The organism is Streptomyces sp. RLA131 (assembly GCF_056270125.1).
In genome coordinates, this window is sequence record NZ_JBWDOQ010000002.1 from 2,895,429 (window position 1) to 2,953,099 (window position 57,671).

A 57,671-nucleotide genomic window follows, 5' to 3' on the forward strand; every position below is an offset into this window, starting at 1 on the left:
ACCGACGAAGGAGACGGATACGTGCCTGGCACGAACCTCACCCGCGAGGAGGCGCAGGAGCGCGCCCGCCTGCTCACGGTGAACTCTTACGAGATCGATCTCGACCTGAGCGGAGCGCAGGACGGGGGCACCTTCCGGTCGGTGACGACAGTGCGCTTCGACTCCGCCGAAGCGGGCGCCTCGACCTTCATCGACCTCGTGGCACCGGCCGTGCACGAGGTCGTTCTCAACGGGACCGCGCTGGACCCGGCCCGGGCCTACGACGCGACGGACGGCGGCAACGGCTCCCGGATCACACTGCCCTCACTGCTCGCCGGGCCGAACGAGCTGAAGGTCGTCGCCGACGCGGCGTACACCAACACCGGCGAGGGCCTGCACCGCTTCGTCGACCCGGTGGACAAGCAGGCGTATCTGTACACCCAGTTCGAGGTGCCGGACGCGCGCCGGGTCTTCGCCAGCTTCGAGCAGCCCGACCTGAAGGCGACGTTCCGCTTCACCGTGACGGCGCCCGCCGGGTGGACGGTGATCTCCAACTCCCCGACGCCCGAGCCGGTCGGCACCGTGTGGAGCTTCGAGGCGACCCCGCGTATCTCCACGTACATCACCGCCCTGATCGCCGGTCCCTACCACGCGGTGCACAGCAGCTGGCAGGGCGCGGGCCGTACGGTGCCGCTGGCCGTCTACTGCCGCCCCTCGCTGGCCGAGCACCTCGACGCGGACGCGATCTTCGAGGTCACCCGGCAGGGCTTCGACTGGTTCCAGGAGAAGTTCGACTTCGCCTACCCCTTCGAGAAGTACGACCAGCTCTTCGTCCCGGAGTTCAACGCCGGCGCGATGGAGAACGCGGGCGCGGTCACCATCCGCGACCAGTACGTCTTCCGCTCGAAGGTGACCGACGCGGCCTACCAGGTGCGGGCCGAGACGATCCTGCACGAGCTGGCCCACATGTGGTTCGGCGACCTGGTCACCATGGAGTGGTGGAACGACCTGTGGCTGAACGAGTCGTTCGCCACCTACACCTCGGTCGCCTGCCAGGCCTCCGCGCCGGGCAGCAAGTGGCCGGCCGCCTGGACCACCTTCGCCAACTCCGAGAAGACCTGGGCCTACCGGCAGGACCAGCTGCCGTCCACCCACCCGATCATGGCGGAGATCAACGACCTGGACGACGTCCTGGTCAACTTCGACGGCATCACCTACGCCAAGGGCGCCTCGGTGCTCAAGCAGCTGGTGGCCTATGTCGGCGAGGACGAGTTCTTCACCGGCGTGCAGGCCTACTTCAAGCAGCACGCCTGGGGGAACACCCGGCTCGCCGACCTGCTCGGCGCCCTGGAGGCGACCAGCGGCCGGGATCTGAAGACCTGGTCCAAGGCCTGGCTGGAGACGGCCGGCATCAACATCCTGCGCCCCGAGATCGAGGTCGACGCCGAGGGTGTCGTCACCGGGTTCGCCGTGCGGCAGGAGGCCCCGGCGCTCCCGGCCGGCGCGAAGGGCGAGGCCGTGCTGCGGCCGCACCGGATCGCGATCGGCGCCTACGAGCTCCAGGACGGCGCCCTGGTGCGTGTCCGCCGGGCCGAGCTGGACATCGACGGCGAACTCACCGAGGTCCCGGAGCTGACCGGCATCGCGCGGCCCGCCGTCGTACTCCTCAACGACGACGACCTGTCGTACGCGAAGGTGCGGCTCGACGAGGTCTCCCTGGCGACCGTCCGCGAGCACCTGGGCGACTTCACCGAGTCGCTGCCGCGCGCCCTGGTCTGGTCCGCGGCCTGGGACATGACACGGGACGGCGAACTGGCCGCCCGGGACTACCTGAAGCTGGTGCTGTCCGGCATCGCCAAGGAGTCCGACATCGGTGTCGTACAGTCCCTGCACCGCCAGGTGCGGCTGGCCATCGACCTGTACGCCGATCCGGCCTGGTCCGGCACCGGTCTGGCCCGCTGGACGGAGGCCACGCTGGAGCACCTGCGGGCCGCCGCCCCCGGCAGCGACCACCAGCTCGCCTGGGCCCGGGCGTTCGCCGCCACGGCCCGTACCGGCGAGCAGCTGGACCTGCTGGCCGGGCTGCTCGACGGCAGCGAGAGCATCGACGGCCTGGCCGTCGACACCGAGCTGCGCTGGGCGCTGCTCCAGCGGCTGGCCGCCACCGGCCGGGCCGACGAGCCGGAGATCGCCGCCGAGCTGGAGCGGGACGCCACGGCCGCGGGTGAGCGGCATGCCGCGACCGCGCGGGCCGCGCGTCCCACGGAGGCGGCCAAGGCCGAGGTCTGGGCGTCGGTCGTGGAGAGCGAGAAGTACCCGAACGCGGTGCAGGAGGCCGTCATCGCGGGCTTCGTCCAGATCGACCAGCGCGAGCTGCTCGCTCCGTACGCCGCGAAGTACTTCGAGTCGCTGCTGGAGGTCTGGGAGTCCCGCAGCCACGAGATGGCCCAGCAGATCGTGGTCGGGCTCTACCCGGCGCAGCAGGTCTCGCAGGCCACGCTGGACGCCACCGACGCATGGCTGGGCTCCGCCGACCCGGTCCCGGCCCTGCGCCGCCTGGTCACGGAGTCCCGCGCCGGGGTGGAGCGGGCGCTGAAGGCCCGCGCCGTGGACGCCGCGGCGGGCTGAGGCCCGCGGGCTGGTTCACCGGTTCACCGGGGTCACGCGTTCACGGCAGGTCCGTGGGCGCGTGACCCTTTTCCGGCCAACTCTCCTTGTATCGCAGCGGTGTTCGAGTTCGTCCCTCAGCATGGGTGCTTTCGCCGGGATCCGTGACGAGAGGAGCACCGCATGCGCTTCCTGCCCGGATCACCGCCGCAGGGATGGCTTCCGCAGGCGCTGACGGCCGACGACCCCCGGCCGGTCGCCTGGGCCACGGCGCCCAACGGCACCGGTCTGTGGGTCGTTCGCGACCACGCTCTCGCCCGTCGCGTCCTGTCCGACCGCCGGTTCGGCCGGGCGGCCGCCGTACGGCCGGACGTACCGAAGATCGGCATCTCCGAGCCGGCACCGGAGTCCATCGTCAGCGTGGACGGCGCCGAACACGCCCGGCTGCGCCGGCTGGTTGCCGGTGCCTTCACCGAACGCCGGGTGGCGGCCCTGCGGCCCTTCGTCGCCTCGCGGACCGCGGACCTGCTGGACAAGATGGCGGCCCAGGGCCCGCCCACCGATCTGATCACCGGCCTGGCCTCACCGCTGCCACTGGCGGTGCTGTGTCATCTGCTGGGCATCCCGCCGGAGGACCAGGACATCTTCCAGCCCCTGGTCGGGGTGTTCTTCGCGCTCAGCGGGGAGATCGCGGACAGCCGGGACAGCATCCGCGGCCTCACCCGCTACATGGCCGGACTCGTCGCCCGCAAGCGGCAGAAGCCCGGGGACGATCTGCTCAGCGCCCTGATCAGGGGGCGCGAGGAGGACGACGACCGGCTGGACGACCGCGAGCTGGTCACCCTCAGCCTCGCCCTGCTGATGGCCGGTTACGAGACCACCACCGACCAGATCGGCCTGTCGGTGCTCAGCCTGATGTACGAGCCCGCACTGGCCGGCGCGCTGCGCGACGGCGCCCCGGAACGGGCCGGGGAGGCCGTGGAGGAGCTGCTGCGGCTCAGCTCCACGGCGTATCTCAGCTTCCCCCGGATGACCACCGAGCCGGTCGTGATCGAGGAGGCCGGGGTCACCGTCGAGCCCGGCCAGCCGGTCGTGGTGTTCTTCAGTGGCGCCAACCGCCGCGTCCCGCCCGCCTCATCGCATCTGGCGTTCGGTCACGGCATCCACCGCTGTGTGGGCGCGCCGCTGGCCAGGCTCCAGCTCGCCGTCGTACTGCCGGCCCTGCTCACCCGTTTCCCGCGGCTGGACCTGGCCACCGCTCCCGGGGCCCTGGTCTGGAAGAGCGGCCAGGCGGTGCGGGGGCTGCGGGAGCTGCCCGTGGCGTGGTGAGGTCTGGCCGAGCAGTGTGCTGCCGAACGCCACCGCCATGCCCAGCAGTTGGAGCGCGACCAGGGACTGGCCGAGGACGGCCCAGCCGATGACGGCGGCGGACAGCGGGCTGAGCAGTCCGAGGAAGGCGACGGATGTGGCGGGCAGGCGCGCTATGCCCCGGAACCAGAGCCAGTACGCGACGGCCGTGTTGGCCACCGCGAGGTAGGCGTACCCGGCCAGCGCCCGGCCGTCGGGGGCGGGCGGCGCGCCCTCGGCCAGCAGCGCCACCGGGGCCAGCAGCAGTCCTCCGGCCGTGAGCTGCCAGCCGGTGAGAGTCAGCGCCCCGACGCCCTCCGGGCGTCCCCAGCGCTTGGTGAGTACGGTCCCGGCCGACATGGACGCGGCCCCCGTCAGGCCCGCGGCGATCCCTGCGGTGTCGAGCGTCGCACCCGCCCGCAGCACCACCAGGCTCACCCCGAGCACCCCGGCGCCCCCGGCCGACAGCGTCCGCAGGGTGGGCCGCTGGCTGAGCAGTGCCGCCGCGAACCCCGCCGCGAGCAGCGGCCCGACCGCGCCCAGTACGGCCGCGACGCCGCCCGGCAGGCGGTACGCGGCCAGGAACAGCAGCGGGAAGAACGCCCCGATGTTGAGCACCCCGAGCACCGCCGCCCGCCACCACCAGGCGCCGCGCGGCAGGGTGCGGGTGACCGCGAGCAGCGCCAGCCCGGCGGGCAGCGCCCGCACCAGACCGGCGAACAGCGGGCGGTCCGGCGGCAGGAGCTGGGTGGTCACGGCATAGGTCGACCCCCAGGCGAGCGGGGCGAGCCCGGTGAGGGCCACGGTGGCGGCGACGGCTGAGCGGGGTCCGGCGGCAGCAGGCATGCAAATAGCTTATCCCTAAGCTACTTACTTGCAAGCAAGCGAGGTACACTGACCCGGTGACACAGAACGCAGAGGGCGAAGCGCAGGACAGGACCCCGCTCGACCCGGCCGACCCGGCCGACCCCGCCGGAGCAGTGGACGCGGTCGACGCGATCGTGGGTCAGTGGAGGGACGTCCGGCCGGACCTCGACACCGCACCGATGGAGGTCTACGGCCGCGTCTACCGCATCGCACGCGCGATGGGCGACCGGGTGGAGAAGGTCTACGCCCGCTTCGGCGTCGGCCGGGGGGAGTTCGACGTGCTGGCGACACTGCGCAGGGCGGGCGAGCCGTACGAACTCTCGCCGCGCGAGCTGTCCGCGACGCTGATGGTGACGACCGGCGGCATGACCGGGCGCCTGGACAAGCTGGAACGGGCCGGACTGCTGCGGCGCGCACCCGACCCGAACGACCGGCGCGGCCTGCGGGTCACCCTCACCGAACCGGGCCTGGCGCTGGCCGACGAGGCGGTCACGGCCGGGCTGGACCTCCAGCACGGGGTCCTGGCGGACATGGACCCGGCGGAGCTGCGCCGGCTCGCGGACCTCCTGCGCACGCTGCTGGCGGCGACGGAGGCCGACGGTGCGCAGGACGGCGCCCAGGACACGCAGGACACGTAAGGCGTCACGCAGAACGACGTGACGGCACGCCGGTACGGCCGGGGGTCAGTCCTGCGGCTGCTTGCGGGACTTGTCGGTGACGATGACAAGACCGGCGATGATCGCGAAGAGGGCGAGCGGGGCGATCACGAAGAGACCGACCGTCTCGGCGACGCTCAGACCCTGGCCGGGGTCGTCACCGTCGTCGCGCATCGCCGCGAAGGCGGGCGACGTGATGAGCAGCATGAGCGCGGTGCCGGCAGCGATGGTGCCGGCGCGCAGGGCGTTCTTGTTGACCTTCTTGTCCACGTGCCTACCGTAGCCCCCGGCCCGGCGGCCCGCGCGTCCGGGGTGCCTATGGGATGACGGCCGCGCGCACCTCCTCCGCCAGCGCGTGCAGCCGGGGGGACACGGCGAGCTGCTCCAGGGTCACCGGACGGCCTTCGGCGTCGGCGATGGGCAGACGCCAGTTGGGGTACTGGTCCCAGGTGCCGGGGAGGTTCTGCGGACGGCGGTCACCGACGGCGTCCGGGAGCCAGATGCCGAGCATGCGGGCAGGGGTGGCGGCCAGGTACCGGTGGAGTGCCTTGACGACGGCCTCCTCGTCGCCGGTGCCCTCCGGAAGCAGCCCGAGCCGGCCGAGCAGGGCCAGCCACTCGGCCACCTCGACCGCGTCCTCGGCCTGCTCCTGGTCCAGGGGGCGGCCCAGCAGCCCGAGCCGGTGGCGCAGTTCGACGTGCTCGCCGGTGAGGCGGGCGGCGGTGCTGGGCAGATCGTGGGTGGTGACGGTGGCCAGGGAGGAGGTCCGCCACTCCCCCGGCCGCAGCGGACGGCCGCCGTGCGCGTAGTCGCGCTCGAACCACAGCACCGAGGTGCCGAGGATGCCCCGGTCCGCGAGCTCCTCCCGCACGCCGTCCTCGACGGTGCCCAGGTCCTCCCCTATCACCACGGCCCCGGCACGGTGCGCCTCCAGCGCCAGCACGCCGAGCATCGCCTCCGCGTCGTACCGCACATACGCGCCGTCGGTCGGCGGCCGCCCCTCCGGCACCCACCACAGCCGGAACAGGCCCATCACATGGTCGATGCGCAGGCCGCCCGCGTGCCGCAGCACCCCGCGCAGCAGATCGCGGTAGGGGGCGTAGCCCGTCGCGTCCAGGGCGTCGGGGCGCCACGGGGGCAGGCCCCAGTCCTGGCCGTGCGCGTTGAAGGCGTCCGGGGGCGCCCCGACGGACATCCCGCCGGCCAGCGCGTCCTGCAGGGCCCAGGCGTCCGAGCCGGACGGATGCACACCGACCGCGAGGTCGTGGACGATACCGACCGCCATACCCGCGTCCCGCGCCTGCCGCTGGGCCCCGGCGAGCTGGCTGTCGGTCAGCCAGGCCAGCCAGCAGTGGAAGTCGACCTGCTCCAGGTGCTCACCGCGGGTCCGGGCGACCTGCGCGGAACGCGGATCGCGCAGCCCGGCGGGCCAGGTCCGCCACTCGGGGCCGTGGATCCCGGCCAGCGTCGACCAGGTGGCGTGGTCGTCCAGCGCCTGGCCCTGCTCGGCCAGGAAGTCGACGTACGCCGCCCGGCGTCCCGGGCCGAGCGGCACCCCGCGCAGCAGCGTCAGCGCCTCGCGCTTGAGGTCCCACACCGCGTCCCGGTCGATCAGAGCCTCCTTGTGCAGCACGGAGTCGCGCAGCACGGCGGCCTTACGCAGCAGGTCGGCGGCCCGGTCGCGGTCCTCGGCGCCGAGGTGGGCGTACTCGGGGATGTCCTCGACCCGCAGATACACCGGGTCGGGGAAGCGCCGCGACGACGGCCGGTACGGGGACGGGTCGGTGGGCCGCCCCGGCACGGCCACATGCAGCGGGTTGACCTGGACGAAGCCCGCTCCCAGCGCCCGCCCCGCCCAGGCCGCGAGGTCCGCCAGGTCGCCGAGGTCGCCCATGCCCCAGGAGCGGCCGGACAGCACCGAGTAGAGCTGCGCCAGGAAGCCGTACGTGCGGCTCGGCGGGCCCGGCAGCCGCGCGGGGGCCACCACCAGCTGGGCGCTCGCGCTGCGGCCGTCCGGCGCGTGCGCGCGCAGCGCGTGCCGTCCGATCCCGACCCCGGCCGGCGGGGGGAACCTCTCCGGCCACGGCCAGTCGTACTCGGCGCCGTCCTCGGTCTCCACCCGCACGCTGGTGCCCGGGGGAAGATCGAGCCTCGGACTCCTGCCGTGCCTGACGACCACGGTGCGCGGCATCAGCCGTCCCACGGTGCGCCGTTCGTGTCCGGCCAGCGCGTCGTGCACCGCCGCCGGCGTCGAGGCGTCCACACCCAGCGAGGCGAGGACGGCGACCACCGTCTCCTCCGGAACCCGGATCTCGGTGTCCGGCGCCGGGCGGTAGGTCGTGTCCACGCCGTGCAGTGCCGCGAGCCGCGCCCGGTCCTGCTGCGCCACGGGAGTCTCCGGTTCGGTTCGGGAACAACGGACGACCTCAGCCATACCCACTGGGTACGCGGCCATGTTTGACCGTTTGTGCCGTTTGTGCCGCTGTGACGGTTGTGAGTCGTTGTGACCGCCCCGGCGGCAGCGGCCGCTCCGGCTGCTCCGCTTGTTCGGCCGGCCCGCACATCAGCCTGCCGCTGCCTCCAGTTGCGCGGCGAGCGCCAGCAGCGGCCCCTCGGCGGCGTGCGCGGCGCCCAGCATCATGCCGATCGGCAGCCCGGACGCCGTCTGTTCCACCGGCAGTGAGACGGCGGGCAGCCCGGCGATGTTCCACGGCGCGGTGAAGGGGGTGAACGCCACCTGCGCGGCGAAGTCCGCCGCCGGGTCGGCGTCGTCGCGCAGCGCGCCCACGCCGGTCACCGGCGCCGGGAGCCGCGCCAGGGTCGGCGTCAGGACCGCGTCGTACCCGGCGACCGCCCGCGCGTGCTTGCGGCCGACGGCCTGCATGGCGCCCAGCGCCCGGGTGTAGTCGGTGGCCGACACCCCGCGTGCCCGGTCGCGCAGCCAGCGGGTGAGCGGCATCAGCCCGGCCTCCCGCTCCGGGGGGACGGGGATTCCGGCCGCCATCACCGCCCACACCGGGGTGAACGCCTCCCGGTCCCCCGGGGCGAGCGGTTGCGGCACATCGACCACGTCGTGCCCGAGGCCGGCGAGCAGCTCCGACGTCCGTTCCCAGGCCTCCAGCACCTCCGGGTCCACCTCCACCCCGGGTACGTCGGGCCGGGCCCAGCGGGCGATGCGCAGCCTCGTGGGTTCGCGCCGGACCCACTCCCGGAACGGGCGTTCCGGCACCGGCAGCGAGTACGGGTCGCCGGGCGCCTGCACCGCCATCACGTCCAGCAGTTCGGCCGCGTCCGCCACCGTCCTGGCGATCGGGCCGTTCACCGCCAGCCCGTTGGAGTCCCCGTAGGGTGCCGGGCTCACCCTTCCCCGGCTCGGTTTGATCCCCACCAGCCCGCAGCAGCTCGCCGGGATCCGGATCGACCCTCCCCCGTCGCTGCCCTGGGCGGCGGACGCGAGGCCGGCCGCCACGGCCGCCGCGGCGCCCCCGCTGCTGCCGCCGGCGCCGCGCGTCAGGTCGTACGGCGTACGGGCCGGTGGCCCCAGGCGGTTCTCGGTGTAGGCGGGGAGCCCGAACTCGGGGGTGTTGGTCTTGCCGAGCAGCACGGCCCCGGCCCGGTCCCGCAGCAGGGTCACGACGTACGCGTCCTCGTCGGCGACCCGGTCCGCGAAGACGGCCGAGCCACCGGTGAAGCGCACGCCCCGGACCGGTGTCAGGTCCTTGACGGCGATGGGCACGCCGAGCAGCGGGGGGAGGCCGTCGGTGTCGCCCGAGTCCCGCTCCAGCCGCCGCTGCGCCCGTCGGGCGTCGGCCAGGGCCTGATCCGGCGTCACCGTCAGATAGGCGCCCACCTCGTCGTTCAGCCGGTCGATCCGCGCCAGGTAGTGCTCCGCCAGCTCCACCGGCGACAGCTCACCGGACCGGATCGCGGCCGCCTGCTCGGCCATGCTGAGCTCATGGGGTTCGGCCATGCCGTCAGGCTAGCCCCGTCGCCCGGGCAGGGCCCCGGGGCACACCCGCGCGTTGACAGCCCCGCGGCGAAGTGGTGGGCTAACGGCCCATGACCGGGCGCCGTACGAGATCAGCAGCAGCGGGCACGGCCGCCCTGGTGGCGACCGTGGTCGGGGGCATGCTCGCCGGGGCGCCCGCGGTGACGGCCGCGCCGCGCGCGGACGGCACCGGCACAGCGGCCTCCGTACCGGACTCCGCGGCGGGCGCGGCGTCGGTGTGGCCCAAGCCCCAGTCGCTGCGCGAGCAGGGCGGGTTCACGGCACTGACCGGCACCGTGACGCTGGTCGCGGGGCCGGAGGCGGACCCGTACGCGCTGGACGTGATCCGTGCCGCCCTGCGCGAGGCGGGGGCCCGCGACATCGTGGAACCGGCTGCGGGCCCGGCACCGGGCAGTGCCGGCGGCACCACGGTGTACGCCGACGGCCCGGCCGCCACGAGCGCGCTGCGCGCGATGGGCGCGGCGCGGACCGCCGACCTGCCCGCCGGCGGGTACCGGCTGGCGGTGGCCGGCGACCGTGTCGCCCTGGCGGGAACAGGCGAGGACGGGCTGTTCCACGCCGCCCAGACGCTGCGTCAGCTCGTCACTTCCAAGGGCCTGCCCCGGGTGATGATCCGGGACTGGCCCGCGACAGCGGTGCGCGGCGTGGCGGAGAGCTTCTACGGCGAACCGTGGAGCCAGGCGCAGCGGCTGGGCATGCTGGACTTCATGGGCCGGACCAAGCAGAACCGGTACCTCTACGCCCCGGGGGACGACGCGTACCGCCAGGAACGCTGGCGGGATCCTTACCCGGCGGCCCGGCGGACGGAGTTCCGGGAACTGGCGGACCGGGCTCGGCGCAACCATGTGACACCCGCGTGGGCGGTGGCCCCGGGACAGTCGCTGTGCTTCTCCTCGGCGGAGGACCGCAGGGCGCTGCTGCGCAAGATCGACGCGATGTGGGCGCTGGGGATGCGGGCCTTCCAGCTGCAGTTCCAGGACGTGAGCTACAGCGAGTGGCACTGCGACGCCGACGCGGACACCTACGGCAGCGGTGCGCGGGCGGCTGCCCGTGCGCAGGCGGACGTGGCCAACGCGGTCGCCGAACACCTCGCGGCGCGCCACGGCCGGTCCGCCGGCAGCACCGCCGCGCTGTCGCTGCTGCCCACCGAGTACTACCAGGACGGCCCCACCGCCTACCGCACGGCCCTGGCGACGGCGCTGCGCAAGGACGTGCAGGTGGCCTGGACCGGGGTCGGGGTGGTGCCGGAGAAGATCACCGGCGCGCAGGTGGCGGCCGCCGTCGCCGCGCTGGGGCACCCGCTGCTGACGATGGACAACTACCCGGTCAACGACTACGCCGAGGACCGGATCTTCCTCGGCCCCTACAGCGGCCGCGAGCCCGCCGTGGCAACGGCCTCGGCGGGGGTGCTGGCGGCGGCGATGCGGCAGTCGGCGGCGTCGCGCGTCCCGCTGTTCACCGCGGCGGACTACGCCTGGAATCCACGCGCCTACGACAGCGCCTCGTCCTGGCAGGCGGCCATCGACGACCTGGCGGGGACGGACCCGGGCAAGCGGGCGGCGCTGCGCGCGCTGGCGGGCAACGACGCGTCCTCCGCGCTCGACGGGGACGGCGAGTCCGCGTATCTGCGCCCGTTGCTGACGGCCTTCTGGACGGCCTACGAAGGCGGTGACGCCGCGGCGCTGGAGGCGGCGGCACGACGGCTGAAGAGCGCGTTCACCACCATGCGCGGCGCCCCGGAGAGCCTGGACGACCTGGCCGAGGGCGAGTTCGGGGCCGAGGTGCGGCCCTGGCTCAGCCAGCTCGCGCGGTACGGGAGCGCGGGCGTGAAGGCCGTCGACATGCTGCTCGCGCAGCGGCACGGGGACGGCGCGGCGGCATGGCGGGACCGGCTCGCGGTGGAGCGGGCCCGGGGGCGGACAGTGCGCAGCACCGCCACGGTCGGGGACGGCGTCCTCGGGCCGTTCCTGACCAGGGCGCTGAAGACGGCGGACGCCTGGAGTGGCGTCGGCACCGGCAGCCGCACCGCGACGGCGACACTGGGCTCGGCCCGCTCCACGCAGCTGTCGGCGATGACCGACGGCAGGCAGGGGACCGTCTGGACGAGCGACGCGCCGCCGCAGAAGGACGACACGTTCGGGGTGGACCTCGGCACCGCCAGGTCGGTGACCGGGGTGCGGGTGACCATGGGCGGGCAGGACCACCTGCGCGACGCGGTCCTGGAGTATTCGGCGGGCGACGGATCCGGCTGGCACGAGGCCGGGGTCTTCCACGACCTGCGGACCGTCACCGCGACCCTCCCGGCCGGTGCGCAGGCCCGCTATGTACGGCTGCGGTCGACGGGGGCGCAGGAAAGCGCCGTGTCGGTCAAGGAGTTCACGGTCACCACCACCGACGAGGAGCGGCCGGCCGACACCTCCCCGGTGACGGACGGTGATGTGACGACCACCTACCGGGGCACCGGCGGGGTGCTGACGGTGGAACTCGGCCCGGCGCGGGCTCTGGAGGCGCTGACGGTGCTCACCGACCCGGCGGGGGACGGGAGTTCACCGGCCTCGGTGGAGGTGCGGGTGCCGGGTGAGGGCTGGCGGCGGCTCGGCGGCCTGCGCGGCGGCTGGACCGAGCTGACGGCCGGCTCGGTGCGCGCCGACGCGGTACGCCTGGTGTGGGCGGACGACGCCGACGCGCCCGTCGTCCACGAGATCGTGCCCTGGTACGCGGACCGGCCCGCCGCCCGTATGACCCTCGACAGCACCGAGGCCGACGCCGAGATCGGCGGTGCCGCCGTGACCGTCTCGGCCGAACTGGCCGACACCTCACCGGACGCCGCCCGTGTCACGCTGACCGCGGACCCGCCGACCGGGGTGAAGGCGAAAGCCCCGGGCACCATACGCATCCCCCGAGGCGGCACTTTCACGGTGCCGGTCGAGTTCTCCGTGCCCGGGGGCACCGCCCCGGGCACGTACGACATCCCCGTCACGCTCACCGTCGACGGCCGCACGGTACGCCGGACGGTCACCCTGCACGCCTACCCGCGTACCGGCGGCCCGGACCTGGCCGCCGGCGCCGCGGCGGCCTCCTCCGCCGACGAGACCCCCGACTTCCCCGCCTCGGCGGTGACCGACGCCGACCCGGCGACCCGCTGGTCCTCCCCGGTCGACGACGACGCCTGGGTCCAGGTCGAGCTGCCCGGCCAGGCCACCATCGGCCGTGTCGACCTGGACTGGCAGGACGCCTACGCCTCCCGGTACGTCGTCCAGACCTCCACCGACGGCCTCACCTGGCAGACCGCCGCCACCGTCACCGACGGCGCGCCCGGCCCCCGTACCGTCCGGTTCGACTCCCCCGTCGCCGCGCGCTTCGTCCGCGTCCAGGGCGTCGAGCGTGGCACGAAGTACGGCTACTCGCTGTTCTCCGTCCGGGTGTACGCGGTGGCCGACGGCTCCTGACGGCTCCTGGCCCGCTCTGACGGCCGCCGCCAACTGCCGTGTTCCGCTTCGCGCTTGCCGGGAAGTCAGACACCTGCCACTATTCACTCACTACATGTACTCAGTGAATAGTGAGTTCCGTGAGCGAACGATCCGGAGGGAGCGGCACGCCATGAGCACCGCCCACATCCTCCTCGGCCTCCTGGCCTCCGAGCCCGGCCACGGCTACGACCTGAAGCGGCGCCACGACGACCGCTTCCCGCAGGCGCGGCCGCTGGCCTACGGGCAGGTCTACACAACCCTGCAGCGGCTGACCCGCGACGGCCTCGCCGAGGTCGCGGAGACGGAAGGAGGCGAGGGCGGTCCGGAGCGGACCACGTACCGCCTGACGGACGAGGGCGAGAAGACACTGCGCACCTGGCTGTCGGAGACCGTCCCGGCGGCTCCGGTGAGCGCGGCGAACGAGATCTTCGCGAAGGTGGTCGCCATCATGGCGTCCGGCTTCGGTGATCCGGCCGACTACCTGCGTGCGCAGCGCGCCGCGCACCTCGCGCGGATGCGTGAGCTGACGACGCAGAAGACCGCGCTCCGCACCAGCCTCTCGGCGGTGCTCTCCGCCGACTACGCCCTCAACCACCTCGACGCCGACCTGCGCTGGATGGACATCACCGCGCGGCGGCTCGACACACTGGCCCAGGAGATCGGAACCTCATGACACCCTCCCAACCCCTGATCGAGGCCCAGGACCTGGTGAAGTCCTACGGCACCGGGCAGCGGACCCGGGCGCTGCGCGGCGCGAGCCTGCATCTGGACCCCGGGGAGATCCTGGCGGTGACGGGACCGAGCGGAAGCGGCAAGTCGACGCTGCTGCACTGCCTTTCGGGCATCGCCCGGCCGGACGCCGGCTCGGTGCGGTACGGAAACGAGCGGCTGGACCAGGCCGGCGAGGCACGGCGTTCCGAGCTGCGCAGGACCGAGTTCGGCGTGGTCTTCCAGTTCGGGCAGCTGGTCGGCGAACTGACCGCGCTGGACAACGTGGCGTTGCCGCTGCTGCTGGCCGGGACGGCACGCCGGAAGGCCCAGGAGCGCGCCGGCGAGTGGCTGGAGCGTTTCGGAGTACGGGGGCAGGCCGCTCTGCGCCCCGGGGAGTTGTCCGGCGGCCAGGGGCAGCGGGTGGCGCTGGCCCGGGCGATGGTGACCGGGCCGAAGGCGGTGTTCGCGGACGAGCCGACAGGCGCGCTGGACTCGCTGGCCGGTGAGCAGGTGATGACCACCCTGGTGCACGCGGCCCGCGAATCGGGCACCGCCGTGCTGCTGATCACGCATGACGCCCAGGTCGCGGCGTACGCGGACCGCGAGGCGCGGGTCCGGGACGGCCTCGTGGCCGACGAGACCGCTGCGCGGGTGACCCCGTGAGCGCGCTGCGCGGGCTGCGCGCGGACGCCGCCCTGGCCTGGGCGCTGCTGCGGGGCTCGCCGCGCAGCGAGCGATGGCGACTGTCGCTGACCGCGCTGGGCGCGATGCTCGGCACGGGGTTCGCGCTGGCGGCACTGGTCGTGGCGGTGATCGGCACCCGTTTCGGCGGCGGCCCGCACTGGTACACCAACGACCTGCTGAACAGTGCGGGCCTGCGCACCGAGGTGACCGGCGCGCTGCTGCTGCTGGTCCTCCCGGTGCTGGCCTTCATCGGCCAGTGCACCCGCATCGGCGCCCTCCGGCGGGAGCGGCGGCTGGCCGCGCTGCGGCTGGCCGGGGCCACCCCGCGCCAGGTGCGGCGGATCTCGGCACTGGAGACCGGTGCGGTGTGCGGGCTCGGGTCGCTGGCCGGACTGGCGGGCTTTCTGGCACTGCGGGCCGTACTGTCGGCGACGGCGCGCCCGGCCGTCCCGGGCAGCTCCTTCCGGGTGGTGACCTGGCCGACCGACGTGCCGGTGCCGTGGGGTCCGGCGGTGCTCGTGGTGCTGGCGCTGCCGGTGCTGGCCGCGCTGGAGGCCCGGTTCACGCTGCGCAGGGCCGGGAGCGAGCCGCTGGAGCTCGTTGCGCAGGGCCGCCCGCCACGTCCCCGGACGGGCGGTGGGCGGCTGGCGCTGTGGGCCCTGGCACCGCTGGCGCTGCCGGCGGCGATCGGACTGCAACTGCTGAGCATGTTCGGGCCGGGCACCGCCGGTCCCTCCCGGCACTCCCCCTTCGGTTCGCCCCTGGTGACCCCGGCCGTCGTGCTGCTCAGCGCCGTCGGAGTGCTGTACGGCACCGCCGGGCTCGCGCTGGTCACCGGGCGGCTCGCTGTCCGCTCCGGCCGTCCGGAGCTGCTGATCGCCGGGGAGCGGCTGCAGGCAGACCCCTGGGCGGCGGCCCGGTCCCATGCTGCGGTGCTGCTGACCACGGTGGCCGGGGTGGGCTTCGTGGGCATCCGCCGTCTGCTGATCGAGGACCTGGCGGCCCCCCGCCGGTACCCGTACTCGGCCGCCGACCTCGGCTTCTACTCCGGCGGGATCAACCTGACCGGCGCCGGGATCCTGATCGGCCTCGCCGTCGCCGTCGGAGGGCTCGCGGTCGGCGCCGTCGAGTCGGTGATCACCCGGCGCCGGACGCTGGCCGCGCTGGCCGCCACCGGGGTGCCCCGGCGCGTGCTCAACCGGGCGGCACTGCTGGAGACCGCCCTGCCGCTGGTGCCCGCGGTGGCGCTGGCCGCCTCCTGCGGGCTGCTGATCACCGGCGTCTGGTGGGCGGCGGTGGTGCTCGACGAGGCGCCCGCGCTGCGGCTGCCCGTGCTCGAACCCCTCCTCGCCGCCGCCGCGCTGCTGGCCGCCGCGCTGCTGGCCACGGCCGCGTCCCTGCCGCTGCTGCGGCGCACCCTGCGCCCCGCCGAGCTGCGGTACGAGTAACCGGCGGGCAGACCGGGGCCCCGGACCGACCGCCGCAGGGGGGCGGCCGGCCCGGGGCCCTCGAACAACACGAAGGCCCGGATATCAGGCAGATATACCGTCTATCCGGGCCATGGCGTCGTCCGCGCCGAATGGCTGCAGGTATGGCAGCCAGCGCGGGTCCCTATGCCCTGTGCCGATGATCCGCCAGGCCAGGCCGGACGGCGGCGCGGGCTGATGGCGCATCCTCCAGCCGAGCTCGGCGACATGCCGGTCGGCCTTGACATGGTTACACCTGCGGCAGGCCGCGACCACGTTGTCCCACGTGTGCTGCCCTCCGCGGCTGCGCGGGATCACGTGGTCGACGCTGGTTGCGACGGCACCGCAGTACGCGCACCGGCCGCCGTCCCGGGCGAACAGGGCCCGCCGGGTCAGGGGCACGGGGCCGCGAAAGGGAACTCGTACGAACTTCGTGAGTTTGACAACACTGGGCGCGGGGAGAGCCCGGGTCGCGCTGTGCATATAGGCGCCGGATTCCTCGAGGCACACGGCCTTCTTGTTCAGCACGAGGATGAGCGCGCGTCGGAGCGGTACGACGCCGAGGGGCTCGTACGACGCGTTGAGTACCAGGACATGCGGCACAGGTGCCTCCTTATACGCCGGCGGCGCGTGGCTCGCGCCGGGACGATCTGCCCAACAGTCTCTCCGGAAGCCCGGCCGGAGCGCCACCATGACCGGGTAACGGAGCGAGGGTGTTTTAGACCACACCTGCTACATCCCCTTTATCAGTCCTGCTCGCGCTCGAACAACGCAACGGGGTGGCACGGATCGCCCGTTAGTGTGGTGAACCAGCCCTACCGGAGGTTCCCCTGCTGTGTCCGCATCCACGACGACCACGATCGACGACGCCCAGAAGTCCGCGACCAATGCCGCGGACTACGTGAGCCAGAACTGGGCCGACTGGCTCGCGGCAGGACTGCGCATCCTGCTGATCGTGGTGATAGCCGTGGTCCTGAGGGTCGCCGTACGGCGGATGATCACCAAGTTCATCGACAGGATGAACCGCGGCGCCGAGAACGCCTCCGGCACCACGCTGGGCGGCCTGCTGGTCAACGCGGAGCGGCGGCGGCAGCGCAGCGAGGCGATCGGATCGGTGCTGCGCAGCGTGGCATCCTTCGTGATCATGGGTACGGCGGCCCTGACGGTGCTGTCCGTGCTGCAGATCAACCTGGCTCCGCTGCTGGCCAGCGCGGGTGTCGCGGGTGTCGCGATCGGTTTCGGCGCGCGCAACCTGGTGACGGACTTCCTGTCCGGGGTCTTCATGATCCTGGAGGACCAGTACGGCGTCGGCGACGTCATCGACGCGGGCGTGGCGAGCGGCACCGTGGTGGAGGTCGGCCTGCGGGTCACCAAGCTGCGGGGCGACAACGGCGAGATCTGGTACGTCCGCAACGGCGAGGTCAAGCGGATCGGCAACCTCAGCCAGGGCTGGGCGACGGCCGTGGTGGACGTCCAGGTCGGCTACGGCGAGGACCTGGAGCGGGCGCGACGGGTGATCACCACGGTGGCGGAGGACATGGCCAAGAGCCGGCCCTGGGACGAGGCCCTGTGGGAGCCGGTCGAGGTGCTGGGTCTGGAGTCGGTCACCGCGGACTCGGTGGTGATACAGGCGCAGGCCAAGACCATGCCGGGCAAGGCTGCGGGGGTCGCGCGCGAGCTGCGCTGGCGGATCAAGCGGGCCTTCGACGATGCCGGTATCGCGATCGTCGGCGGTACGCCCACCGCGGCGGTCGAGGAGGAGACGGCTGATCCGGCCGATGCCGTCGCCGCGCCGTCGGCCCTGGCCAACCCGGACTCCGCACAGTCGGCGGCCGTCCAGCCGATCACCCCGGCGCGCGCGACGGGCAGGTAGCCCCCCGCCGCCACTACGGCACGCCCCCGGCACCGCAGGTGCCGGGGGCGTTTTCGTACGCCTCTTGACGGTTCGGCCCGGCGGGCCTACCTTCCCCTTCATCGACAGGAAAGTTTCCTAACTATCTTCCGGATGGGAGGATGGCGCGCATGGCAGCTGGCTCCCCCGGAACCCCCGGCACACCGCGCGTACTGCGCGCCATGAACGACCGCGCGGCCCTGGACCTCCTCCTCGCCCACGGTCCCCTGTCCCGCACCCGGATCGGCAAGCTGACCGGGCTGTCCAAGCCGACGGCCTCGCAGCTGCTGGCCCGCCTGGAGGCGGCCGGCCTGGTGGTCGCCACCGGCACCACCGAGGGCCGGCCGGGACCCAACGCCCAGCTGTACGCCGTGAACCCCACCGCCGCCCATGTGGCGGGCCTCGACGTCACCGCCGAACGGATCCGGGCGGCCGTCGCCGACATCACCGGCACCGTCGTCGGGGAGTACGAGCTGCCCACCCCCGGCCGGCGCGCCCGGAGCACCGTCGAACAGGTCCTGGAGGCCGTGGACGGCGCCGCGAAGGCCGCCGGGGTGGTCCGGGGCGACCTGCGCCGGATCGTGATCGGCACGCCGGGCGCCTTCGACCCCAGCACCGGGCGGCTGCGGTACGCCAGCCACCTCCCGGGCTGGCACTCGCCCGCGCTGCTGGAAGCGCTGGCGGCGGCCCTGCCCGTGCCCCTGGAGTACGACAACGACGTGAACCTCGCCGCCGTGGCCGAGCAGCGGCTCGGGGCGGCCAGGGACCACGAGGACTTCGTCCTGCTGTGGAACGAGGGCGGCATCGGCGCCGCCGTCGTCCTCGGCGGACGGCTGCACCGGGGCTGGACCGGCGGCGCCGGCGAGGTCGGTTTCATGCCGGTGCCGGGCACCCCGCTGGTGCGGCATGTGGCCAGGGCCAACGCCGGCGGCTTCCAGGAACTGGCCGGCTGCAACGCCGTCCTGCGCTACGCCCGCGAGCTGGGACTGCCCGAGCCCGAGGGCGCGCTCCCGGAGGCGGCGGCCACGCTGCTGGCCGAGGCCGCGCTGCGCGGCGCCGGGGCAGCCTCCGGCGCCGATGCGCAGGCCGGGCCGTACGCCGAGCTGCTGCACCGCTTCGCGACCGGCCTGGCGGTCGGGCTGGCCTCGCTGGTGACCGTGCTCGACCCCCAACTGATCGTCCTGTCCGGCGGAGTGATCGCCGCCGGCGGGGAACCGCTGCGTGCCCTGGTCCAGGCCGAACTCGCCGAACTGGCCGTGCCCCGGCCGCGCTTGGTGCTCGGCACGGTCCAGGAGCACCCCGTCCTGCGCGGGGCGCTGCAGAGCGCTCTCGCCACCACCCGCGACGAGGTGTTCGACACCTCCCGCTGACCCACCCGCACCACCCACCGACGGACCGGCGCCGAGGCCGGCCCGTGGGCCCCGCACACCCTTCACGCCCCTTCGCACATCTCCACACCCCTTCGCACACCCCCTTCGCCTCTCTTCGCCTCTCTTCGCCCCCTCTCCCACAGCCCCCGGAGGAAGCGCAGTGTCCGGTTCCACGAAGACCGCGGTGGTCGCCGCCGCGGCCGCCGCAGCGATATCCCTGCTCCTGAGCGCGTGTACGGGATCCAGCGACAACACCGCGAACGACGACCCCGGCAAGGACGTCACCATCACCTTCTGGCACGGCTGGTCCGCGCCCGGCGAGGTGAAGGCCATCAACGCCAACATCAAGGCCTTCGAGAAGCTGCACCCCAACATCCACGTCAAGGCGCAGGGCAACATCACCGACGACAAGATCAACCAGGCGCTGCGCGCGGGCGGTTCCAAGGCCCCGGACGTCGTCTCGTCCTTCACCACCGACAACGTCGGCAAGTTCTGCTCCTCGAACGCCTTCGCCGACCTCTCGCCCTTCCTGAAGAAGTCCGGCATCGACCCGGCCAAGACCTTCCCGAAGGCGATGCTGGAGTACACCCAGTTCCAGGGGGACCGCTGCGCACTGCCGCTGCTCGGCGACGCCTACGGCCTCTACTACAACAAGGACGCCTTCAAGGCCGCCGGGATCACCTCGCCGCCGAAGACCCTGTCGGAGTTCAAGGCCGACGCGGTCGAACTGACCAAGGCCAAGGGCGATTCGTACTCCCAGCTCGGCTTCATGCCGGACTTCCACGGCTACGAGTCCACCACCACGCACCTGGTCGCGCAGTGGAGCCCGACGTACTTCGACAGCAGCGGCAGGTCCAACGTGGCCAAGGACCCGGCCTTCACCTCCATGTTCACGTGGCAGCAGAGCATGGTGAAGGCGCTCGGCGGCTTCACGAGGCTGGAGAGGTACCGGACGACCTTCGGTGACGAGTGGGACGCCAAGAACCCCTTCCAGACCGGGCAGGTCGCCATGGCCATCGACGGCGAGTGGCGGGCCGGGATGGCCGAGGAGGCCGGGGTGAAATTCCAGGTCGGCGTGGCGCCCTTCCCGGTGCCGGACGACCAGGCGGACACCTACGGCAAGGGCTACACGACCGGCACGATCATCGGCATCGCCAACACCAGCGCCAAGAAGAACGCGGCCTGGGAACTGGTGAAGTACATGACCACGGACACCGACGCGGTCGTCGGCTTCGCCAACGCCATCCACAACGTGCCGTCCACCTTCGCCGCCCTGAAGTCCCCGAAGCTCAGCACCGATCCCGCCTTCCGGACCTTCGTCAGGATCGCGCAGAACGCGGGCAGCACCACCACCCCGCCCAGCGTCAACGGCGGCACCTACCAGCTGACGCTCCAGGACTTCGGCTACGCCTGGGAATCCGGCAAGCAGAACGACCTCGCGGCCGGCCTCAAGGGTGTCGACACGCAGGTCGACAAGGACATCGCGCAGGCCGGGTGATGAGCACCGTGACCGGCACCGTCCACCCCATGCTCAAGGCCAAGCGCCGCCGCGACGCGCTGCGCAACCTCGCCTTCCTGTCGCCCTGGCTGATCGGCTTCGCCGTCTTCTTCGCCTACCCGCTGATCTCGACCGTCTACTTCTCCTTCATGAAGTACGACGGCTTCGCCTCCCCCACCTGGAACGGCCTGAAGAACTGGTCGTACGTCTTCAACGACTACCCGTTCTTCTGGCCCGCGCTGCGCAACACGCTGTGGCTGGTCGTGGTCATGGTCAGCCTCCGGGTCGTCTTCGGTCTCGGCATCGGGCTGCTGATCACCCGGATCAGGACCGCCCCCGGTTTCTTCCGTACCGCCTTCTATCTTCCCTACCTCGCCCCGCCGGTGGCCGCGACCATGGCCTTCGCCTTCCTGCTCAACCCCGGCACCGGTCCGGTCGACCATCTCCTCGGCGACCTCGGCCTGCCGCAGCCCGGCTGGTTCAACGACCCGGACTGGTCCAAGCCCGCACTGACCCTGCTCGCGCTGTGGGGCATCGGCGACCTGATGGTCATCTTCATGGCCGCCCTGCTCGACGTGCCCAAGGAGCAGTACGAGGCCGCCGAGCTGGACGGGGCCGGCTCCTGGGCGCGGTTCCGGTACGTGACGCTGCCGAACATCTCGCCGATCCTGATGTTCGCCGTCGTCACCGGCGTGATCCAGACCATGCAGTTCTACACACAGCCCCTGGTCGCCGGGAAGGTCGCCAGCGGCGTCATCGGCGGCTCCGGCCAGCAGTTCGAGCCGGGCTACCCCGAGAAGTCCACCCTCACTCTCCCCCAGCTCGTCTACAACCTCGGTTTCCAGCGCTTCGACACCGGCTCCGCGTGCGTGATCGCCCTGGTGCTCTTCGCCCTCGCGATGGCCTTCACCGCGCTGCTCATGCGCCGCCGCAGCGGCTTCCTGTCGGCGGAGGACTGATCGCCATGACCATCGACACGACCATCGCGCCCCCGGCCCCGGCGGCGGCCCCCGCCGCCTCCCGCGACGCCCGGCGGGCGGCGTCCCGACGGGCCGCCCTGGAGTGGGTGGCGGTGCACGCCCTCGGCATCGCGGCCGCCCTCTTCTTCGTCCTGCCGTTCGTCTTCGTCCTGCTGACCGCCGTGATGACCGACAACCAGGCCCTCAGCGGTGACCTGTGGCCCAGGACCTGGGCCTGGGGCAACTTCGGCACCGTGTGGGAGACCCCCGGTTTCCTCACCTGGTGGCGCAACACGCTGCTGTACGCGGGGCTGGGGACGGTACTCGCCGTCGTGTCCAGCCTGCCGGTGGCGTACGCGCTGGCGAAGTTCCGCTTCCGGGGCCGCAATCTGGCGATGATGCTGGTCATCTCCACGATGATGCTGCCCCCTCAGGTGATCATCGTCCCGATGTACCTGTTCTGGGCCAAGCAGCTCGGTCTGTCCGGCACCCTGTGGCCGCTGATCATCCCGCTCGCCTTCGGTGACGCGTTCACCATCTTCCTGCTGCGGCAGTTCCTGCTGACGATCCCCAGGGAGTACACCGACGCCGCCAGGGTCGACGGCTGCGGCGAACTGCGCACGCTGCTGCGGGTCGTACTGCCGATGGCCAGGCCGGCCGTGGCCGCCGTCGCCCTCTTCCAGTTCTTCTGCTGCTGGAACGACTACTTCGGCCCGCAGATCTACGCCAGCGAGAACCCGGCCGCCTGGACACTGAGTTACGGCCTGGAGTCCTTCAAGGGCGCCCACCACACCAACTGGAATCTGACGATGGCCGCCACGGTGCTGGTGATGGCTCCGGTGATCGTCGTCTTCTTCTTCGCACAGAAGGCCTTCATCGAAGGCGTGACCCTGACAGGAGTCAAGGGATGAAGCTAGCGGTGGTGGGCGGCGGGTCCACCTACACGCCCGAACTGATCGACGGCTTCGCCCGGTTGCGGGCGAGCCTGCCGATCGAGGAGCTCACCCTCGTCGACCCCGCCGCCGAGCGCCTCGCGCTCGTCGGCGGGCTCGCCCGGCGGATCTTCCACCGCCAGGGCCACCCCGGCCGCATCACCACGACCTCGGACCTGGACGCGGGCGTGGCAGGCGCGGACGCCGTGCTGCTCCAGCTGCGCATCGGCGGACAGGCGGCGCGCGACCAGGACGAGACCTGGCCCCTGGAGTGCGGCTGCGTCGGCCAGGAGACCACCGGCGCGGGCGGACTGGCCAAGGCGCTGCGCACGGTGCCCGTCGTCCTGGACATCGCCGAACGCGTGCGCAGAGCGGCTCCCGACGCCTGGATCATCGACTTCACCAACCCGGTGGGGATCGTGACCCGCGCACTGCTCACGGCCGGACACCGCGCGGTGGGGCTGTGCAACGTCGCCATCGGCTTCCAGCGCCGCTTCGCCCGGCTGCTGGACGTCACCCCCGAACAGGTGCACCTGGACCATGTGGGGCTCAACCACCTCACCTGGGAACGCGGCGTGCGCATCGGCGGCCCGGACGGCGATGACGTCCTGCCCGGGCTGCTGGCCGAGCACGGCGACGCCATCGCCGCCGACCTGCGCCTGCCGCGCCCGTTGCTGGACCGGCTGGGCGTCGTGCCCTCGTACTACCTGCGCTACTACTACGACCACGACGAGGTCGTACAGGAGCTCCGCACCAAGCCCTCACGTGCTTCCGAGGTCGCGGAGATGGAGCGGCGGCTCCTGGCGATGTACGGCGATCCGGCGCTCGACGAGAAGCCGGAGCTGCTCGGCAGGCGCGGCGGCGCCTTCTACTCGGAGGCGGCGGTCGCCCTCGCGTCCTCCCTGCTCCGCGACAGCGGTGACGTCCAGGTCGTCAACACCTTCAACGACGGCACGCTTCCCTTCCTCCCCGACGACGCCGTCATCGAGGTGCCCGCGACCGTCGGCGCCGCCGGCGCCGTGCCGCTGCCCGTCCCGCCCCTCGACCCGCTGTACGGCGGCCTGGTCGCCGGTGTCACCGCCTACGAGGACCTGGCGCTGGACGCGGCCCTGCGCGGCGGCCGGGACCGGGTGTTCAGGGCGCTGCTGTCCCATCCCCTCGTCGGTCAGTACGCGCAGGCCGAGGCCCTGACCGACCGTCTCGTCGCACACAACCGGGAGCATCTCGCGTGGGCCTGACCCGACAGCCCCTGGTCCTCGCCGTCGACGCCGGCAACAGCAAGACCGACGTGGCGATCGTCGCCGCCGACGGATCGGTGCTGGGCGCCGCCCGCGGCGGCGGCTTCCAGCCCCACATCACAGGCTCGGCGGCGGCGGTCGGCACCCTCGGCCTGGTCGTCGCGCGGGCGGCGGAGGCGGCCGGGCTGTCCCCCGCGCCGGGCGCGCCACTGGTCGAACACGTCTCGGCCTGCCTGGCCAACGCCGACCTGCCCGCCGAGGAACGGGAGCTCGAACTCGCCGTCGCCGGGCAAGGGTGGGGCCGCGGCACCCGGATCGCCAACGACACCTTCGCCCTGCTGCGCGCGGGCGTCGACGAGCCGCGCGGGGTCGCCGTGGTGTGCGGGGCGGGCATCAACTGCGCCGGGATGCTGCCGGACGGCCGGACCGCCCGCTTCCCGGCGGTCGGCCGGATCTCCGGCGACTGGGGCGGCGGTTACGCCCTGGCCGAGGAGGCCCTGTGGTGGGCCGCCCGCGCCGAGGACGGCCGGGGCGGTCCGACCTCCCTGGCCGCCCTGCTGCCCGCCCACTTCGGGCTGCCGTCGATGTACGCCCTGATCGAGGCGCTGCACCTGGGGCACATCGCGTCCGCCCGCAGGCACGAACTGACCCCGCTGCTCTTCCGGGCCGCGCACGACGGTGACGCCGTCGCCCGGAGCGTCGTCGTCCGCCAGGCCGAGGAGGTGGTCGCCCTCGCCGCCGTCGCCCTGGAGCGGCTGGATCTGCTCGGGGAGGAGGCCGACGTGGTGCTCGGCGGCGGGGTCCTGGCCGCCCGCCCCGCGCTGCTGATGGACACCATCGCGGACCGGCTGGGGGCCCGCGCCCCCAAGGCCGTGATCAGCGTCGTCACCGCCCCGCCGGTGCTGGGCGCCGCCCTGCTCGGCCTGGACCGCACCGGTGCCGGGCACGAGGCACGGGCGCGGCTGCGGGCGCACTACGGGGCCGGGGAACCGGAGGGGCGTGCCGAGCGTGATGAGTGACGAGGAGCCTGGGGGCAGGAGCGCGCACGGAAGATCCACGTATTGCCTGTCGGATTGTCGGTGCCTGCGGCCATACTGCTGACCAGGAGATCGTTCCTCGCGAAGACGGGGAACGGTCCAGGGGGGAGGGTCAGTGACGCACACGCAGTATTCCGCTCATCCGGGCAGCGGCGGGGACGTGATCGTGTCCGCGTCCGCGGCGGGCCCGGACACCGGACGCCGCAGGCCCGCCTGGGCCGAACAGGCCTCCAGACTGCGGGAGTCGGCGACCACCGAGCCCGGCAGGCTGCGCGTCATCGGCCTGCTGCTCGCGGTGCTCGTGGTGGCCTTCGGGGCGATCACCGCCTGGCAGATCACCGACCGCGCCGCGGCCGCCGACGACGTGGTCAACCGCAGTGAGCCGCTGAGCTCCCGGGCCGCCGACATCTACCGCAAGCTGGCGGACGCCGACACCACCGCCGCCGGGGGCTTCCTCGCCGGCCGGCAGGATCCGGCGGACGCGCGCGAGCGCTACCAGGACGACATCAAGATCGCGTCCCGGTACATCGCCGAGGCCGCCGCCGCCACCGACGGCTCGGACGAGGCCGGCGCCCAGATCCAGCAGCTCAACGAGCAACTCCCGGTCTACACCGGCTACATCGAACGGGCCCGGGCCAACAACCGGCTGGGCTATCCGGTCGGCGGCGCCTATCTGCGCGCCGCCAACAAGAAGATGACCACGGAGATCCTGCCCGCCGCCAAGAAGCTGTACCAGATAGAGACCGCCCGCCTCGGCGCCGACTACGAGGACGCCAAGGCGCTGCCGTGGGCTGCCTGGGGGCTCGGGGTGCTGGCCCTGGGCGGCCTGGTGTGGGCGCAGCGCCGCAGCTACCGGCGTACGAACCGGGTGTTCAACCGGGGCCTGCTGGCCGGCACCGTGGCGACCGTCATCGTCCTGATGTGGCTGGTCGTCGGGCACAGCGTGGCCCGTGTCCGGCTCAGCGACTCGTACGACAACGGCGCGAGGTCGCTCCAGGTGCTCAACACCGCCCGGATCGAGACCCTGCAGGCCCGGGCGAACGAGAATCTGACCCTGGTGGCCCGGGGCAGCGGCGCGGACTACAACGACGCGTACCTGTCGGAGATCCAGGATCTCGCCGGCAAGGGGGCGGACGGCAGGACGGGCCTGCTGGCCCAGGCGCTGTCGATGGCCGACGACGCCCAGGGCCGGGAGCCGGTCAGGACGGCCATGGTGGACGCCAAGGCCTGGTGGGGACTGCACGCCAAGGCCCGGAAGTCCGACGACTCCGGTGAGTACCAGGACGCCCTCGCCCAGACCATCGGCGGCGAGTTCAAGAACCACACGAAGGCGAAGGAGTACACCGCCATCTGTTTCGGCGGTGTCGACGACGCCCTCGACAAGGCCGTCGGGCACGAGCACGCGGACTTCCTCCAGGCCGCCGACGACGGGCGGGGAGCACTGGACGGGCTGGCGGCGGGCGCCGCGCTGCTCGCGGTGCTCGGTGCGGCGGCCGCGCTCGTCGGAATCGGGCGCCGGCTGTCGGAGTACCGGTGAACAGCGGGAGGAGCGGAGGCGGGAAGATGCTGCGGACGAGCGTACGAGGCGGACTGCGCGGCTGGGGCGGGGTGGCCGGGATGGCCGCCGCGTGCGTGCTGGCGGTGGCCGCGAGCGCGCTGCCGCTGCACAGCCCCGCCTACGAGGCGAGCGGACGGGCCTGGAGGGACGGCCCGTTGTCCGTCAAGGCCGCCCCGGCCTCGGCCGACGACAGCTGCGGCAAGCACCCGGAGGCCAGCCTGTCTCCCTCCACGGCGAGCGGCGCCGCGGTCGAACGCATCCGGAAGGCGGGCAAGCTCGTCGTCGGCGTCGACCAGAACAGCTATCTGTGGGGATACCGCGATCCGGACAACAGCGACATCGTCGGCTTCGACATCGACCTGGTGAAGGCCATCGCCAAGGACATCCTCGGCGACGAGAACGCGGTGCAGTACAAGACGGTGCCGACCGCCAAGCGTTTCGAGGCGATACGCGACCGCCAGGTGGACATGGTGGTGCGCACCGTCACCATCAACTGCGACCGGATAGTCAACGAGAAGGTCGCCTTCTCCACCGCCTATTTCAAGGCCGGCCAGCAGCTTCTGGTGCCCCGTGAGGGCTCCGCCGTCAAGGGGCTCGACGACTCCCTGAAGGGGAAGAAGGTCTGCACGGCCGACGGTTCGACCGGCGCGGACAAGCTGAAGGAGGAGCCCCACGGTTCCCGGCGGGTCCTGGTCACCAGTCAGCTGGACTGCCTGGTGCTGCTCCAACTCGGCCAGGTGGACGCTGTGTTCACCGACAACGCACTGGCCGCCGGACAGGCCGCCCAGGACCCGTCCGTGACTCTCGTGGGCCACCCGGTCACCACGGAGTACTACGGCGTGGCCATGAACAACAAGGACACCGACCTGGTACGCCGGGTCAACCACGTCCTGGAGAACTATCGCAGCGGCGGTTCCGGCAGCGCGTGGGAAAAGGCGTACGGTACCTGGCTGAAGGCCGTACTCCCGGACATCGACGGGCCTCCCGAGCCCCTGTACAAGGACTGAACAGAGAACCAGGACACGGCGGCGATACCGATACGGAGAGAAGGTGCGATGGCGGTCGCTGGACCATCCGGACCGGCACTGAGCCGTGAGGAGGCGGACCGGGCGCTCACCCGGCTCGCCGAGGAGCACGAGGCCATCGAATCGTCCCTTCTCGCCCTCCAGGACCACTCGGGCCGGCGGCTGCTGGAGGGCGCCGCGCTCACCGGCACCACCAAGGACCGGTGGGCCGAGACCGAGCAGGCCATCTCGCTGCTGTGGGCGCACTTCGACGCGTACGCGGGCGCCCTGGCAGCCGCCCGCAAGCTGCGGTCCCGCCGCCGCTGGCCGACGCAGACCGAGCTCAACGAACTGACCGAGCTGCTGCGCGGCTCCGGGGTGACCGTGGCCGGCGGCACCGTGCCGGAGGCCGCACGAAGCCTCACCGGCCCGGCCAGGCTCAGCGAACGGCTCAGCCTGGAAGAGCTCCTGGAGCGGATGAACGCCTGGTACGCGGAGGCCATGGAGGTCATCGCGGCGGCCGACGGTGTCTGGTCCGCGCTGCCGGCCCGGATCGACCTGCTGGCCGCCGAGGCGCGGCGGGTGCGCTCGCTGGCCCACTCCGTCGGTGTCCGTCCGGGCGCCCATCCGTCCGGCGACGACCTGGAGGAGCTGCTGGAGGAACTCGCCGCGCTCCGCGCCCAGGTGGTCTCCGACCCGCTCGCCTTCTGGACCGCGGCACCGGCCGGCTCCAAAAATCCCGGGGGCCGGCCCGACACCTCCCGCTACGACCGCTCGGGCCGTGAACTGGAGGACATCCGCCGCGAGGTCGAGGCCGTCCTCCATGTGCGCGACGACGCCGACCAGCGGCTGATGCGCCTGCGCGACGTGCTGTCGCGCGCGGACCGCACCCTCGCCGAGGCACGCATCGCCCGCGGCGAGGTGCTCGCCAAGATCGCGGCCTCCGAGGTCCCGGCGGTCAGCGGCGCGCCCGCCGCGCTCCACGAGCAGCTGGCCGCCGCCGCCGAGTACCGGCGCACCGGCCAGTGGCACCGCCTGTCACCACTGCTGGACAGCCTGGAGGGCAGCGCCGACGAGGAGTTGCTGCGCGCCCGTGACTCCCTGACCGGCGTCACCGAGCCGCTGGCCGTCCGCGCCGAGCTGCGCGGCCGGCTGGACGCCTACCGGGCCAAGGTCGCCCGGCACGGCATGGCCGAGGACCCGCTGCTCATCGAGCGGTACGACCAGGCCCGCCGCCTGCTGTGGAGCGCGCCCTGCGACCTGCGGGCCGCGGAGCACGCGGTGCTGCGCTACCAGCAGGCCGTCGCTGAGACCGTACAGCCGGGTCCGCCGGGGCCCACGGACCGCCGGCGGGAACCATGACCATCGCGCCGGGCGTCTGCGAAGCAGACAGTACGAGGGGGACGTGGACATCGTGAGCAAGTGCCAGCGGCCGGGCTGCGACGGGACGATCGAGGACGTCGGCAGCGGTGACTTCTACTGCGACACCTGTGGCCTCGCACCGGTGGCCGCGCCGGCTGCCGGGGCCGGTTCGTCCCCCGGCTCGGCCGCGTCCTCCCGTACGTCGGGATCGGCGGGATCGGCGGCGTCCTCGGAGGCTGCGGGGTCTGCGGGGTCCGTGGGGTCCTCGCGTTCCACCCGTTCGTCCCGGGCCTCCCGGCGCTCGGTGTCGGGCCGGCTGTCGCGTTCGCTGAGCGGCAAGGCCTCGGGCCGTTCGGTCTCCGTGCGCAGTTCGCGCTCCAGCGGCAGCGGCCCCACCCGGGGCAAGCTCGGCGCCGGCCTGGTCACGGTACCGCCGATCCCGCGCCCCGACCCGGCGGCGGCGGTGCTGGACAACCCCCAGGTCCCCGAGCGCAAGCGCTACTGCAGCAAGAGCGACTGCGGCGCGCCGGTGGGCCGTTCGCGCGGTGACCGGCCCGGCCGCACCGAGGGCTTCTGCACCAAGTGCGGGCACCCGTACTCCTTCACCCCCAAGCTGCGGGCCGGCGACGTGGTGCACGGACAGTACGAGGTCGCGGGCTGCCTGGCGCACGGCGGCCTCGGCTGGATCTACCTCGCCGTGGACCGGGCGGTCTCCGACCGCTGGGTGGTCCTCAAGGGCCTGCTCGACACCGGCGACGAGGACGCACTCGCCGCCGCGGTCTCCGAGCGCCGGTTCCTCGCCGAGATCGAACACCCCAACATCGTCCGCATCTACAACTTCGTCGAACACCTCGACCAGCGCTCCGGCACCCTCGACGGCTACATCGTCATGGCGTACGTCGGCGGCAAGTCGCTCAAGGAGATCGCCAACGAGCGCCGCTCCCCCGACGGCAGACGTGAACCGCTCCCCGTCGAGCAGGCCATCGCCTACGCCGTGGAGGCGCTGGACGCCCTCGGTCATCTGCACAGCCGCAACCTGATCTACTGCGACTTCAAGGTCGACAACGCCATCCAGACCGAGGACCGGCTCGAACTCATCGACATGGGCGCGGTCCGGCGCACGGACGACCAGGACAGCGCGATCTACGGCACCGTCGGATACCAGGCCCCCGAGGTCGCCGAGGTCGGGCCGTCCGTGGCCTCCGACCTGTACACGGTGGCGCGCACCCTCGCCGTCCTCACCTTCGACTTCCAGGGCTACACCAACGTCTTCGTCGACTCCCTGCCCGACCCGGACAACATCGAGGTCTTCTCGACGTACGAGTCCTTCTACCGGCTGCTGGTCCGGGCCACCGACCCCGATCCGGGCCGGCGGTTCGCGTCCGCGCAGGAGATGTCCGACCAGCTGATGGGGGTGCTGCGCGAGGTCGTCGCGCTGCAGAGCGGCCGGCCCCGGCCCGCGATGTCCACCCTGTTCGGCCCGGAACTGCGGGTGGTGGACACCGAGCTGGTCGGCGCCCTGACCGAGGACACCTCGGCGCTCGGCGCCCGTACGCCCGGTTCGCCGGGCGCCTCGGGCCGGTTCCCGCTCGCGCTTCCGGCGCCCCGGCCGGCCGCCGCCCTCGCGTCGGTGCCCGCCGCGGGTCCCACCCCGGTGCCCGCCGCGGGACCGACTGCCGGGCCGGCCGCGGGGCCCGCTGCCGGGTCCGCGCCCGTCGCCGTGTCCGCCTACAGCCCCACCGTGCCGGTCGCCGCCTATGTGCCGTCGCAGGAGGCGAGTTCGGCGCTGCGGCCGCCCAGGACGGTGCGGCTGGACGTGCGCAGTGCCGCGCTGGCCCTGCCCGTGCCGCACGTCGACGCGGGCGACCCCAACGCGGGTTTCCTGGCGGGCCTGGCCGCGGCCGCGCCGGCCGAGCTGGTCACCGCGTTGCAGTCGGCGCCCGTCGACTCCGTGGAGAAGCAGCTGCGCGAGCTGCGCGCCTTCCTGGAACTGGACGACGCCGACGGTGCCCGCCGCGTGCTGCGCTCCCTGGCCGACGCCGAGGACGGCTCCGCCGACTGGCGGGTGGTGTGGCACCGCGGCCTGACCGCGCTGGCCGACGGTGACCACGAGACAGCCGCGCTGTCCTTCGACGCGGTCTACGACGCCTTCCCGGGCGAGCCCGCGCCCAAGCTGGCGCTGGGCATCTGCGCCGAGGTGCTGGGCCAGCTGGACAACGCAGCCGAGTACTACCGGCTGGTGTGGACCACCGACCAGAGCTATGTGAGCGCCGCGTTCGGTCTCGCCCGGGTACGGCTGGCGGCGGGCGACCGCTCCGGCGCCGTCAGCGCCCTGGAGTCGGTGCCGGAGTCGTCGAGCCACTTCGCGGCGGCCCGGGTCGCGGCGATACGTGCCCGGCTGCGCGAGCGTTCGCCGAGCGAGCAGCTCCACGACGACCTGCGGGCCGCCGCCGCGCAGGTCGAGGCACTGCGGCGGCTCGGCATCGACACGGACCTGCGCGAGCGGCTCACCACCGAGGTGCTGGGCAGCGCGCTGGACTGGGTGCTGCTCGGCCGGCCGGGCGCCCCCGCAGGAGGGGGCGGAGGGGAGCTGCTGGGCTCCCCGATGGACGAGCGGGGGCTGCGATTCGGGCTGGAGCGTTCGTACCGGGCGCTGGCCCGGCTCGCCCAGCAGGGCAGCACAAGGATCGAACTGGTGGAACGGGCCAACCGCTTCCGCCCCCGGACATGGGTGTGAACGCTATGCCGCAACCGACGGTGTGCCCCGAGTGCGCCGAGCCGCTCGACCCGGAGGACAAGTTCTGCGGCCTCTGCGGCGCCGACCTGAAGGCGGCCGGCCCCGACGGCGACTACGAGCTGGCGCCCCCCGCCGGGGACAACGACACCCTCACCTTCGGGCTGGACACCGCACAACTGCCGCAGACCCGGATCACCGACCGCCCGGACCCACGGGAGGAACCACCCGCGGTGGAGTCCGCCCGCGCGGTCTGTGTGGCCTGCGGCGTCGGCCATGTCGACGCCGACGGCTACTGCGAGCACTGCGGGCACGCCCAGCCCCGGCCCCGCGACCACCAGGAGCAGGAGCTGGAGGGCGTGGCCGCCGTCACCGACCGGGGCCTGCGGCACCACCGCAACGAGGACGCCTTCGCGCTGTCCGCGACCTCGCTGCCGGACGGCAGCCCGGCGGTCGTGGCCGTGGTGTGCGACGGGGTCTCCTCCGCGTACCGCCCCGACGACGCCTCCGCGGCCGCCGCCGCGACGGCCAACGAGGCGCTGCTCACCGCCCTGGAGCACGGCACCGGCCCCCAGGACGCGATGCGTCAGGCACTGCTGACCGCCGCCCAGGCGGTCACCGACCTCGCAGCCGAGGAGGGCGGCGCCGGAGGCGGCGGCCCGCACCACAACTCCCCCGCCTGCACCTGTGTCAGCGCCATCACCTGCGCCAAGACCTTCACCGTCGGCTGGATCGGGGACAGCCGCGCCTACTGGGTCCCCGACGACCGTTCCGTACCGGCGGCCCGCCTCACCGAGGACGACTCCTGGGCGGCCCGGATGGTCTCGGCCGGTCTCATGACCGAGGCGGAGGCGTACGCGGACGAACGCGCCCATGCCATCACCGGCTGGCTCGGCGCCGACGCGGTCGAACTCGACCCGCACACCGCTTCCTTCGAGCCCGACGGACCGGGTGTAGTGGTGGTGTGCACCGACGGACTGTGGAACTACGCGGAGTCCGCCGCCGAGCTGGCCTCCGCGGTGCCCGCCGACGCGCGGCTGCGCCCCCTGCACTGCGCGCAGGCCCTGGTCGGACTGGCCCTGGACGGCGGCGGCCACGACAACATCACGGTCGCGATCCTGCCCTTCCCCGTGCCCAAAGCCTGAACTGACGACCTGACGATCTGACGAGACCTGACGAGACCTGACAAGCAGGAGCACAAGCGATGGCCAACTTCTCCAAGTCCAACGTGCCGCGGTTCTCCGTCGATATCTACCAGAACGAGTACCTTCCGGAAGGCGGCCGTGAGGTCAACGCCATCGTCACGGTGACCTCCACCGGTGGCGGCACCACCGGCGGGGTGTCGCGGCCGGGCCTGCCCCGTCCTTCGGCCGGGGAAGGTACCGCCGGGCCGGGCGCCGCCGTGGTCATCATGGTCGACTGCTCCGGGTCGATGGACTACCCGCCGACCAAGATGCGCAACGCCCGGGACGCCACCGCCGCCGCCATCGACACAATCCGCGACGGCGTCGCCTTCGCCGTCGTCGCCGGCACCCACCAGGCCCGCGAGGTCTACCCGGCCGGAGGCGCCCTGGCGATCGCCGACTCCTCCACCCGGCACCAGGCGAAGCAGGCGCTGCGCAAGCTCAGCGCGGGCGGCGGCACCGCGATCAGCACCTGGCTCAAGCTCACCGACCGGCTGCTGGCCACCGCCGACGTGTCCATACGGCACGGCATCCTGCTCACCGACGGCCGCAACGAGCACGAGAAACCGGAGACGCTCAAGGCCGTCCTCGACACCTGTGCGGGCCGCTTCACCTGCGACGCGCGCGGAGTCGGCACCGACTGGGAGGTCAAGGAGCTGACCGGTGTCGCCTCGGCGCTGCTCGGCTCGGTCGACATCGTCGCCGACCCGTCCGGCCTGGAGGCGGACTTCCGGCAGATGATGGAGACCGCCATGGGCAAGGAGGTCGCCGACGTCTCGCTGCGGATGTGGACCCCGCAGGGCGCCGAGATCGGTTACGTCAAGCAGGTCGCACCGACCGTCGAGGACCTCAGCGCGCGGCGCACCGAGGCCGGTCCCCGGGCCGGCGACTACCCGACCGGTTCCTGGGGCGACGAGTCCCGCGACTACCACGTCTCCGTCCGGGTGCCGGCGGCCGGCGTCGGCCAGGAGATGCTGGCGGCCCGGATCTCCCTCGTACTCCCGCAGCCCGACGGCACCTCGCAGGTGCTGAGTCAGGGCCTGGTGCGGGCGGTGTGGACCGACGACATGGCCGCCTCCACCCGGATCAACCCGCAGGTCGCGCACTACACCGGCCAGGCCGAGCTGGCCCAGGTCATCCAGCAGGGCCTGGAGGCCCGCAAGCAGGGCGACATGGACTCCGCCACCGCCAAACTGGGCCGCGCGGTCCAGCTCGCCAGCGCCTCCGGCAACGAGGACACCGCGAAACTGCTGGCCAAGGTGGTCGACGTGGTCGACGCCGCGAACGGTACCGTACGGCTGAAGGCCAGGGTCGCCGACGCGGACGAGATGACCCTGGAGACGCGGTCCACGAAGACGGTACGCGTCAAGAAATAGCGCGAAATAGCGCGCGCGACAATCAGAGGGGTGGAGGGGGAACAGCGACATGTCGATCTGCCCGAACGGACACCAGTCCGGGACCGACGACTGGTGCGAGGTCTGCGGTATGCGCATGGGCTCGTCCCAGCCCCCGCCCGCCGGCTACGCGGCCCCGCCGCCCCCGCCGCCGTACTCCGGGGGCTACGCGTACGAGCCCGAGCCCACGGCGGCCCTGGAGCCCTGCCCGGTCTGCGGCACCCCTCGCGAGGGCATCGCCCAGTTCTGCGAGGAGTGCCGCTACAACTTCGTCACCCACGCCGGCGCCACCTTCGTGCCGCCCGGCCCCACCGTCGCGCCGCCGCCCTTCCCGCCCTACCAGCGCTACGAGTCCCAGCGCTCCCGCCCGTCCCAGATGAACCGCCCGGCCGAGCCCATCGCCCCCGAGTCCGTCACCTCCGGCTCCGGCGACTTCCTGCTGCCACCGCCCTCCCACCAGCAACAGGAGCAGCAACAGCAGCCGTACGAGTACGAATACGGGTACGAGGCCCCGCCGGCCGCCGGCTGGACCGCCGTCATCGCCGCCGACCGCGACTACTTCACCGCGATGATGGCCCGCAGCGGCCCCGACGCCCAGGGCCTGTACTTCCCCTCCTACTCCCCCGAGCAGCGCCTCCCCCTCGCCGGCGACCAGCTCACCATCGGCCGGCGCCGCCACTCCACCGGCGAGTCCCCCGACATCGACCTGTCGCGTGCCCCCGAGGACCCCGGCGTCTCCCACCAGCACGCCCTCCTGGCCCGCCAGCCCGACGGCACCTGGTCGGTCGTCGACCAGAACTCCACCAACGGCACCACCCTCAACGACGCCGAGGAGCCCCTCGACCCCTACGTCCCGGTGCCCCTGCAGGACGGCGACCGGGTGCACGTCGGGGCATGGACGACGATCACGATCGTGCGGGGCTGAGCTCCCACGCGTTCGGTCCGTCCGGGCCGTCCAGCCAGGTCCACTGGTGGTCGCCGTGGACCGTCATGCCGAAGCGCTCCCGCCCCGGACGGTTCTCCCGCTCCCACAGCCCGTAGGCCTCCTCCACCAGGGCCCACAGGTCGCGAGGGCCCGCCAGGAGCACCGCGCCGTCGCGGTCGGCGCGGGCGGCCGAGCCGTCGGCGGCGGTGAGCGCGACACCCCGCCCGCCGAACGCCCAGCGCATCTCCAGTTCACCGGCGACCAGTGTGAGCAGGAAGCGGAAGAGCTCGTCGTCGAGAACGCCCGGCGGCGTGGTGGTGGTCCGTACCCGCTCGCGCGGACCGATCGCCTCGGGCGCGGGATGGGCGACGGCATCCGCGCCGCGCAGCGAGACGAAGTAGGCGGGGGCGGGCAGGAAGGTGCCCTGCGCGTGGCCGTCGCCGGTGACCCTCAGCGCGATCAGACCGCCGTTGAAGGGCGCCAGGATCAGTCCGCCCGGCCGGCACTGGCGCAGCCACGGGGCGGGGACCCGTGGCAGTTCGCAGGTGGCCACGATCCGGTCGTACGGGCCGCCGGCGGCCCAGCCCAGCGCCCCGTCGCCGGTCACGACGGTGACGGCGGCGAAGCCGGTGCCGGCCAGCCGGGCGCGGGCGCCGTCGGTGAGGGCGGCGTCCAGGTCGACCGTGGTCACCGCCGAGGCGCCGAAGCGGTGGGCGAGCAGCGCGGCGTTGTAGCCGGTGCCGGCACCGATCTCCAGCACCTTGTGCCCCTCGCGCATCCGCAACGCCTCCAGCATCGCGGCCATCAGGGACGGCTGGCTGCTGGAGGAGAGCGGCCGGCCGCCCCGCAGGTGGGTGACCAGCGGCTGGTCCGCGTAGGCGCCGGCGAGCCAGCGGGCCCGGGAGCGCGGGTCCGCGGCGTCGGCGGACAGCCGCGAGAAGCCACCGCCGACCGGATTCGGCCGGTAGTAGACCGGCACGAAGACATGACGCGGAACCGCCGTGAACGCCGCCAGCCAGTCGCGGTCCGCGAGAGCGCCGGCGTTGACGATCCGGCGCACCAGCCGGGCCCTCAGCGGGACGGCCGCTTCGGCGTACGGATCGCCGGGCTCGACATCGGTCATGTCTCCACTGTGCGTCGGCCAAGGCCGTTGGTCCTAGGACCGGGGTCCTCGGTCCCGGCGTCTGAGAGCATGGAGGGGTGCTGCCATCTCCCGAACGACTCTCCCCCTGCCCCCGGCGGGGACACCCCCACGTATCCCCGCGTACGACCCGGCCACCGGGCTCGTCCGGCTCGTCCGGCGCGGCCGCACGAGGTGAGGGCCGGTGAACGAGATCCCGCGCGGCACCCTGTCGCAGCAGACGTTCTACGAGGCGGTCGGCGGCGAGCCCACCTTCCGCCGCCTGGTACACCGCTTCTACGAAGGCGTGGCACAGGATCCGGCGCTGCGCGCCATGTATCCCGAGGAGGACCTCGGCCCCGCCGAGGAACGCTTCACGCTGTTCCTGATGCAGTACTGGGGCGGCCCCCGCACCTACAGCGACAACCGGGGCCACCCGCGGCTGCGGATGCGGCACGCGCCGTTCCAGGTGGACCAGGCCGCCCATGACGCCTGGCTGGGTCACATGCGCGTCGCGGTGGACGAACTGGGCCTGGAGCCCGGTTACGAGCGGCAGTTGTGGGACTACCTGGTCTACGCGGCCGCGTCGATGGTGAACACGCCGGGTTAGCCCGGGTCGGGGCAGCTCGGGCGGAGTGACGGTCAGGCGGGCGTGACGCTCAGCCCGAGGCCGGACGAGCTCCGGCGGACGGCCACCGAGCCGTAGGGCGTACGGAGCCGGAGCCAGGGACCGGCGGCGAGCAGAACCGGCCCGTCGTCGGATGAGGCGCCGCGCGGCGTGGGCACCGGCAGCCGCACCGGCCGCAGAAAGCCCAGGGCATGGGCGGCGTGGACCGCCCGCAGGGGGAGCCCGGTGGCGCCCAGCTGCCGGGACCAGATGTCGTCGGCGATGGCGTCCAGGGCACCACGGGTGCGGGCCTGCGGCACCAACTGCTCGGTGCGGGAACGGAATTCGGCGACACCGGCGGCCGCGGCGGCACGGATGTCGCTGGTGCCGGGCAGCCCCTCCACCCGCTGCCAGCCGGTGCGCGGCGGCAGCAGCCCGGCCCAGGCGGGGCCGGTGACGGAGCCGGGGACGGAGACCGTGCCCGACGTCTCGTCGATGCCGTCGAGCAGCTGCCCGGCCGAAACCGTGGCATCCAGCTCGACGGGGGCGGCGAGTTCGGCGGTACGGATCGCCAGGACCCCGCCGAAGGGCGGCTGGCCGAAGACGGCGAGCACACCCCCGGCGGCCCGGAGCCGCACGACGGCGGCCTTGTCCCAGCGGAGCAACCGTGCCAGGAAGGCGGCGAACGCCCCCGCCTCCCTGGCCTCCGTCATGCGCAGGGCGGTCATGCCGCGACAGCTCCGTCGTCCTCGCCGGCGCCGGACTCGGCCGCGGCCTCTGACCCGGCCTCGGCCCGGGAGGCGTCGTCGTCCCGGTACTCCTCCAGGAACGCCCGCTCCTCCGCCGTGATCCGGCGCGGCCGCTGCGCCTCGAAGTCGAACGGCACGATGACCGTGGCGGCCCGGACATAGACCTGGTCCGGGTCCTTGACCTCGTAGGACACCGTGAACGACGCCGCGTTGATCTTCGTGACCCACAGCTCGACATCGACCGGTGTGTGCCGGTGCTTGAGCTGCCGCTTGTAGTCGATCTCGTGGCGCGCCACCACGGACCCCTGCTGGAAGTCCTTGTCCGGGCGGAACAGGAAGTCGATACGCGCCTCCTCCAGATAGCGGAGGAAGACCACGTTGTTGATGTGGCCGTACGCGTCCATGTCCGCCCAGCGCAGCGGGCAGCGGTAGATATGCCGCAAGATCAGCCCCGGGTCAGCTTCTTGTAGGTGGCACGGTGCGGGCGGGCCGCGTCAGGACCGAGCCGCTCGACCTTGTTCTTCTCGTACGACTCGAAGTTGCCCTCGAACCAGAACCACTTGCTCTCGCCCTCGTAGGCGAGGATGTGCGTGGCCACCCGGTCGAGGAACCACCGGTCGTGGGAGACGACCACGGCCGCGCCGGGGAATTCGAGCAGCGCGTTCTCCAGCGAGCCCAGCGTCTCGACGTCGAGGTCGTTGGTCGGCTCGTCGAGGAGCAGCAGGTTGCCGCCCTGCTTGAGGGTGAGCGCGAGGTTGAGGCGGTTGCGCTCACCGCCGGAGAGCACCCCGGCCGGCTTCTGCTGGTCCGGGCCCTTGAAGCCGAAGGCGCTGACGTAGGCGCGGGACGGCATCTCGACCTGGCCGACGTTGATGTAGTCCAGCTCGTCGGAGACGACCGCCCACAGCGTCTTCTTGGGGTCGATGTTGGCGCGGCTCTGGTCGACGTAGGAGATCTTGACGGTCTCGCCGACCTTGATCATGCCGGAGTCGGGCTCCTCCAGACCCTGGATCATCTTGAAGAGCGTGGTCTTGCCGGCGCCGTTGGGGCCGATGACACCGACGATGCCGTTGCGGGGCAGGGTGAAGGAGAGGTCGTCGATGAGCAGCTTCTCGCCGAAGCCCTTGGTGAGGTTCTGGACCTCGACGACGATGGAGCCCAGACGCGGGCCCGGCGGGATCTGGATCTCCTCGAAGTCCAGCTTCCGCATCTTGTCCGCCTCGGCGGCCATCTCCTCGTACCGGGCGAGCCGGGCCTTGGACTTGACCTGGCGGCCCTTGGCGTTGGAGCGGACCCACTCCAGCTCTTCCTTGAGGCGCTTGGCGCGCTTCGCGTCCTTCTGGCCCTCGACCTTCAGGCGCGAGGCCTTCTTCTCCAGGTACGTCGAGTAGTTGCCCTCGTACGGGTGGGCACGGCCGCGGTCCAGCTCCAGGATCCACTCGGCGACGTTGTCCAGGAAGTACCGGTCGTGGGTGACGGCGACGACGGTGCCGGCGTACTTGGCCAGGTGCTGCTCCAGCCACTGGACGGACTCGGCGTCCAGGTGGTTGGTGGGCTCGTCGAGAAGCAGCAGGTCGGGGGCTTCCAGCAGCAGCTTGCAGAGCGCGACGCGGCGCTTCTCACCACCGGAGAGGTTGACCACCGCCCAGTCGCCGGGCGGGCAGCCCAGGGCGTCCATGGCCTGCTCCAGCTGGGCGTCGAGGTCCCAGGCGTTGGCGTGGTCGAGCTGCTCCTGGAGCTTGCCCATCTCGTCCAGCAGCGCGTCGGAGTAGTCGGTCGCCATCAGCTCGGCGATCTCGTTGAACCGGTCGAGCTTGCCCTTGATCTCGGCAACGCCGTCCTCGACGTTCTCCAGGACGGTCTTGGTCTCGTCCAGCGGCGGCTCCTGCAGCAGCATGCCGACGCTGTAGCCGGGAGAGAGGTACGCCTCGCCGTTGGAGGGGTGCTCCAGGCCCGCCATGATCTTGAGCACGGTGGACTTGCCCGCGCCGTTCGGTCCCACGACGCCGATCTTGGCGCCGGGCAGGAAGTTCAGGGTGACGTCGTCCAGGATCACCTTGTCGCCGTGCGCCTTGCGCGTCTTGCGCATGGTGTAGATGAACTCAGCCAAGAGAAACCGTCCGGCATTCGATGATGGGCAGATAGCAGATACCCCCATCTTGCCGTACAGCCGCCCCCGGGCGGAAACGCGTGCGTTCGGCGGCCCTGGATCCGGGGCCCGGATCCAGGGTCCCGGCCGGCCGCCCCGGGCGCCGCGCGGCGGCGGCCGGGCCGCGGGCGGGCGGGCGCCGGGCGGCTGCCGCGCGGTCGGCTCGCGCCGGCACGCCGCACCGAATGAATGAGAATCATGAATTCCGGCATTTGGTCACTCATGTAGCGCAAATCCGAATGATCGGATGCCTCGTTGTGCAGCTGTGACAACAGGCCATGCGTCTCTCGCATCATCGGCTCACTCCGGCGCGACCTCCCGGGCGTCCCGCCTGGGGGAGTGGGTGCTGGTCCCCGGTTCCGCGAGCAGTTCCGGGCTGGGTCCGACCACGTACATCGAACGTGGCGCGGACCGGATCAGCCTGAACAACTGTTCTTCGGTGCTGGAGTCCTTCGCCCGGGCCATGGACCACATCGAGGCCGATTTCGCCCGCCGCTGCGGCTGTGCCCCGGCGGTCCTGCGGACATGAGGACCCGGCCGCTCCGCCCCCACCTTTCATCAACGGCTCCGGCAGGACCCTCCCCATGCATGACAGGTACGACCCCTTCGGCTCACACGGTGTTCAGACGCACATTGACGGTGAGATGTACTCATCCTCCTCAGGCGAGTGGCGTACCCATGAACCGGTTGCCGGGCAGGACCCGTTCTCGGCTCCGGACTTCGATGTCCTCAACGGACACTGGCAGTCCGAGGGCGACCTGACCCGGCTGCTCCAGGCATCCGGCCGTCTCGACGAGGACACCCAGCCGACGCTCGATCTGCCGTCCCACTCCGTCCGCCCACCGACCAGGCACCGCCGCAGCCGCATCCGTCTGCGCAGGACGCTGCCAAGAACATGGGCCAAGACACAGGTCCTCAGTCTGGCCATCGCGGCCCTGATCGCCGCTCTGGTCGCGATGGTCAGCGCCCTCAGCGGAATCGTCGCCCACGATCCCCTGCGCCATCTCGCCTCGCCCACGGGCCCCCAGCAGATCACGTCCTGGTGGCCGACCCTCATCTACGGCCCCTGGACCGTCGCCTCGCTGTCGGTCCTGCGCCACGCCGTGCACCAGCGGCGCGCGCCCCACTCCTGGGCCATCGTCCTGATGTTCTCCGCGTTCGCCGTCGTGCTGTGCATCGCCTACGCCCCCAAGACCATCAGCGGTGTGACCGTCGCCGCCCTTCCCTCCATCGCCGCGCTGTCCTGCTTCCACCAGCTGTCGCGCCAGATCACCCTGACCAAGCCCCCGCAGCGGCGCCTCCCGGGCCAGCGCCGAGCCCCCGACTTCGCCCACCGGCCCCGCCCGTGAGTGCGTGAGAGGGGCGGACCTGCGCGGTCCGCCCCTCTCGTGGCCGGGTCTCACGGCCGGGTCACTGCCTCGTCACTGCCTGATCGCTCACATCACTCGGCGGGGCTCGCCGGCTTCCTCCTGCGGAGGAGGAAGACCGCGCCGCCGCCGATCACGACCAGTGCGATGGCGATGCCCGCGATGACCGGGGTCGCGCTGCTGCTGCCGGTCTCGGCCAGGTTCTCACCGGTGGTGGTGACGCCGGTCGAGGCCGTGCTGGGCGAGGAAGAGGGGCTGGCGGAGGCCGTGGTGGTGGTGCCCCCGCCGGTGGAGGTCGCCGTCTTGCAGTCGAGGACGCCCTCGAAGGTCTTCTCGAAGTCGTCAGGACCGGTGATGGTGATCTTGTACGCCTGGTCCTCCTCCACCGGCACGGTGATGGTCTCGGACTTGCCGGGCGCCACCGTGTACTCCTTGCCGGAGAGCTGGAAGGTGAAGTCCTCGTCGCCCTCGTTGGCCGCGGTGACGTCCACGCCGCTCTTGGCGCAGTTCACCTCGGCCGACACGGCGGGTATCGCGCCCTTCTTCGCCCAGGTGCCGCCCGCGGTGGCGGTGACGGTGCTGTCGCTGGAGCCGGCCAGGATCTGCGTCTGGCTGGTGCTGTCGGTCGCGGTGAACGCCCGGCCGACGGGCACGGTGGTGGTCGCGGTGGCGGTCAGCGAGGCGGTGCCCTCGGTGCCTGCCGGAACGTCGAAGTAGATCTGCGAGCCGTCGGTGGCGGTGCTCACCTCCTTGCCGTTCTTGTCGACGAGCCTGACACCGGAGGGGGCGCTCGGCGCGAGGGCCACGTCGACGCTGTCGGCGTTGGTGTGCACGGTGACCGGGCCGAGCTTCTCGCCCGCCTTGCCGGAGACGGCCGTCGGGCCGAGGCTCAGCGAGGCGTCCGGCTCGGCGGCGTCCTGGGCGTGCTTCTGCAGGTAGTCGGCGAGCTTCTCGGCGGCCGGGTCCGAGGCGTCGACGTCGACACCGTCGGAGAAGCGCCAGATGGCGACCTGGGTGCCGGCCGCGGCGGTCTGCTCACTGAGGGTGCCGGCCCCGGCCGTGGCCGCGAGCGCGGCGAGGTCGTCCACCTGCGGGTAGGAGTGCTGCAGGATCCAGTTGATCTTGCCGGCCTCGTTGTTGTCGTGCAGCGACGAGGAGTCCCAGGGCACCTCCTTGTAGGTGGCGTCCTTCAGCGTGTGGTGGTTGATGTCGATGCAGTACGTCTGGATGGCGCCGCCACCGTCGACGGACATCTCGAAGAGTCCGGCGGAGACCTCGCGGTCGACGCCGTCCTCATGGATGACGGCATCGCCGTAGGTCTTGAGGCCGCCCAGCGTGGCCGTGGCACCGCCCGCGGAGGGGGTCTCTTCGTCAGCGGCAGCGGAACCGGCGCCGGCTATCGCCCCCGCGGCGATCAGGCCGGAGGCCAGAATCGTGGCGGCAAGGCGGGTAGTGCTCCGCCTCCGTACAGTGAACATGGATTTCCCCTCCGGGCGAGGCCGGTCAGTGGGGGGGTGCCTCGCCAGCAGTATGCGAACCGTGCGGTGTCCACGCATCCTAGGAACCGGCGGTATCGACGCCCCCACGATTCACCACACCGCCCACTTTCGAATCGGAATCGTTATCGGCCGACGTGAATAGAACCCGCATTGTCGATAAATCCCCGACCGACTGTCAGGACTATCCGGACACCCCCGCCGGAGTCGGAGATTCCGGAATGAGGAGTTCAGGGCGACCGACCTGGGATCCGCGCCGGAACGCCGACGTTCCGCGCGACAGGTCGTGCCCCACCGCCACCGCGTCGATCTCGGCGGAGATCCACTTCTTGCCGTCCCGCTCCTCGTCGCGGACCCGCAACCGGCCCTGCACGAGCAGTGGTTCACCGAGCCCGATCGAGGCCATGACGTTCGCGGCGAGCGACCGCCAGGCCCATACGGTGTAGAAGCTCGTGTGCCCGTCGCTCCAGGCACCGCTCTCCCGGTCCCAGCGGCGGGCGGTGGTGGCCAGCCGGAAGCGGGCCACCGGCACCTCCGACGGTGTCCTTCGGAATTCCGGCTGCGTCGCGACATTGCCGACGATGGTTACCAGCGTCTCGTTCATTCCCGGGTCCTCCCCCGTGCCGATCCTTGTCGAGTCGACTTCCGGGAACCATCGTGCCCCCTTCCGGACCGCTTTGGAGAAACCGTCTTCAACCTGTGGATAACCCGGTATTACTGGCTCGTTGCGGACAACTCCGTCACCCGGAAGCGGCTACCGGCGACGACTCCGTACTGCTCCCGCACCTCCCGGTACCGCAGCAGCTCGGCCGCGACCGGCTCCAGTACCCGCGCCCGGCCGCAGTCCGCGGCCGCGTCCCGCAGCCGCCGCTCGGCGGCCTGCCCGTGCCGCCGGGCCGGCCCCCGCGCGGCCAACCGGCCCGCCCGCGCCAGCAGCGGCCCGCCCAGGGCACCCACGGCCAGCAGCACCAGCGGCAGCCACCAGGGCAGCACCGGTGTGCCCGCCGCGACAGCCCCCGCGCCGGCCAGCCCCACCGCGGTCAGCAGCGCCAGCAGCCACTGGGCGGTGCCCACCGCCGACCACCAGCCCGGCCGCACCGGCGCACCCGGGGCCACCCGCAGCACCGCCGCGTCCAGCGCCCCGGGCAGCCGCTCCCCGCCCCGCCGGGCGGCCTCGCGCACCGCCTGCGCCCAGGGCCCCGGCAGCCCCACCGCCGCCTCGGCCGCCACGACACGTACCGCCTCGGCGACCACCGGGCGGGACGCGATCGGCGCCGGCACCGCATCGCCGCGGGTGCCAGGACCGGCCACCGCCGGGCCGGCGCCCGCGGCCGCCGCGCCGGACGCCGCCTCACCCCGCTGACGGCCCCTCACCAGCCGCTGCCACACCGTGCCGCAGGCGTCGGCCGCCGCCCATGCCCACTCCCGCTCGGCAGCCTGCCCGGCCGCCGTGGCGCCCACCGCCGAGGCCAGCAGCGAGGCGAAGTCCTTCCTGGCCTGGTCGTCCAGCCCACCGCCGGGGCAACCGCCGGCCGCCCCGTCCACGGCCACGTACACCGGCCGCAGCCGCGCCGCCGTACGGTCCACGTCCGCCGACAGCCGCCGGCTCGCGGCATCGCGCTCGGCGGCGACCTGCCCGATCGCGGCCCGCAGATCGGCCACCCCGTCCCCGGTGAGCGCGGAGGCGGCCAGCACCGTCGCCCCGGCCTCGCCGTGCTCGCCGACCGCGAGCCCGTCCTCGTCGAGCAGCCTGCGCAGGTCGTCGAGCACCTGGTCGGCGGTGTCGCCGGGCAGCCGGTCGACCTGGTTGAGGACGACCAGCATCACGTCCGCGTAACCGGCCAGCGGCCGCAGATAGCGCTCGTGCAGGGCCGCGTCCGCGTACTTCTCCGGGTCCAGGACCCAGACCACCACGTCCACCAGCTTCAGCAGCCGGTCGACCTGGTCGCGGTGCGCGGTCGCCGCCGAGTCGTGGTCCGGCAGATCGATCAGGACGAGACCGTCGGGAAGGCCGTCCGGCGCGGCCTCGGAGTCGTCCAGCGCGCTGCGCCGCGCGTAACGGGCCTTCGGCGCCACGCCGAGCCGGTCCAGCAGCCCTGCCGCGCCCTCCGGATCCCACGCGCAGGCCACCGGCGCCGAGGTGGTCGGCCTGCGCACGCCGGTTTCCGACAGTTCCAGTCCCGCCAGGGCGTTGAACAGGGTGGACTTGCCGCTGCCGGTCGCCCCGGCCAGCGCCACCACCGTGTGTTCAACCGACAGGCGCCGGCGCTGCGCGACCCGGTCCAGCAACTCGCCGGTCTCGGCCAGCGCGTCGGGACTGACCCGGGTGCGGGACAGCCCGAGCAGTTCGCCGAGCGCGTCCAGACGGACTCCCAGTGCGCCGTCGGCCGGTTCCGTGGTCGTCATGCGTATTCCTTCCGCAGTACGGGGTTCGGCTCTACCGCCTTGCGCAGTACGGACAACGTGGCGATCAGCTCCGACTGCTGCCGCGAACCCACATCCAGGGCGTCGACCGGGCCGAGCCGCCGCTCGCGCTCACCGCGCAGCAACCCCTCGACCGTCTCGTCCAGTTCCTCCCTGGCCCGGTCACGCAGCCTCAGCGCGACCTGCGCACCGAGGAGTTCGGCCAGCCGCTCCCCCGCGGAGCAGCCCCGCCGGCCGCCCAGGACCGCCACGGCCAGCAGCGCGGCCGCCTCCTGCCGATCCACGCCCTCGGTGCGCGAACACGCCTCGCGGGAAAGCCCGCTGAGCCCGCGCCGCCACTGCCGGACGGTTTCCCCGACCGCCTGACCCGCGACCTCCCCCGCCCCCTCGGCCAGCACGACCCCGGCCCGGTCCCGCCGCCACCCGCACACCGTGCGCTCCTCCGCCGCCGCGACCTCCGTACGCAGCAACGCCGCCAGTCCCTCAGAGAGCGCCGACTGCACGGCCTCCGGCCCGACCTGGGGATACCCCCGCCAGCACGCCAGGGCCTCCCCCGCCAGCGGTACGCCGTCACCGACGGCCGCCCGGATCCGTTCCCCCGCCACCTCGTACTCCTCGTCCACCCACCGGCCCAGCCGCTGTGCGGCCGCGTGCTGCGCCGCCGAAGCAGCCGCCAGCTCCGGCAGCCTCGTGCCCAGCGATTCCAGCACGCCCATCGCCGTCCGCCGGGCCGCCTGGTGCCGGGCCGCCGGGTCCTCCGCGCAGTGCGCCAGCCACCCGCCCAGCGCCGCCACCGCCGTGTGCGGCAACAGCCCGCCACCGCCCGCCGACTCCGGCAGTTCCGGCACCGTGAAGCGCGGCACGTCCCCGAGCCCCGCCTTGGCCAGCAGGGCCGCGTAGTGCAGCGACACCTCCTCCGCGATCTGGTGCGGCACCCGGTCCAGGACGGTGGCCAGCGTGACGTCGTACTCCCGCGCCGTGCGCAGCAGATGCCACGGCAGCGCGTCCGCGTACCGGGAGGCCGTGGTGACCAGGATCCAGATGTCGGCGGCGCAGATCAGCTGGGCGGCCACCTCACGGTTCCGGGTGACCAGCGAGTCGATGTCCGGCGCGTCCAGCAGTCCCAGCCCGCGCGGCAGCGTCTCGTCCGTCTCCAACCGCAGCCACAGCGCCGCGTCCTCCTGCGCGTCCCCCTCCCGCCGCGGCCTGGGCGTCCGCCCCAGCCCCGGCAGGATCCGCAGGTCCGCGAACCACGCCCGGTCCTCGGGATGGCACACCAGCACCGGCGTCCGGGTCGTCGGCCGCAACACCCCGGCCTCACTGACCCGCCGCCCGATCAGCGAGTTCACCAGCGTCGACTTCCCCGCCCCCGTCGACCCCCCGACCACCGCCAGCAGCGGTGCCTCGGGCGCTCTCAACCGGGGCACCAGATAGTCGTCCAGCTGCGCCAGCACCTCCTCCCGCGTCCGCCGCGCCCGGGCCGCACCCGGCAGCGGAAAGGGAAAGCAGGCCTCCTCGACGCGCTCACGCAGCGCGGACAGCGCATCCAGCAGCTCAGGCCGTACGTCCAAGATCGCCACGAGGGAAGAATGCCCCATTTTGGTGGGCTTTTGAAGCCTATTCCGCCCACTTCACGCCTTTTCGGCCCGGAAGGCAGCAGTAATGGGGACGGAAGCGCCGGATGAGACACCGGCATAACGAGTACACAACAGCCGCCCCTTGGGGCGCCAAAACCGGTGCGCCATTCGCACCTGCCTGCGATTATCAGACCGCTTCACCGAACCTACACATCGTGTTGACCAGGCGAAGCAACCGGCCTCGTCCCCGCATCGCCCTATCCTTGTCCCCGGCAAGGTCACGGCCGCGGGCGGCCACGTCCAGCCCCCGTAGCTCAGTGGATAGAGCAGGCGCCTTCTAAGCGCTTGGCCGCAGGTTCGAGTCCTGCCGGGGGCACCTCGTCACTGTCTGTTTCTCGACAGGTCAGGGTGACCGTCCGGCCTTCCTGCCGGACTTCCCGTGATGCGGCGTGGCGGCCGGTGGCCTCAGCGGACCGAGCGCCCGCCACGAAAAACCGTTTCAGGCGGGGCCGGTACGCCTGCCGAGGCTCCGGCCGAACGGGCTCCCCGTCCGCGGCCTTCCGGCAGGCCGCCGCATCCGGATTTCACTGGCTTCGCAGGCGGCAGAGGCACCCCCGGGGCGCCGCCCGTCACTGCGGCGACGCCCCCGGGCCCGGTGATCCCGGCGTGCCGTCAGTGGCCTCCCCCGCCGGAGTAGCCGGAGCCGAAGTGGCCGCCGTGCCCGTCGGCGTAGCAGGAGTACGAGCAGGCGGAGGAGTCCGGCCCCGTGCTGGAGGCCGACGACTGCGGGCCGGAGGAGTCGCCGGACGAGTCGCCGGAGGAGTCGCCGGACGAGTCGCCGGAGCCGGAGTCCGAGGCGTGCGGAGCGGTGGCCGTGCCGGAGGAGTCCTCGGAAACGGATGACCGGACGGTGGCGGCGACCTGCACCACGGAGTCGGCGGTGGCCGCCCCGGAGACGGAGTCGGTCTGCGGCGAGGCGCCTGAGGTGTCCGCCAGCCACTGCTGGAGCGCGCTGCCGTCGCGGGACTTGAGGGCCAGGGCGGCGCCGCTCTTCGACGACACCGGGGTCATGGCGAGTTCCTGGTTCCAGCGGGGGACCAGGGTGCCCTGGACGGTGAAGTCGTAGCGGACGTTCTTGGCGCCCGCCTTGCCGGCAGCCGTGCAGCTGTCCAGCTCGATCGAGAAGCTCCGGCGGGAGTTGAGGCAGAGGTCCCGGCCGGCGAGGCTGCGCAGCAGCCCGTCGGGCTCGTACGCCCACTGCTGGGTCGCCGAGGAGTTGCACTTCGACGCGACCAGCTCGGCACGCGCGACGGCCTTTCCGCCGTCGATGTCGATGCACAGGCCGGTCGCCGCGTCGCGCAGGCGGCCGTTCAGTCCCTCGGCCGACGGCTCACCGGCCGCGATCCACGACTGCAGCGACCCGGGGAGGGAGGCGCCCGTCCGGGAGCTGGTGGGGACACCGGTCTGGGCGGCGCTCTCCTTGTCGTCGGACCAGGGGCTGGACCACAGGGCCAGCGGCACGAGGACGCAGACGCTGATCCCCATGGCGACCAGGGCGAGCTGCCGGCCGAGCGGGAAGACCGGGCGCTGCCGGGCCCGGGCCCGGCTTCGGCTTCGGGTCGAATGACGGGGGCCGGTTCCCGGGGCCCGTACCTCGGACGGCAGCGGCACCGCCGTCGGCGACGGAGCCGGAACGTGAACCGGGGCCGGAGGCGGCAGCGGTACCGAGGCCCCCAGCTGCACCGGGACCGGGAAAGCGCCCGGGGCGGCCGCCGGCGCCGCGCCGGGGGCCGGTACCGGCCCGGCGGTCAGGTCGGCGTCGGCGATGGCGGCCCGACGGCCGCGCCTGGCGTCGAGGTAGTCCCGCGCTCCCCATCCGAGGAACGCCTCCGCCAGGAGGAGCGCCGCACGCCCGCGGGAGTGGTCCAGCTGGCCGGCGGCCAGACGGCAGTGTCCGCAGCGCGTCATGTGCCGGCGCAGATCAGGATCGAGTGCGGTGTTGCCGCGTCGTACGGAAACGTCGAGCAGCCGGCTGAACTGGCGGCACTCCTCCATCGGCGCGAGATCACTGTGGGCCCGCAGACAGCCTTCGCGGAAGAGTACGCGGGCCCGTTCCAACTCGACGGAGGCTTCCTCCGCGCCGAGGCCCAGCAGACCGGCCGGAATTACGATTCCCTCCGCCTCCACCGCTGTGTGCCACAGGAGGCAACAGGCGGATTCCGGAAGCGACTGGAAGGCGCGGAACACCAGGCGCCGGTCATCCGCGGGCGGAAGGCGCAAAGGGGAACGATCCCGCGCATGCGGCCGGGACCGCAGCTCCGAGTGGATCAGGTTCTGGCGTTCGCCGGTTTCCCACTCCCCGACGATGCCGCGTACGGTGGCCAGCAGATGTGGCCGCCAGGCCGAGGTCGGTCCGGTCTGCCGCAGCGCCTCGCCGAACACCCGGGTGAAGGTGGTGGCGGTCAGTATTCCCGCCGCTTGCGGACCGGTGGTGCACAGGCCCGCGTACCCGGAGACCGCCTCCCAGTGGCGGGTCAGCAACTCACTGACCGGATAGTGCGCGGGCCTCTTTCCGGAGGACTTCCGCAGTTCCACTGTGAGCTGTTCATCCGTCGCATCGAACATTCGAGCTACATCCGGAGAATTCGACAGGACGGAATCTCTCACGTCTCCATTCCCTTCCAGGGGTCGAACAGGAAAAGGTACGAACCAATGCGCGGCTTTTCGGTGGCAAGGTGAGGAATGGGTCGAAACACTCACGCGAGGACAGCAATTGTCCGCGCACCGACAAGATGTGCACACTCTCGCACACGGCGAGGACGCAGAACAAGGGACACCGGCCCCCTTTCCCCGTCCCGCGCGGGGAGCGATGACGACAAAGCGCCGGTTGAAGTCAATTGACCCGACTCGGCCGTTCTCCTCCTGACCGGCGGGTCGTCGGGAAATTCACCGGTTACCCGGCTTACGCCCCCGATGCGGCCGTTCGGGAAATGCCGGGCACCTCAGCATGACAGTACTCGGTCATTTTGAGGCTGCCGCCACCGCACCCGTAGACTGCCCGGATGACTGCCGCGCTCGACGTACTGCACCGGGTCTTCGGCTACGACGCCTTCCGGGGTGAGCAGCAGGACATCATCGAACATGTGGTGTCGGGCGGCGACGCGCTCGTACTGATGCCGACCGGTGGCGGCAAGTCCCTGTGCTACCAGATCCCGGCCCTCGTACGGGACGGGGTCGGGGTCGTCGTGTCGCCGCTGATCGCGCTCATGCAGGACCAGGTGGACGCGCTGCGCGCCCTCGGCGTGCGGGCCGGGTTCCTGAACTCCACCCAGGACATGGACGAACGGCGGCTGGTGGAGGCCGAGTTCCTGGCGGGCGAGCTGGATCTGCTCTACCTGGCGCCGGAACGGCTGCGGGTCGAGACGACCCTGCGGCTGCTGGACCGGGGCAAGGTGTCGCTGTTCGCGATCGACGAGGCGCACTGCGTCGCCCAGTGGGGCCACGACTTCCGCCCCGACTACCTGGCCCTGTCCGAGCTGCACGAACGCTGGCCCGAGGTGCCCCGGATCGCGCTGACGGCGACCGCGACGGAGGCGACGCACGGGGAGATCGCGGCGCGGCTGAAGCTTCAGGACGCGCGGCACTTCGTGGCGAGCTTCGACCGCCCCAACATCCAGTACCGGATCGCGCCCAAGGACGAGCCCAGGCGGCAGCTGCTGCAGCTGCTGCGCACCGAGCACCCGGGCGACGCCGGCATCGTCTACTGCCTGTCCCGGGCCTCGGTGGACAAGACCGCGGAGTTCCTGGTGAAGAACGGCATCGAGGCGGTGCCGTACCACGCGGGGCTCGACGCGCGGACACGGGCCGCCAACCAGTCCCGCTTCCTGCGCGAGGACGGGCTGGTGGTCGTCGCCACCATCGCCTTCGGCATGGGCATCGACAAACCGGACGTCCGCTTCGTCGTCCACCTCGACCTCCCGAAGTCCATCGAGGGCTACTACCAGGAGACCGGCCGGGCCGGGCGCGACGGACTGCCGTCCACGGCCTGGCTGGCGTACGGACTCCAGGATGTCGTCCAGCAGCGCAAGATGATCGACACCTCGGAGGGTGACGAGGCCCACCGGCGGCGGCTCGCCGCGCATCTCGACGCCATGCTGGCCCTGTGCGAGACGGTGGAGTGCCGCCGGGTCCGGCTGCTGGCGTACTTCGGCCAGAAGTCGGAGCCCTGCGGCAACTGCGACACCTGCCTCACGCCTCCCGAGGCGTGGGACGGCACCGTACCCGCGCAGAAACTGCTGTCGACCGTGGTGCGGCTCAAGCGGGAGCGCGGCCAGAAGTTCGGGGCCGGCCAGATCATCGACATCCTGCTCGGGAAGAAGACGGCGAAGGTCATCCAGTTCGACCATGACGGCCTGTCGGTCTTCGGCATCGGCGAGGAGCTCAAGGAAGCCGAATGGCGGGGCGTGGTCCGTCAGTTGCTCGCTCAGGGCCTGATCGCCGTGGAAGGCGACTACGGAACCCTGGTGCTGACCGACGGCAGCGGCGAGGTGCTCGGCGGACACCGGCAGGTGCAGCTGCGCCGGGAACCGGAGAAGACCGCGAAGGCCGCCAAGGCAGGGCGGGCCGGCGGGGGCTCGCGGCGGGCCGCGCCCGTCGACCTGCCGGAGGAGGCGCTGCCGGTCTTCGAGCTGCTGCGGACCTGGCGGGCCGCGACAGCGAAGGAGCAGGGCGTGCCCGCGTATGTGATCTTCCACGACGCGACGCTGCGCGAGATCGCGACCGCCCCGCCGACGACGCTCGACCAGCTGGGCGCGGTGAACGGCGTCGGCGAGAACAAGCTCGCGAAGTACGGTCAGCAGATCCTGGAGGCGCTGACCGGCTCGGCCGAGGTGACCCTGGGCTGACCCCCGGGCTTCGGGGCCGGCGCCAGGGCTCACCGCGGGCTCAGCCGCAGGGTCCGCCTCTGGCTCAGCCGCGGGGTCAGTCTCTGGCTCAGCCGGCCAGGCCCCGGCGGTCGAGCAACGGCTCGATGCGCGGCGCGCGGCCCCGGAATGCCTCGAAGGCTGCCAGCGAGTCGACGCTGCCACCCTTGGAGAGCAGTTCGCGGCGGAAGGTGTCGCCGTTCTCGCGTCGCAGACCGCCGTTCTCCTTGAACCACTCGACGGTGTCGGCGTCCAGCACCTCGCTCCAGATGTAGGAGTAGTACCCGGCGCTGTAGCCGTGCGCGAAGATGTGCGCGAAGTACGTGGAGCGGTAGCGCGGCGGAATCGCGGGCAGCGCCACTCCGGCCGCCTGGAGCGCCGCGGCCTCGAACGCCTCGGCCTCGCCCGGGTCGGTACCGGCCGGGATGGTGTGCCAGGCCCAGTCGAGCAGGGCGGCGGCCAGATACTCGACCGTACGGAAACCCTGACCGAAGCGGTCGGCGGCCTCCATCCTGGCCACCAGTTCCTGCGGCATGGGCTCACCGGTCTCGTGGTGACGGGCGTAGTTGGCGAGGATCTCCGGCCACGCCGCCCACATCTCGTTGACCTGGGAGGGGTATTCGACGAAGTCGCGCGGGACGGCGGTGCCGGAGAAGAAGGGATGGCGGACGTCGGAGAACAGTCCGTGCAGGGCGTGGCCGAACTCGTGGAAGAGGGTGTTGACCTCGTCGAAGGCCAGCAGCGTCGGCTCACCCGGGGCGGGCCTGGCGATGTTGAGGTTGTTGACCACCACCGGGCGCTCACCGAGCAGCCCGGACTGGTCGACGAGGTTGTTCATCCAGGCGCCGCCACGCTTGGAGGCACGGGCGTGGAAGTCACCGAGGTAGAGGCCCAGCGGCGTGCCGTCCTCCTCGAACACCTCGAAGACGCGCACGTCGGGGTGGTATCCGGCCAGGTCGGAGCGCTCGGTGAAGCTGATCCCGTAGAGCAGGCCGGCGGCATGGAAAACGCCGTCGACGAGCACCCGGTCGAGCTCGAAGTACGGGCGCATGGCGGCGGAGTCGACGGCGTACTCGGTCTTGCGGACCTTCTCCGACCAGTACGCCCAGTCCCAGGCCGCGATCTCCTCCAGCCCGGAGGCCGCCGCCAGGGCCGCGGCCTCGCGCTCGGCGTTGGCGACGGCGGGCGGGACCAGGCGTGCCAGCAGGGAGGCGACGGCCTCTGTGGTCCCCGCGGTCTGGTCGGCGACGACATGGGCGGCGTGGCTCTCGTGGCCCAGCAGGGCGGCCCGTTCGGCGCGCAGCCGGGCGAGCCCGACCACCAGACCGCGGTTGCTGCTCAGGCCCCGCCCCAGGGAGGCGGCGAGCAGCCGTTCACGGACGTCTCGGCGGTCCAGCGAGGCCAGTTCCTGCTGGTTGGAGAAGTTCTTCAGGTTGATGACGAAGGCGCCGTCGCGGCCGAGGGCGCGGCCGTTCTCGGCCGCCGCGGCGATGGCGCCCGGGGAGAGCCCGGCGAGTTCCTCGGCGCTGTCGAGGACGAGGGCGGCGGCCCTGGTGTCGCTGAACAGATTCTGCTCGAAGGTGGTGGACGCGGCGGCGATCTCGGTGTTCAGCTCACGAAGCCGCTGCCGCCCCGCCTCCGGCAGCCGGGCACCGGCCCGTACGAAGCGGGTGCGGTAGCGCTCCAGCAGCCGTAGCGATTCGGCGTCCAGACCGAGCCCGTGCCGGGTGTCGTACAGCGCCTCGATGCGGGCGTACAGGGCCGGGTCGAGGTGAATCGCGTCGTCGTGGGCCGCGAGGCGGGTGCTGATCGCGGCCTCGATCTCCTGGACTGCGGCGTTGGTGTCCGACGCCGCCTGGTTGGAGAACACCTGGGAGACCCGGCGCAGCAGCACCCCGGAGCGCTCCAGGGCCACGATCGTGTTCTCGTACGTCGGCGGTTCGTCGCTGCCCGCCACGGCCGCGATCTCGGCGAGCTGCTCGGCCATGCCACGCTGGAAGGCCGGCTCGTAATGCTCCTCTCGGATCTCCGCGAAGGGCGGCAGACCGTACGGAAGCGTGCTCGGAGCGAAGAAGGGGTTCGTTGTGGCGTTCGTCGCGGGGTTCGTTGCGGTGTTCGTCGGCGTCACGTGATCGACCCTACGTCGGTGCCGACCGCGCGGTCGTGCCGTTTGCGTACGATGGCCGAGTGGCAGCTTCACATACGGACGGCCGGGTCGAGCGCGGGAACCAGACGCGGCGGCTGGTGCTGGGCCGGACGATGGAGATCGCCTCCGTGGAAGGTCTCGAAGGGCTTTCCCTGGGACGTCTGGCCACCGAGCTGGGGCTGAGCAAGAGCGGGGTCTTCGCGCTCTTCGGCTCCAAGGAGGGGCTGCAACTGGCGACGGTACGGGCGGCCCGCGAGGTGTACGTCGAGGAGGTCGTCGCTCCGTCGCGCGTACTGCCGGCCGGCCTGGCCCGGGTGTGGCGGCTCACCGACTCGTATCTGGCCTATTCCCGACGCCGGGTCTTCCCCGGGGGCTGCTTCTTTCTCGCGGTGTCGGCCGAGTTCGACGCCCGCAGCGGCCCGGTCCACGATCTGATCGCGACCGCGCGCGAGGAGTGGATCGGCTATGTGGAGTCCACGGTCGACAAGGCCCGGCAGGCCGGCGAACTCCAGGCGGAACTGGACGTGCCGCAGCTGACCTTCGAGATCATCGCGCTGCTCGAAGCGGCCAACGCGCAGTCCGTTCTCTTCGACGACGCGTCGGCCTACGGCAGGGCCGGCACCGCGGTCCTCAACCGGCTGCGGAGCGTGGCCCTCGATCCCTCCGCGCTGCCCGCCTCCTACCAGTCCGGGTCAGAGCCGGAGTCAGAGCCGGAGTCCGGGTCGGAGTCGGCGGCAGAGCCAGGGACCGGGTCCCGCGAGAGCTGACCGGGGCCGGCCACCTCCGGCCCCGGCGGGTCCAGGGCAACGAACTCCCGTACGGCGGCGATGACCTCCGGGGCGCCGAGGATCCGCCGGTGGCCCAGCCCCCGGGTGGTGACCAGCCGGGCCCGGCTGCCGTAGGCACCGGCCAGCAGTCGGGCCTGGCCCACCGGGATCAGATCGTCGTCCTCGTCATGGATCACCAGCAGCGGCACCTCGATCTGCCAGGGCCGGTACGTGGCCGTCCACAACTTCCACGGTTCGGGCTCGCCCGGTGACCACCGGCCCTCCAGCTCGCGCCGGAACTCCGCCCGGAGACGGCCCCGCAGGCCCAGGGTCGTGCAGAACTGGTCGATGAGCAGGTCCAGTTCGGCGACACCGGCTATCGCCACCAGGCGTCCCGTCCGAACCTCGCCGCGCAGGGCGTAGAAGGCCGCCATCACCCCGAACGAGTGGGCCACGATCGCTTCGAAGTCCCCCTGTTCCTGGTGCAGTTTCCGGATCACCTCCCGGTATTCCAGGATGGTGGTGGCCCGCCCCGCGGATGCGCCGTGTCCGGGGGCGTCGAAAGTGACCGGGCTGTACCCCTTCTCGCGGAGCGCGGTGATGACCCCCGCCAGCCGGGAGGCCCTGGACTGCCAGCCGTGAACCAGCAGCACCGGCCGCTCACCGCTCCCCCAGCGGTACGTCGCCACCTGTTTGCCGTTCACCGACAGCCGGTCCGTCCGCGCCTCGGCCATCAGCTCTTCTTCCGTAGGGCGCAGTCCGGCACGGATGACCGGACGGCTGAAGAGAGCCGTCGCCCCTCTCCCGGCCACCCTCGGGGCAACGACCGAGGTGGCGTTGAGGACCGTTCGAAGAAGCGCGGTGGTGGGGTTCTTCATAGGAAGATTTTAGCACGATCGTTCGCACAGTTTACTGGTGAAGAATTCGCTACTTTTGTCACTGTTGTGCGGGTTCCGCGTAACAGATGATCAACAGGCCCGTTCGGCCGGCGAGGCGTGTCGTTTGTCCCGGCGAAGCTGACGCTCCGACAGCCCTCAGGGAGGTACGCGAGGATGACCGATCGGACGCTGTGGTCATACGCCGAGATCGCCGCGCACATCAGGGTGCAGGTCGACACCGTGCGCTCCTACCGCAAGCACGGCCACCTGCCCCCGCCGGACGTGGTGGAGGGCGGCAAGCCGTTCTGGTACGCGGACACGATCAGGGCATGGAGCTCCCGGCGGCCGGGGAGCAACCGCAGCCGCCGGGATTCCGGTTGACGGCCGGTCAGGCAGTACTCACGGGCTCGGGGTCCCGCTCCACCTCGTGGGACGGGGCCTCCACCGGCTCCCCGCCATCGCTGAGCCCGAACCGGTCGTGCAGGGCCCGCAGCGGACGCGGTGCCCACCAGGTGGCCTGCCCGGTCAGCCGCATCACGGCCGGCACCAGCAGCGTGCGGATCACCATCGCGTCCATCAGCACGGCCAGCGCGATACCGAGCCCGAGCATCTTGGTGTTGGCGATCCTTGAGGTGCCGATGGCCACCATCACGACGGCGAGGATCACCGCGGCGGCCGTGATGAGCCCTCCGGTACGGCGCACCCCGAACACCACCGAACCCCGGTGGTCGCCGGTGCGGTCGTACTCCTCCTTTATCCGGGAGAGCAGGAAGACCCCGTAGTCCATGGACAGGCCGAAGGCCACGCAGAACATCAGCACGGGAAGCGTGGTCTCGATACTGCCGGTCGCGGTGAAGCCGAGCAGCCCGGACAGATGCCCCTCCTGGAACACCCACACCACCGCGCCGAACATCGCCGTCAGACTGAGCGCGTTGAGCAGCACGGCCTGGAGCGGGATCACCACGCTGCCGGTGAGCAGGAAGACCAGCAGCAGCGTGACCATCACGATCAGACCGGCCGCCCACGGCAACCGGTCGCCGATGACCTGCTTGGTGTCCACCAGGACCGCGGCCGTACCGGTGACCGAGACCCGGAACGGTGTGTCGACCGCCCGTATCTCGCCGACCAGGTCCTGGCTGGAGGCGTCCACGGCCTCCCCCTTGGGCAGCACGGTGAGGTACGCCGCGCCCTCCGCGCTGCTGCGGGCCGCTTCGGCCGGCCCCGGCGCTGCGGTCCGTCTGCCGTTCGCGTACTGGCCGGCCGGGCCGTCGACCGAGACGACCCCGTCGAGCCGGGAGAGCCTGGAGCTGTAGTCGGCGAGCCGGGAAGCGCTGGGAGCATCCTCGGCCAGGACGGTGATCTCGCCGCCAGGGTTGCCGGGGAACGCGTCGCGTATGTGCTGCTGGACGACATGGGCCTCCGCCGTGGCCGGCAGCTGCCGGTCGTCGGCCGTGCCGAACTCCACCCGCAGGAAGGGCAGCCCGAGCAGCACCAGGGCCGCGATGGTGCCTGCCGCGAACAGCGGCGCCCGGCGCATCACCAGCCCGGCCAGCCGCGCATAGCCGGCGCCCGCATTCTCAGGGCTCTGTTCGCGGCGCCGGAGCAGTTTGCGCAGGTCGAGTGCGTTGACCCGGTGCCCGAGCAGGACCAGGGCGGCGGGCAGGATGACCAGCGCGGCAGCGGCTGCGAGCAGCACCACCGCGATCCCGGCGTAGGCGAAGGAGCGCAGGAAGTACTGCGGGAAGAGGAACATCGCGGAGAGCGAGGCGGCCACGGTCAGAGCGGAGAAGAGCACCGTGCGTCCGGCTGTGCGCAGGGTGGCCGCGACGGCCTGCGGGGGTTCGGCGCCCGCCGCCAGTTCCTCGCGGAAGCGCCGCACGATGAACAGGGCGTAGTCGATGGCGAGTCCGAGACCGAGGGCGGTGGTCAGATTCTGCGCGAAGATCGAGACGTCGGCGAAGGCGGTGATGCCGCGCAGCACGGCATTGGTCCCCAGGATGGCGACGATGCCCACCCCCAGCGGCAGCAGGGCGGCCACCGCGCTGCCGAAGACCATGACCAGCAGCACCAGGGTGACGGGCAGAGCGATCAGCTCGGCGCGGGCGAGATCCTCCTTGATGGTGCTCTGCATCTCGTGCCGCATGGCGGCCTGCCCGCCCACCCTGACCTCCACGGGCCCGTGCACGCCGCGGAATTCGGGCATGAGGCGGTCGACGGCCCTGCCGATCGCATCGTCACTGCCGCCGATCCGGGCCGCGATCATGGCCTCGCCACCGTCCTCGGCCCGCAGCGCGGGGGCCGAGGTGCTCCAGTAGGAGGTGACTCCGGTGACGGCCTTGTCGGCGTCGAGTCTGCGGGCGAGAGCGCGCGCCTCGGCCGCGACCTCCGGATCGTCGACCCCGGCGCCACGGCTGTCGACCAGAAGGATCAGATTGGGCTGCGAGTCCGGGAAGTACCGCTCCAGCGCCTCGTTCGCATAGGACGACTGCGAGTCCGGGGCCTCCCAGCCGCCGCCGGCCAGCCGGTCCGCGACACCGCTTCCGGCGACCACGGCAAGAGCGGTGAAGAGCAGTGCGAGCAGCAGGGT

Annotated in this window: 44 protein-coding genes, 1 tRNA gene and 1 pseudogene (1 of these 46 only partly in view); 28 read left to right on the top strand and 18 right to left on the bottom strand. The window is 72.4% G+C overall.

All coding sequences use genetic code 11. The features are described 5' to 3' along the window. The first annotated feature begins 21 nt into the window (after nucleotides 1-21). Both pepN and RWE79_RS14135 read left to right on the top strand, forming a co-directional pair. Nucleotides 22-2,607, top strand: a complete 2,586-nt coding sequence (pepN, locus tag RWE79_RS14130; RefSeq protein WP_475940420.1) for an aminopeptidase N — start codon at nucleotides 22-24, stop codon at nucleotides 2,605-2,607. Between the two features lie 708 nt (nucleotides 2,608-3,315). Continuing rightward, a pseudogene (locus RWE79_RS14135) lies at nucleotides 3,316-3,771 on the top strand (cytochrome P450); the annotation flags it as partial. Here RWE79_RS14135 and RWE79_RS14140 read toward each other — a convergent pair. Continuing rightward, nucleotides 3,721-4,779, bottom strand: a complete 1,059-nt coding sequence (locus RWE79_RS14140; RefSeq protein ID WP_475940421.1) for an EamA family transporter — start codon at nucleotides 4,777-4,779, stop codon at nucleotides 3,721-3,723. The pseudogene RWE79_RS14135 and the gene RWE79_RS14140 overlap by 51 nt on opposite strands. Before the next feature lie 134 nt (nucleotides 4,780-4,913). On the opposite strand from RWE79_RS14140, the gene RWE79_RS14145 reads away from it, so the two are divergent. Beyond that, nucleotides 4,914-5,438 carry a MarR family winged helix-turn-helix transcriptional regulator gene (locus RWE79_RS14145; RefSeq protein WP_475945805.1) on the top strand — a complete coding sequence of 175 codons (525 nt, stop codon included), beginning with the start codon at nucleotides 4,914-4,916 and terminating at the stop codon, nucleotides 5,436-5,438. Nucleotides 5,439-5,483: 45 nt separating this feature from the next. Here the strand turns inward: RWE79_RS14145 and RWE79_RS14150 are convergent, their stop codons facing one another. From RWE79_RS14150 to RWE79_RS14160, 3 genes are all read right to left on the bottom strand, one after another. Beyond that, on the bottom strand, nucleotides 5,484-5,726 hold the full coding sequence (locus RWE79_RS14150) for a hypothetical protein (RefSeq protein ID WP_475940422.1): 243 nt from the start codon (nucleotides 5,724-5,726) through the stop codon (nucleotides 5,484-5,486). A gap of 46 nt (nucleotides 5,727-5,772) precedes the next feature. Continuing rightward, entirely contained in the window at nucleotides 5,773-7,890 is a 2,118-nt protein-coding gene (gene malQ / locus RWE79_RS14155; RefSeq protein ID WP_475940423.1) for a 4-alpha-glucanotransferase, read from the bottom strand. A gap of 129 nt (nucleotides 7,891-8,019) precedes the next feature. Then, on the bottom strand, nucleotides 8,020-9,426 hold the full coding sequence (locus RWE79_RS14160; protein WP_475940424.1) for an amidase: 1,407 nt from the start codon (nucleotides 9,424-9,426) through the stop codon (nucleotides 8,020-8,022). An 89-nt stretch (nucleotides 9,427-9,515) separates the two neighbouring features. Between RWE79_RS14160 and RWE79_RS14165 the strand changes: the two genes are divergently transcribed. From RWE79_RS14165 to RWE79_RS14180, 4 genes are all read left to right on the top strand, one after another. Beyond that, on the top strand, nucleotides 9,516-12,914 hold the full coding sequence (locus RWE79_RS14165) for a beta-N-acetylglucosaminidase domain-containing protein (RefSeq protein WP_475940425.1): 3,399 nt from the start codon (nucleotides 9,516-9,518) through the stop codon (nucleotides 12,912-12,914). Nucleotides 12,915-13,065: 151 nt separating this feature from the next. After that, entirely contained in the window at nucleotides 13,066-13,608 is a 543-nt protein-coding gene (locus RWE79_RS14170; protein ID WP_475940426.1) for a PadR family transcriptional regulator, read from the top strand. After that, the gene (locus RWE79_RS14175; protein WP_475940427.1) at nucleotides 13,605-14,309 is read left to right on the top strand and encodes an ABC transporter ATP-binding protein; all 705 of its coding nucleotides are present in this window, start codon (nucleotides 13,605-13,607) and stop codon (nucleotides 14,307-14,309) included. Before RWE79_RS14170 ends, RWE79_RS14175 begins: the two co-directional genes overlap by 4 nt. Next, the gene (locus RWE79_RS14180) at nucleotides 14,306-15,778 is read left to right on the top strand and encodes an FtsX-like permease family protein (RefSeq protein WP_475940428.1); all 1,473 of its coding nucleotides are present in this window, start codon (nucleotides 14,306-14,308) and stop codon (nucleotides 15,776-15,778) included. The genes RWE79_RS14175 and RWE79_RS14180 overlap by 4 nt, the downstream gene beginning before the upstream one ends. An 84-nt stretch (nucleotides 15,779-15,862) precedes the next feature. On the opposite strand, the gene RWE79_RS14185 is transcribed toward RWE79_RS14180, so the two are convergent. Beyond that, nucleotides 15,863-16,399, bottom strand: coding sequence for an HNH endonuclease (locus RWE79_RS14185; protein ID WP_475940429.1), 537 nt, complete (start codon nucleotides 16,397-16,399; stop codon nucleotides 15,863-15,865). Nucleotides 16,400-16,631: 232 nt separating this feature from the next. On the opposite strand from RWE79_RS14185, the gene RWE79_RS14190 reads away from it, so the two are divergent. The 10 genes from RWE79_RS14190 (at nucleotide 16,632) to RWE79_RS14235 (ending at nucleotide 28,645) form a co-directional block, all read left to right on the top strand. Next, nucleotides 16,632-17,669, top strand: coding sequence for a mechanosensitive ion channel family protein (locus RWE79_RS14190; RefSeq protein ID WP_475940430.1), 1,038 nt, complete (start codon nucleotides 16,632-16,634; stop codon nucleotides 17,667-17,669). A gap of 140 nt (nucleotides 17,670-17,809) precedes the next feature. Next, on the top strand, nucleotides 17,810-19,057 hold the full coding sequence (locus RWE79_RS14195) for an ROK family transcriptional regulator (RefSeq protein ID WP_475940431.1): 1,248 nt from the start codon (nucleotides 17,810-17,812) through the stop codon (nucleotides 19,055-19,057). Between the two features lie 160 nt (nucleotides 19,058-19,217). After that, entirely contained in the window at nucleotides 19,218-20,555 is a 1,338-nt protein-coding gene (locus RWE79_RS14200) for an ABC transporter substrate-binding protein (RefSeq protein ID WP_475940432.1), read from the top strand. Continuing rightward, on the top strand, nucleotides 20,555-21,514 hold the full coding sequence (locus RWE79_RS14205; protein WP_475940433.1) for a carbohydrate ABC transporter permease: 960 nt from the start codon (nucleotides 20,555-20,557) through the stop codon (nucleotides 21,512-21,514). Before RWE79_RS14200 ends, RWE79_RS14205 begins: the two co-directional genes overlap by 1 nt. A gap of 5 nt (nucleotides 21,515-21,519) precedes the next feature. Continuing rightward, nucleotides 21,520-22,425, top strand: coding sequence for a carbohydrate ABC transporter permease (locus RWE79_RS14210; RefSeq protein WP_475940434.1), 906 nt, complete (start codon nucleotides 21,520-21,522; stop codon nucleotides 22,423-22,425). Beyond that, nucleotides 22,422-23,684 carry a 6-phospho-beta-glucosidase gene (locus RWE79_RS14215; RefSeq protein ID WP_475940435.1) on the top strand — a complete coding sequence of 421 codons (1,263 nt, stop codon included), beginning with the start codon at nucleotides 22,422-22,424 and terminating at the stop codon, nucleotides 23,682-23,684. Before RWE79_RS14210 ends, RWE79_RS14215 begins: the two co-directional genes overlap by 4 nt. Then, a complete protein-coding gene (locus RWE79_RS14220) occupies nucleotides 23,675-24,703 on the top strand; it encodes an N-acetylglucosamine kinase (protein WP_475940436.1) in 1,029 nt (342 codons plus the stop codon). The genes RWE79_RS14215 and RWE79_RS14220 overlap by 10 nt, the downstream gene beginning before the upstream one ends. Nucleotides 24,704-24,836: 133 nt before the next feature. After that, the gene (locus tag RWE79_RS14225; protein WP_475940437.1) at nucleotides 24,837-26,258 is read left to right on the top strand and encodes a hypothetical protein; all 1,422 of its coding nucleotides are present in this window, start codon (nucleotides 24,837-24,839) and stop codon (nucleotides 26,256-26,258) included. A 26-nt stretch (nucleotides 26,259-26,284) separates the two neighbouring features. Beyond that, nucleotides 26,285-27,286 (top strand): glutamate ABC transporter substrate-binding protein, encoded by a 1,002-nt coding sequence (locus tag RWE79_RS14230; protein ID WP_475940438.1) that lies wholly within the window; start codon nucleotides 26,285-26,287, stop codon nucleotides 27,284-27,286. A 48-nt stretch (nucleotides 27,287-27,334) separates the two neighbouring features. Beyond that, nucleotides 27,335-28,645, top strand: coding sequence for a hypothetical protein (locus RWE79_RS14235; RefSeq protein ID WP_475940439.1), 1,311 nt, complete (start codon nucleotides 27,335-27,337; stop codon nucleotides 28,643-28,645). A gap of 114 nt (nucleotides 28,646-28,759) precedes the next feature. On the opposite strand, the gene RWE79_RS14240 is transcribed toward RWE79_RS14235, so the two are convergent. Continuing rightward, on the bottom strand, nucleotides 28,760-29,041 hold the full coding sequence (locus tag RWE79_RS14240) for a hypothetical protein (RefSeq protein WP_475940440.1): 282 nt from the start codon (nucleotides 29,039-29,041) through the stop codon (nucleotides 28,760-28,762). On the opposite strand from RWE79_RS14240, the gene RWE79_RS14245 reads away from it, so the two are divergent. From RWE79_RS14245 to RWE79_RS14260, 4 genes are read left to right on the top strand one after another with little or no spacing between them, the layout of a single operon-like run. Continuing rightward, nucleotides 29,007-31,382: a serine/threonine-protein kinase gene (locus RWE79_RS14245; RefSeq protein ID WP_475940441.1), complete on the top strand. Its 2,376-nt coding sequence runs from the start codon at nucleotides 29,007-29,009 to the stop codon at nucleotides 31,380-31,382. The genes RWE79_RS14240 and RWE79_RS14245 overlap by 35 nt on opposite strands. Before the next feature lie 5 nt (nucleotides 31,383-31,387). Next, nucleotides 31,388-32,524 (top strand): protein phosphatase 2C domain-containing protein, encoded by a 1,137-nt coding sequence (locus RWE79_RS14250; protein WP_475940442.1) that lies wholly within the window; start codon nucleotides 31,388-31,390, stop codon nucleotides 32,522-32,524. Nucleotides 32,525-32,583: 59 nt separating this feature from the next. Then, nucleotides 32,584-33,939: a vWA domain-containing protein gene (locus RWE79_RS14255; RefSeq protein ID WP_475940443.1), complete on the top strand. Its 1,356-nt coding sequence runs from the start codon at nucleotides 32,584-32,586 to the stop codon at nucleotides 33,937-33,939. A gap of 49 nt (nucleotides 33,940-33,988) precedes the next feature. Beyond that, nucleotides 33,989-34,882: an FHA domain-containing protein gene (locus RWE79_RS14260; RefSeq protein ID WP_475940444.1), complete on the top strand. Its 894-nt coding sequence runs from the start codon at nucleotides 33,989-33,991 to the stop codon at nucleotides 34,880-34,882. Here RWE79_RS14260 and RWE79_RS14265 read toward each other — a convergent pair. Further along, on the bottom strand, nucleotides 34,863-36,005 hold the full coding sequence (locus RWE79_RS14265; RefSeq protein WP_475940445.1) for a methyltransferase domain-containing protein: 1,143 nt from the start codon (nucleotides 36,003-36,005) through the stop codon (nucleotides 34,863-34,865). The two genes, RWE79_RS14260 and RWE79_RS14265, sit on opposite strands and share 20 nt — an antisense overlap. Before the next feature lie 202 nt (nucleotides 36,006-36,207). Between RWE79_RS14265 and RWE79_RS14270 the strand changes: the two genes are divergently transcribed. After that, on the top strand, nucleotides 36,208-36,612 hold the full coding sequence (locus RWE79_RS14270) for a globin (protein WP_475940446.1): 405 nt from the start codon (nucleotides 36,208-36,210) through the stop codon (nucleotides 36,610-36,612). A gap of 32 nt (nucleotides 36,613-36,644) precedes the next feature. On the opposite strand, the gene RWE79_RS14275 is transcribed toward RWE79_RS14270, so the two are convergent. Genes RWE79_RS14275 through ettA form a run of 3 tightly spaced genes read right to left on the bottom strand, consistent with a single transcriptional unit; the run spans nucleotide 36,645 to nucleotide 39,468 of the window. After that, nucleotides 36,645-37,337: a DUF8010 domain-containing protein gene (locus RWE79_RS14275; protein ID WP_475940447.1), complete on the bottom strand. Its 693-nt coding sequence runs from the start codon at nucleotides 37,335-37,337 to the stop codon at nucleotides 36,645-36,647. Beyond that, nucleotides 37,334-37,801 (bottom strand): acyl-CoA thioesterase, encoded by a 468-nt coding sequence (locus RWE79_RS14280; RefSeq protein ID WP_475940448.1) that lies wholly within the window; start codon nucleotides 37,799-37,801, stop codon nucleotides 37,334-37,336. The genes RWE79_RS14275 and RWE79_RS14280 overlap by 4 nt, the downstream gene beginning before the upstream one ends. A gap of 2 nt (nucleotides 37,802-37,803) precedes the next feature. After that, a complete protein-coding gene (gene ettA, locus RWE79_RS14285; RefSeq protein ID WP_475940449.1) occupies nucleotides 37,804-39,468 on the bottom strand; it encodes an energy-dependent translational throttle protein EttA in 1,665 nt (554 codons plus the stop codon). 382 nt (nucleotides 39,469-39,850) lie between these two features. Between ettA and RWE79_RS14290 the strand changes: the two genes are divergently transcribed. Both RWE79_RS14290 and RWE79_RS14295 read left to right on the top strand, forming a co-directional pair. Next, entirely contained in the window at nucleotides 39,851-40,036 is a 186-nt protein-coding gene (locus RWE79_RS14290; RefSeq protein ID WP_475940450.1) for a hypothetical protein, read from the top strand. A 115-nt stretch (nucleotides 40,037-40,151) separates the two neighbouring features. Then, nucleotides 40,152-40,856 (top strand): DUF2637 domain-containing protein, encoded by a 705-nt coding sequence (locus RWE79_RS14295; RefSeq protein WP_475940451.1) that lies wholly within the window; start codon nucleotides 40,152-40,154, stop codon nucleotides 40,854-40,856. Nucleotides 40,857-40,948: 92 nt separating this feature from the next. On the opposite strand, the gene RWE79_RS14300 is transcribed toward RWE79_RS14295, so the two are convergent. The 4 genes from RWE79_RS14300 to RWE79_RS14315 all read right to left on the bottom strand — a co-directional run bounded on the left by RWE79_RS14300 (nucleotide 40,949) and on the right by RWE79_RS14315 (nucleotide 46,365). After that, nucleotides 40,949-42,352, bottom strand: coding sequence for a Cys-Gln thioester bond-forming surface protein (locus RWE79_RS14300; RefSeq protein ID WP_475940452.1), 1,404 nt, complete (start codon nucleotides 42,350-42,352; stop codon nucleotides 40,949-40,951). A gap of 202 nt (nucleotides 42,353-42,554) precedes the next feature. Then, complete coding sequence (gene ssb, locus RWE79_RS14305; RefSeq protein ID WP_475940453.1) at nucleotides 42,555-42,974, bottom strand: single-stranded DNA-binding protein; 420 nt, start codon at nucleotides 42,972-42,974, stop codon at nucleotides 42,555-42,557. A 110-nt stretch (nucleotides 42,975-43,084) separates the two neighbouring features. After that, nucleotides 43,085-44,776 carry a GTPase gene (locus tag RWE79_RS14310; RefSeq protein WP_475940454.1) on the bottom strand — a complete coding sequence of 564 codons (1,692 nt, stop codon included), beginning with the start codon at nucleotides 44,774-44,776 and terminating at the stop codon, nucleotides 43,085-43,087. Continuing rightward, complete coding sequence (locus tag RWE79_RS14315; RefSeq protein ID WP_475945807.1) at nucleotides 44,773-46,365, bottom strand: dynamin family protein; 1,593 nt, start codon at nucleotides 46,363-46,365, stop codon at nucleotides 44,773-44,775. Before RWE79_RS14315 ends, RWE79_RS14310 begins: the two co-directional genes overlap by 4 nt. Nucleotides 46,366-46,674: 309 nt before the next feature. On the opposite strand from RWE79_RS14315, the gene RWE79_RS14320 reads away from it, so the two are divergent. Then, nucleotides 46,675-46,747, top strand: a tRNA-Arg gene (locus RWE79_RS14320). Nucleotides 46,748-47,043: 296 nt separating this feature from the next. Here RWE79_RS14320 and RWE79_RS14325 read toward each other — a convergent pair. Next, nucleotides 47,044-48,996: an RICIN domain-containing protein gene (locus tag RWE79_RS14325; protein ID WP_475940455.1), complete on the bottom strand. Its 1,953-nt coding sequence runs from the start codon at nucleotides 48,994-48,996 to the stop codon at nucleotides 47,044-47,046. Between the two features lie 437 nt (nucleotides 48,997-49,433). Between RWE79_RS14325 and recQ the strand changes: the two genes are divergently transcribed. Further along, nucleotides 49,434-51,275, top strand: coding sequence for a DNA helicase RecQ (recQ, locus tag RWE79_RS14330; protein ID WP_475940456.1), 1,842 nt, complete (start codon nucleotides 49,434-49,436; stop codon nucleotides 51,273-51,275). 88 nt (nucleotides 51,276-51,363) lie between these two features. Here recQ and RWE79_RS14335 read toward each other — a convergent pair whose 3' ends face one another. Beyond that, nucleotides 51,364-53,421, bottom strand: coding sequence for a M3 family metallopeptidase (locus tag RWE79_RS14335; RefSeq protein ID WP_475940457.1), 2,058 nt, complete (start codon nucleotides 53,419-53,421; stop codon nucleotides 51,364-51,366). A gap of 59 nt (nucleotides 53,422-53,480) precedes the next feature. On the opposite strand from RWE79_RS14335, the gene RWE79_RS14340 reads away from it, so the two are divergent. Next, a complete protein-coding gene (locus RWE79_RS14340; protein WP_475940458.1) occupies nucleotides 53,481-54,206 on the top strand; it encodes a TetR/AcrR family transcriptional regulator in 726 nt (241 codons plus the stop codon). Here RWE79_RS14340 and RWE79_RS14345 read toward each other — a convergent pair. Beyond that, nucleotides 54,119-55,084: an alpha/beta hydrolase gene (locus tag RWE79_RS14345; RefSeq protein ID WP_475940459.1), complete on the bottom strand. Its 966-nt coding sequence runs from the start codon at nucleotides 55,082-55,084 to the stop codon at nucleotides 54,119-54,121. The genes RWE79_RS14340 and RWE79_RS14345 overlap by 88 nt on opposite strands. Nucleotides 55,085-55,258: 174 nt before the next feature. Here RWE79_RS14345 and RWE79_RS14350 point away from each other — a divergent pair, with 174 nt between their 5' ends. Continuing rightward, nucleotides 55,259-55,465, top strand: coding sequence for a MarR family transcriptional regulator (locus tag RWE79_RS14350; protein ID WP_475940460.1), 207 nt, complete (start codon nucleotides 55,259-55,261; stop codon nucleotides 55,463-55,465). 7 nt (nucleotides 55,466-55,472) lie between these two features. Here RWE79_RS14350 and RWE79_RS14355 read toward each other — a convergent pair whose 3' ends face one another. Then, nucleotides 55,473-57,671, bottom strand: partial view of an MMPL family transporter gene (locus RWE79_RS14355; protein WP_475940461.1) — the 3' portion only. The gene runs 69 nt beyond the window's last position; the window shows 2,199 of its 2,268 coding nt (coding positions 70-2,268); its start codon lies beyond the right edge, outside the window; the stop codon is at nucleotides 55,473-55,475.

What these genes read in the sequence shown, in the direction of transcription:
- RWE79_RS14140 (WP_475940421.1), bottom strand. Translation starts at nt 4,779, where the DNA reads ATGCCTGCTGCCGCCGGACCCCGCTCAGCCGTCGCCGCCACCGTGGCC.
- malQ (WP_475940423.1), bottom strand. Translation starts at nt 7,890, where the DNA reads ATGGCTGAGGTCGTCCGTTGTTCCCGAACCGAACCGGAGACTCCCGTG.
- RWE79_RS14160 (WP_475940424.1), bottom strand. Translation starts at nt 9,426, where the DNA reads ATGGCCGAACCCCATGAGCTCAGCATGGCCGAGCAGGCGGCCGCGATC.
- RWE79_RS14165 (WP_475940425.1), top strand. Translation starts at nt 9,516, where the DNA reads ATGACCGGGCGCCGTACGAGATCAGCAGCAGCGGGCACGGCCGCCCTG.
- RWE79_RS14170 (WP_475940426.1), top strand. Translation starts at nt 13,066, where the DNA reads ATGAGCACCGCCCACATCCTCCTCGGCCTCCTGGCCTCCGAGCCCGGC.
- RWE79_RS14175 (WP_475940427.1), top strand. Translation starts at nt 13,605, where the DNA reads ATGACACCCTCCCAACCCCTGATCGAGGCCCAGGACCTGGTGAAGTCC.
- RWE79_RS14195 (WP_475940431.1), top strand. Translation starts at nt 17,810, where the DNA reads ATGGCGCGCATGGCAGCTGGCTCCCCCGGAACCCCCGGCACACCGCGC.
- RWE79_RS14205 (WP_475940433.1), top strand. Translation starts at nt 20,555, where the DNA reads ATGAGCACCGTGACCGGCACCGTCCACCCCATGCTCAAGGCCAAGCGC.
- RWE79_RS14210 (WP_475940434.1), top strand. Translation starts at nt 21,520, where the DNA reads ATGACCATCGACACGACCATCGCGCCCCCGGCCCCGGCGGCGGCCCCC.
- RWE79_RS14215 (WP_475940435.1), top strand. Translation starts at nt 22,422, where the DNA reads ATGAAGCTAGCGGTGGTGGGCGGCGGGTCCACCTACACGCCCGAACTG.
- RWE79_RS14230 (WP_475940438.1), top strand. Translation starts at nt 26,285, where the DNA reads ATGCTGCGGACGAGCGTACGAGGCGGACTGCGCGGCTGGGGCGGGGTG.
- RWE79_RS14235 (WP_475940439.1), top strand. Translation starts at nt 27,335, where the DNA reads ATGGCGGTCGCTGGACCATCCGGACCGGCACTGAGCCGTGAGGAGGCG.
- RWE79_RS14250 (WP_475940442.1), top strand. Translation starts at nt 31,388, where the DNA reads ATGCCGCAACCGACGGTGTGCCCCGAGTGCGCCGAGCCGCTCGACCCG.
- RWE79_RS14255 (WP_475940443.1), top strand. Translation starts at nt 32,584, where the DNA reads ATGGCCAACTTCTCCAAGTCCAACGTGCCGCGGTTCTCCGTCGATATC.
- RWE79_RS14260 (WP_475940444.1), top strand. Translation starts at nt 33,989, where the DNA reads ATGTCGATCTGCCCGAACGGACACCAGTCCGGGACCGACGACTGGTGC.
- RWE79_RS14265 (WP_475940445.1), bottom strand. Translation starts at nt 36,005, where the DNA reads ATGACCGATGTCGAGCCCGGCGATCCGTACGCCGAAGCGGCCGTCCCG.
- RWE79_RS14275 (WP_475940447.1), bottom strand. Translation starts at nt 37,337, where the DNA reads ATGACCGCCCTGCGCATGACGGAGGCCAGGGAGGCGGGGGCGTTCGCC.
- RWE79_RS14295 (WP_475940451.1), top strand. Translation starts at nt 40,152, where the DNA reads ATGTACTCATCCTCCTCAGGCGAGTGGCGTACCCATGAACCGGTTGCC.
- RWE79_RS14300 (WP_475940452.1), bottom strand. Translation starts at nt 42,352, where the DNA reads ATGTTCACTGTACGGAGGCGGAGCACTACCCGCCTTGCCGCCACGATT.
- ssb (WP_475940453.1), bottom strand. Translation starts at nt 42,974, where the DNA reads ATGAACGAGACGCTGGTAACCATCGTCGGCAATGTCGCGACGCAGCCG.
- RWE79_RS14310 (WP_475940454.1), bottom strand. Translation starts at nt 44,776, where the DNA reads ATGACGACCACGGAACCGGCCGACGGCGCACTGGGAGTCCGTCTGGAC.
- RWE79_RS14325 (WP_475940455.1), bottom strand. Translation starts at nt 48,996, where the DNA reads ATGTTCGATGCGACGGATGAACAGCTCACAGTGGAACTGCGGAAGTCC.
- recQ (WP_475940456.1), top strand. Translation starts at nt 49,434, where the DNA reads ATGACTGCCGCGCTCGACGTACTGCACCGGGTCTTCGGCTACGACGCC.
- RWE79_RS14345 (WP_475940459.1), bottom strand. Translation starts at nt 55,084, where the DNA reads ATGAAGAACCCCACCACCGCGCTTCTTCGAACGGTCCTCAACGCCACC.
- RWE79_RS14350 (WP_475940460.1), top strand. Translation starts at nt 55,259, where the DNA reads ATGACCGATCGGACGCTGTGGTCATACGCCGAGATCGCCGCGCACATC.